The 53,393-nt window shown below is 71.9% G+C and carries 64 protein-coding genes, 2 tRNA genes and 3 pseudogenes (1 of these 69 only partly in view); 44 read left to right on the top strand and 25 right to left on the bottom strand.

The features are described 5' to 3' along the window. Nucleotides 1-181: 181 nt before the first annotated feature. Nucleotides 182-1,153 (bottom strand): zinc-binding dehydrogenase, encoded by a 972-nt coding sequence (locus tag AB0G50_RS01760; protein WP_360101020.1) that lies wholly within the window; start codon nucleotides 1,151-1,153, stop codon nucleotides 182-184. 67 nt (nucleotides 1,154-1,220) lie between these two features. On the opposite strand from AB0G50_RS01760, the gene AB0G50_RS01765 reads away from it, so the two are divergent. Genes AB0G50_RS01765 through AB0G50_RS01780 form a run of 4 tightly spaced genes read left to right on the top strand, consistent with a single transcriptional unit; the run spans nucleotide 1,221 to nucleotide 2,653 of the window. After that, on the top strand, nucleotides 1,221-1,460 hold the full coding sequence (locus tag AB0G50_RS01765) for a hypothetical protein (protein WP_360101023.1): 240 nt from the start codon (nucleotides 1,221-1,223) through the stop codon (nucleotides 1,458-1,460). A gap of 9 nt (nucleotides 1,461-1,469) precedes the next feature. After that, the gene (locus tag AB0G50_RS01770) at nucleotides 1,470-1,949 is read left to right on the top strand and encodes a ribonuclease domain-containing protein (protein WP_360101026.1); all 480 of its coding nucleotides are present in this window, start codon (nucleotides 1,470-1,472) and stop codon (nucleotides 1,947-1,949) included. Then, a complete protein-coding gene (locus tag AB0G50_RS01775; RefSeq protein ID WP_360101029.1) occupies nucleotides 1,946-2,212 on the top strand; it encodes a barstar family protein in 267 nt (88 codons plus the stop codon). The genes AB0G50_RS01770 and AB0G50_RS01775 overlap by 4 nt, the downstream gene beginning before the upstream one ends. A 48-nt stretch (nucleotides 2,213-2,260) precedes the next feature. Next, nucleotides 2,261-2,653 (top strand): hypothetical protein, encoded by a 393-nt coding sequence (locus tag AB0G50_RS01780; protein WP_360101032.1) that lies wholly within the window; start codon nucleotides 2,261-2,263, stop codon nucleotides 2,651-2,653. A gap of 81 nt (nucleotides 2,654-2,734) precedes the next feature. Here AB0G50_RS01780 and AB0G50_RS01785 read toward each other — a convergent pair whose 3' ends face one another. The 11 genes from AB0G50_RS01785 to AB0G50_RS01835 all read right to left on the bottom strand — a co-directional run bounded on the left by AB0G50_RS01785 (nucleotide 2,735) and on the right by AB0G50_RS01835 (nucleotide 12,027). Continuing rightward, a complete protein-coding gene (locus AB0G50_RS01785) occupies nucleotides 2,735-3,508 on the bottom strand; it encodes an enoyl-CoA hydratase family protein (protein ID WP_360101035.1) in 774 nt (257 codons plus the stop codon). Between the two features lie 60 nt (nucleotides 3,509-3,568). Next, nucleotides 3,569-4,288 (bottom strand): sirohydrochlorin chelatase, encoded by a 720-nt coding sequence (locus tag AB0G50_RS01790; protein ID WP_360101038.1) that lies wholly within the window; start codon nucleotides 4,286-4,288, stop codon nucleotides 3,569-3,571. Next, nucleotides 4,285-5,160 (bottom strand): ABC transporter permease, encoded by an 876-nt coding sequence (locus tag AB0G50_RS01795; protein ID WP_360101041.1) that lies wholly within the window; start codon nucleotides 5,158-5,160, stop codon nucleotides 4,285-4,287. Before AB0G50_RS01795 ends, AB0G50_RS01790 begins: the two co-directional genes overlap by 4 nt. Beyond that, a complete protein-coding gene (locus AB0G50_RS01800; RefSeq protein ID WP_360101044.1) occupies nucleotides 5,144-5,929 on the bottom strand; it encodes an ABC transporter ATP-binding protein in 786 nt (261 codons plus the stop codon). The genes AB0G50_RS01795 and AB0G50_RS01800 overlap by 17 nt, the downstream gene beginning before the upstream one ends. Nucleotides 5,930-5,951: 22 nt before the next feature. Beyond that, complete coding sequence (locus AB0G50_RS01805; RefSeq protein WP_360101265.1) at nucleotides 5,952-6,980, bottom strand: ABC transporter substrate-binding protein; 1,029 nt, start codon at nucleotides 6,978-6,980, stop codon at nucleotides 5,952-5,954. Between the two features lie 86 nt (nucleotides 6,981-7,066). After that, nucleotides 7,067-8,392 (bottom strand): GTP-binding protein, encoded by a 1,326-nt coding sequence (locus AB0G50_RS01810; RefSeq protein ID WP_360101047.1) that lies wholly within the window; start codon nucleotides 8,390-8,392, stop codon nucleotides 7,067-7,069. Then, nucleotides 8,393-9,295 carry a sulfate adenylyltransferase subunit CysD gene (gene cysD / locus AB0G50_RS01815; protein WP_360101050.1) on the bottom strand — a complete coding sequence of 301 codons (903 nt, stop codon included), beginning with the start codon at nucleotides 9,293-9,295 and terminating at the stop codon, nucleotides 8,393-8,395. After that, a complete protein-coding gene (locus AB0G50_RS01820; protein ID WP_360101053.1) occupies nucleotides 9,292-9,993 on the bottom strand; it encodes a phosphoadenylyl-sulfate reductase in 702 nt (233 codons plus the stop codon). Before AB0G50_RS01820 ends, cysD begins: the two co-directional genes overlap by 4 nt. After that, a complete protein-coding gene (locus AB0G50_RS01825; protein WP_360101055.1) occupies nucleotides 9,990-10,148 on the bottom strand; it encodes an Insertion element protein in 159 nt (52 codons plus the stop codon). The genes AB0G50_RS01820 and AB0G50_RS01825 overlap by 4 nt, the downstream gene beginning before the upstream one ends. Beyond that, a complete protein-coding gene (locus tag AB0G50_RS01830) occupies nucleotides 10,145-11,827 on the bottom strand; it encodes a nitrite/sulfite reductase (RefSeq protein WP_360101058.1) in 1,683 nt (560 codons plus the stop codon). Before AB0G50_RS01830 ends, AB0G50_RS01825 begins: the two co-directional genes overlap by 4 nt. A 113-nt stretch (nucleotides 11,828-11,940) precedes the next feature. Continuing rightward, entirely contained in the window at nucleotides 11,941-12,027 is an 87-nt protein-coding gene (locus tag AB0G50_RS01835) for a putative leader peptide (protein ID WP_360101268.1), read from the bottom strand. 94 nt (nucleotides 12,028-12,121) lie between these two features. Between AB0G50_RS01835 and hemW the strand changes: the two genes are divergently transcribed. Then, nucleotides 12,122-13,336 carry a radical SAM family heme chaperone HemW gene (hemW, locus tag AB0G50_RS01840; RefSeq protein ID WP_360101061.1) on the top strand — a complete coding sequence of 405 codons (1,215 nt, stop codon included), beginning with the start codon at nucleotides 12,122-12,124 and terminating at the stop codon, nucleotides 13,334-13,336. An 83-nt stretch (nucleotides 13,337-13,419) separates the two neighbouring features. Here the strand turns inward: hemW and AB0G50_RS01845 are convergent, their stop codons facing one another. Beyond that, nucleotides 13,420-14,154 carry a GNAT family N-acetyltransferase gene (locus AB0G50_RS01845; protein WP_360101064.1) on the bottom strand — a complete coding sequence of 245 codons (735 nt, stop codon included), beginning with the start codon at nucleotides 14,152-14,154 and terminating at the stop codon, nucleotides 13,420-13,422. A gap of 115 nt (nucleotides 14,155-14,269) precedes the next feature. On the opposite strand from AB0G50_RS01845, the gene hrcA reads away from it, so the two are divergent. From hrcA to AB0G50_RS01945, 20 genes and pseudogenes are all read left to right on the top strand, one after another. After that, nucleotides 14,270-15,292 carry a heat-inducible transcriptional repressor HrcA gene (hrcA, locus tag AB0G50_RS01850; RefSeq protein ID WP_360101067.1) on the top strand — a complete coding sequence of 341 codons (1,023 nt, stop codon included), beginning with the start codon at nucleotides 14,270-14,272 and terminating at the stop codon, nucleotides 15,290-15,292. Nucleotides 15,293-15,371: 79 nt separating this feature from the next. Further along, entirely contained in the window at nucleotides 15,372-16,523 is a 1,152-nt protein-coding gene (dnaJ, locus tag AB0G50_RS01855) for a molecular chaperone DnaJ (RefSeq protein ID WP_360101070.1), read from the top strand. Beyond that, a complete protein-coding gene (locus AB0G50_RS01860; protein WP_360101073.1) occupies nucleotides 16,520-17,254 on the top strand; it encodes a 16S rRNA (uracil(1498)-N(3))-methyltransferase in 735 nt (244 codons plus the stop codon). Before dnaJ ends, AB0G50_RS01860 begins: the two co-directional genes overlap by 4 nt. A gap of 191 nt (nucleotides 17,255-17,445) precedes the next feature. Further along, on the top strand, nucleotides 17,446-18,132 hold the full coding sequence (locus AB0G50_RS01865) for an alpha/beta fold hydrolase (RefSeq protein ID WP_360101076.1): 687 nt from the start codon (nucleotides 17,446-17,448) through the stop codon (nucleotides 18,130-18,132). 207 nt (nucleotides 18,133-18,339) lie between these two features. Next, nucleotides 18,340-18,699: a histidine triad nucleotide-binding protein gene (locus AB0G50_RS01870; RefSeq protein ID WP_360101079.1), complete on the top strand. Its 360-nt coding sequence runs from the start codon at nucleotides 18,340-18,342 to the stop codon at nucleotides 18,697-18,699. A gap of 146 nt (nucleotides 18,700-18,845) precedes the next feature. Continuing rightward, nucleotides 18,846-19,556: pseudogene (locus AB0G50_RS01875) on the top strand (PhoH family protein); the annotation flags it as partial. Nucleotides 19,557-19,907: 351 nt separating this feature from the next. Then, nucleotides 19,908-20,375: pseudogene (locus tag AB0G50_RS01880) on the top strand (LAGLIDADG family homing endonuclease); the annotation flags it as partial. 261 nt (nucleotides 20,376-20,636) lie between these two features. Continuing rightward, nucleotides 20,637-20,993: pseudogene (locus tag AB0G50_RS01885) on the top strand (PhoH family protein); the annotation flags it as partial. 4 nt (nucleotides 20,994-20,997) lie between these two features. Further along, nucleotides 20,998-21,549 (top strand): rRNA maturation RNase YbeY, encoded by a 552-nt coding sequence (gene ybeY, locus AB0G50_RS01890; RefSeq protein ID WP_360101082.1) that lies wholly within the window; start codon nucleotides 20,998-21,000, stop codon nucleotides 21,547-21,549. A gap of 13 nt (nucleotides 21,550-21,562) precedes the next feature. After that, nucleotides 21,563-22,861, top strand: a complete 1,299-nt coding sequence (locus tag AB0G50_RS01895) for a hemolysin family protein (protein WP_360101271.1) — start codon at nucleotides 21,563-21,565, stop codon at nucleotides 22,859-22,861. Continuing rightward, on the top strand, nucleotides 22,854-23,186 hold the full coding sequence (locus AB0G50_RS01900; protein ID WP_360101085.1) for a cytidine deaminase: 333 nt from the start codon (nucleotides 22,854-22,856) through the stop codon (nucleotides 23,184-23,186). Before AB0G50_RS01895 ends, AB0G50_RS01900 begins: the two co-directional genes overlap by 8 nt. A 9-nt stretch (nucleotides 23,187-23,195) precedes the next feature. Further along, nucleotides 23,196-23,510, top strand: a complete 315-nt coding sequence (locus AB0G50_RS01905; RefSeq protein ID WP_360101088.1) for a (2Fe-2S) ferredoxin domain-containing protein — start codon at nucleotides 23,196-23,198, stop codon at nucleotides 23,508-23,510. 41 nt (nucleotides 23,511-23,551) lie between these two features. Then, nucleotides 23,552-24,448, top strand: a complete 897-nt coding sequence (gene era / locus AB0G50_RS01910) for a GTPase Era (RefSeq protein ID WP_360101091.1) — start codon at nucleotides 23,552-23,554, stop codon at nucleotides 24,446-24,448. Further along, complete coding sequence (gene recO, locus AB0G50_RS01915; protein ID WP_360101094.1) at nucleotides 24,448-25,200, top strand: DNA repair protein RecO; 753 nt, start codon at nucleotides 24,448-24,450, stop codon at nucleotides 25,198-25,200. The genes era and recO overlap by 1 nt, the downstream gene beginning before the upstream one ends. A 38-nt stretch (nucleotides 25,201-25,238) precedes the next feature. After that, nucleotides 25,239-26,063, top strand: coding sequence for an isoprenyl transferase (locus tag AB0G50_RS01920; protein WP_360101097.1), 825 nt, complete (start codon nucleotides 25,239-25,241; stop codon nucleotides 26,061-26,063). Then, nucleotides 26,060-26,491, top strand: coding sequence for a YbjN domain-containing protein (locus tag AB0G50_RS01925; RefSeq protein WP_360101100.1), 432 nt, complete (start codon nucleotides 26,060-26,062; stop codon nucleotides 26,489-26,491). The genes AB0G50_RS01920 and AB0G50_RS01925 overlap by 4 nt, the downstream gene beginning before the upstream one ends. Then, nucleotides 26,491-26,784: a hypothetical protein gene (locus AB0G50_RS01930; protein WP_360101103.1), complete on the top strand. Its 294-nt coding sequence runs from the start codon at nucleotides 26,491-26,493 to the stop codon at nucleotides 26,782-26,784. Before AB0G50_RS01925 ends, AB0G50_RS01930 begins: the two co-directional genes overlap by 1 nt. Before the next feature lie 166 nt (nucleotides 26,785-26,950). Next, entirely contained in the window at nucleotides 26,951-27,754 is an 804-nt protein-coding gene (locus AB0G50_RS01935; protein ID WP_360101106.1) for a hypothetical protein, read from the top strand. A 52-nt stretch (nucleotides 27,755-27,806) separates the two neighbouring features. After that, complete coding sequence (locus AB0G50_RS01940) at nucleotides 27,807-28,826, top strand: permease (RefSeq protein WP_360101109.1); 1,020 nt, start codon at nucleotides 27,807-27,809, stop codon at nucleotides 28,824-28,826. After that, on the top strand, nucleotides 28,823-29,521 hold the full coding sequence (locus AB0G50_RS01945; RefSeq protein WP_360101112.1) for a TIGR03943 family protein: 699 nt from the start codon (nucleotides 28,823-28,825) through the stop codon (nucleotides 29,519-29,521). Before AB0G50_RS01940 ends, AB0G50_RS01945 begins: the two co-directional genes overlap by 4 nt. 2 nt (nucleotides 29,522-29,523) lie before the next feature. Here AB0G50_RS01945 and AB0G50_RS01950 read toward each other — a convergent pair whose 3' ends face one another. Genes AB0G50_RS01950 through AB0G50_RS01960 form a run of 3 tightly spaced genes read right to left on the bottom strand, consistent with a single transcriptional unit; the run spans nucleotide 29,524 to nucleotide 30,652 of the window. Beyond that, on the bottom strand, nucleotides 29,524-29,946 hold the full coding sequence (locus tag AB0G50_RS01950; protein WP_360101115.1) for a Fur family transcriptional regulator: 423 nt from the start codon (nucleotides 29,944-29,946) through the stop codon (nucleotides 29,524-29,526). Further along, nucleotides 29,943-30,338 (bottom strand): metalloregulator ArsR/SmtB family transcription factor, encoded by a 396-nt coding sequence (locus AB0G50_RS01955; protein WP_360101118.1) that lies wholly within the window; start codon nucleotides 30,336-30,338, stop codon nucleotides 29,943-29,945. The genes AB0G50_RS01950 and AB0G50_RS01955 overlap by 4 nt, the downstream gene beginning before the upstream one ends. A gap of 47 nt (nucleotides 30,339-30,385) precedes the next feature. After that, nucleotides 30,386-30,652, bottom strand: a complete 267-nt coding sequence (locus AB0G50_RS01960; protein WP_360101121.1) for a hypothetical protein — start codon at nucleotides 30,650-30,652, stop codon at nucleotides 30,386-30,388. A 17-nt stretch (nucleotides 30,653-30,669) separates the two neighbouring features. On the opposite strand from AB0G50_RS01960, the gene AB0G50_RS01965 reads away from it, so the two are divergent. After that, entirely contained in the window at nucleotides 30,670-31,044 is a 375-nt protein-coding gene (locus AB0G50_RS01965; RefSeq protein ID WP_360101124.1) for an antibiotic biosynthesis monooxygenase, read from the top strand. Here AB0G50_RS01965 and AB0G50_RS01970 read toward each other — a convergent pair. Next, nucleotides 31,031-31,864 carry a tetratricopeptide repeat protein gene (locus tag AB0G50_RS01970; RefSeq protein ID WP_360101127.1) on the bottom strand — a complete coding sequence of 278 codons (834 nt, stop codon included), beginning with the start codon at nucleotides 31,862-31,864 and terminating at the stop codon, nucleotides 31,031-31,033. The two genes, AB0G50_RS01965 and AB0G50_RS01970, sit on opposite strands and share 14 nt — an antisense overlap. A gap of 91 nt (nucleotides 31,865-31,955) precedes the next feature. Here AB0G50_RS01970 and AB0G50_RS01975 point away from each other — a divergent pair, with 91 nt between their 5' ends. After that, a complete protein-coding gene (locus tag AB0G50_RS01975) occupies nucleotides 31,956-33,341 on the top strand; it encodes a glycine--tRNA ligase (protein ID WP_360101130.1) in 1,386 nt (461 codons plus the stop codon). A 55-nt stretch (nucleotides 33,342-33,396) separates the two neighbouring features. Here the strand turns inward: AB0G50_RS01975 and AB0G50_RS01980 are convergent, their stop codons facing one another. Then, nucleotides 33,397-34,311, bottom strand: coding sequence for an AraC family transcriptional regulator (locus tag AB0G50_RS01980; protein ID WP_360101133.1), 915 nt, complete (start codon nucleotides 34,309-34,311; stop codon nucleotides 33,397-33,399). A 72-nt stretch (nucleotides 34,312-34,383) separates the two neighbouring features. Between AB0G50_RS01980 and AB0G50_RS01985 the strand changes: the two genes are divergently transcribed. The 4 genes from AB0G50_RS01985 to AB0G50_RS02000 all read left to right on the top strand — a co-directional run bounded on the left by AB0G50_RS01985 (nucleotide 34,384) and on the right by AB0G50_RS02000 (nucleotide 37,400). Next, nucleotides 34,384-34,803, top strand: a complete 420-nt coding sequence (locus AB0G50_RS01985) for an anthrone oxygenase family protein (RefSeq protein WP_360101136.1) — start codon at nucleotides 34,384-34,386, stop codon at nucleotides 34,801-34,803. Nucleotides 34,804-34,966: 163 nt separating this feature from the next. Beyond that, complete coding sequence (locus AB0G50_RS01990) at nucleotides 34,967-35,287, top strand: hypothetical protein (RefSeq protein ID WP_360101139.1); 321 nt, start codon at nucleotides 34,967-34,969, stop codon at nucleotides 35,285-35,287. A 59-nt stretch (nucleotides 35,288-35,346) separates the two neighbouring features. Beyond that, nucleotides 35,347-35,937, top strand: coding sequence for a carbonic anhydrase (locus AB0G50_RS01995; RefSeq protein ID WP_360101142.1), 591 nt, complete (start codon nucleotides 35,347-35,349; stop codon nucleotides 35,935-35,937). Continuing rightward, nucleotides 35,934-37,400: a SulP family inorganic anion transporter gene (locus AB0G50_RS02000; RefSeq protein WP_360101145.1), complete on the top strand. Its 1,467-nt coding sequence runs from the start codon at nucleotides 35,934-35,936 to the stop codon at nucleotides 37,398-37,400. The genes AB0G50_RS01995 and AB0G50_RS02000 overlap by 4 nt, the downstream gene beginning before the upstream one ends. 45 nt (nucleotides 37,401-37,445) lie before the next feature. Here the strand turns inward: AB0G50_RS02000 and AB0G50_RS02005 are convergent, their stop codons facing one another. Both AB0G50_RS02005 and AB0G50_RS02010 read right to left on the bottom strand, forming a co-directional pair. Beyond that, the gene (locus AB0G50_RS02005) at nucleotides 37,446-38,342 is read right to left on the bottom strand and encodes a hypothetical protein (RefSeq protein ID WP_360101148.1); all 897 of its coding nucleotides are present in this window, start codon (nucleotides 38,340-38,342) and stop codon (nucleotides 37,446-37,448) included. Between the two features lie 16 nt (nucleotides 38,343-38,358). After that, nucleotides 38,359-39,090 carry a peptidase E gene (locus AB0G50_RS02010; RefSeq protein WP_360101151.1) on the bottom strand — a complete coding sequence of 244 codons (732 nt, stop codon included), beginning with the start codon at nucleotides 39,088-39,090 and terminating at the stop codon, nucleotides 38,359-38,361. 37 nt (nucleotides 39,091-39,127) lie between these two features. Between AB0G50_RS02010 and AB0G50_RS02015 the strand changes: the two genes are divergently transcribed. The 3 genes from AB0G50_RS02015 (at nucleotide 39,128) to AB0G50_RS02025 (ending at nucleotide 42,185) form a co-directional block, all read left to right on the top strand. Beyond that, a complete protein-coding gene (locus AB0G50_RS02015) occupies nucleotides 39,128-39,772 on the top strand; it encodes a YdcF family protein (protein WP_360101154.1) in 645 nt (214 codons plus the stop codon). A 29-nt stretch (nucleotides 39,773-39,801) separates the two neighbouring features. After that, a complete protein-coding gene (locus AB0G50_RS02020; protein ID WP_360101157.1) occupies nucleotides 39,802-41,052 on the top strand; it encodes a deoxyguanosinetriphosphate triphosphohydrolase in 1,251 nt (416 codons plus the stop codon). Nucleotides 41,053-41,138: 86 nt separating this feature from the next. Then, complete coding sequence (locus AB0G50_RS02025; protein ID WP_360101159.1) at nucleotides 41,139-42,185, top strand: serpin family protein; 1,047 nt, start codon at nucleotides 41,139-41,141, stop codon at nucleotides 42,183-42,185. Nucleotides 42,186-42,236: 51 nt separating this feature from the next. On the opposite strand, the gene AB0G50_RS02030 is transcribed toward AB0G50_RS02025, so the two are convergent. After that, the gene (locus AB0G50_RS02030; protein WP_360101162.1) at nucleotides 42,237-42,881 is read right to left on the bottom strand and encodes a dioxygenase; all 645 of its coding nucleotides are present in this window, start codon (nucleotides 42,879-42,881) and stop codon (nucleotides 42,237-42,239) included. Between the two features lie 122 nt (nucleotides 42,882-43,003). After that, a complete protein-coding gene (sigJ, locus tag AB0G50_RS02035) occupies nucleotides 43,004-43,894 on the bottom strand; it encodes an RNA polymerase sigma factor SigJ (protein ID WP_360101165.1) in 891 nt (296 codons plus the stop codon). 34 nt (nucleotides 43,895-43,928) lie between these two features. Between sigJ and dnaG the strand changes: the two genes are divergently transcribed. The 4 genes from dnaG to AB0G50_RS02055 are packed head-to-tail and all read left to right on the top strand — an operon-like array spanning nucleotide 43,929 to nucleotide 47,767. Further along, a complete protein-coding gene (dnaG, locus tag AB0G50_RS02040; RefSeq protein ID WP_360101168.1) occupies nucleotides 43,929-45,824 on the top strand; it encodes a DNA primase in 1,896 nt (631 codons plus the stop codon). Beyond that, nucleotides 45,821-46,339 carry a hypothetical protein gene (locus AB0G50_RS02045; protein ID WP_360101171.1) on the top strand — a complete coding sequence of 173 codons (519 nt, stop codon included), beginning with the start codon at nucleotides 45,821-45,823 and terminating at the stop codon, nucleotides 46,337-46,339. The genes dnaG and AB0G50_RS02045 overlap by 4 nt, the downstream gene beginning before the upstream one ends. A 52-nt stretch (nucleotides 46,340-46,391) precedes the next feature. Next, entirely contained in the window at nucleotides 46,392-47,138 is a 747-nt protein-coding gene (locus tag AB0G50_RS02050) for a trans-aconitate 2-methyltransferase (protein ID WP_360101174.1), read from the top strand. Then, nucleotides 47,135-47,767 carry an MOSC N-terminal beta barrel domain-containing protein gene (locus AB0G50_RS02055; protein ID WP_360101177.1) on the top strand — a complete coding sequence of 211 codons (633 nt, stop codon included), beginning with the start codon at nucleotides 47,135-47,137 and terminating at the stop codon, nucleotides 47,765-47,767. The genes AB0G50_RS02050 and AB0G50_RS02055 overlap by 4 nt, the downstream gene beginning before the upstream one ends. Here AB0G50_RS02055 and AB0G50_RS02060 read toward each other — a convergent pair. Next, nucleotides 47,748-47,990: a hypothetical protein gene (locus tag AB0G50_RS02060; RefSeq protein ID WP_360101180.1), complete on the bottom strand. Its 243-nt coding sequence runs from the start codon at nucleotides 47,988-47,990 to the stop codon at nucleotides 47,748-47,750. The genes AB0G50_RS02055 and AB0G50_RS02060 overlap by 20 nt on opposite strands. A gap of 134 nt (nucleotides 47,991-48,124) precedes the next feature. On the opposite strand from AB0G50_RS02060, the gene AB0G50_RS02065 reads away from it, so the two are divergent. The 4 genes from AB0G50_RS02065 (at nucleotide 48,125) to AB0G50_RS02080 (ending at nucleotide 50,771) form a co-directional block, all read left to right on the top strand. Beyond that, a tRNA-Asn gene (locus AB0G50_RS02065) sits at nucleotides 48,125-48,196 on the top strand. 168 nt (nucleotides 48,197-48,364) lie between these two features. Continuing rightward, the gene (locus AB0G50_RS02070) at nucleotides 48,365-49,213 is read left to right on the top strand and encodes an oxygenase MpaB family protein (RefSeq protein WP_360101183.1); all 849 of its coding nucleotides are present in this window, start codon (nucleotides 48,365-48,367) and stop codon (nucleotides 49,211-49,213) included. 76 nt (nucleotides 49,214-49,289) lie between these two features. Then, nucleotides 49,290-49,367: transfer RNA gene (locus AB0G50_RS02075), tRNA-Ile, on the top strand. A gap of 90 nt (nucleotides 49,368-49,457) precedes the next feature. Then, nucleotides 49,458-50,771 (top strand): site-specific integrase, encoded by a 1,314-nt coding sequence (locus tag AB0G50_RS02080; RefSeq protein WP_360101186.1) that lies wholly within the window; start codon nucleotides 49,458-49,460, stop codon nucleotides 50,769-50,771. Here AB0G50_RS02080 and AB0G50_RS02085 read toward each other — a convergent pair. Continuing rightward, nucleotides 50,730-51,866 carry a hypothetical protein gene (locus AB0G50_RS02085; protein ID WP_360101189.1) on the bottom strand — a complete coding sequence of 379 codons (1,137 nt, stop codon included), beginning with the start codon at nucleotides 51,864-51,866 and terminating at the stop codon, nucleotides 50,730-50,732. The genes AB0G50_RS02080 and AB0G50_RS02085 overlap by 42 nt on opposite strands. A 162-nt stretch (nucleotides 51,867-52,028) precedes the next feature. Between AB0G50_RS02085 and AB0G50_RS02090 the strand changes: the two genes are divergently transcribed. Together AB0G50_RS02090 and AB0G50_RS02095 are read left to right on the top strand one after the other, a co-directional pair. Continuing rightward, on the top strand, nucleotides 52,029-52,421 hold the full coding sequence (locus AB0G50_RS02090) for a hypothetical protein (RefSeq protein ID WP_360101192.1): 393 nt from the start codon (nucleotides 52,029-52,031) through the stop codon (nucleotides 52,419-52,421). Nucleotides 52,422-52,492: 71 nt separating this feature from the next. Continuing rightward, nucleotides 52,493-52,711 carry a transcriptional regulator gene (locus AB0G50_RS02095; protein ID WP_360101195.1) on the top strand — a complete coding sequence of 73 codons (219 nt, stop codon included), beginning with the start codon at nucleotides 52,493-52,495 and terminating at the stop codon, nucleotides 52,709-52,711. A gap of 131 nt (nucleotides 52,712-52,842) precedes the next feature. On the opposite strand, the gene AB0G50_RS02100 is transcribed toward AB0G50_RS02095, so the two are convergent. Next, on the bottom strand, nucleotides 52,843-53,393 hold the final stretch of the coding sequence (locus AB0G50_RS02100; RefSeq protein ID WP_360101198.1) for a cell division protein FtsK. It continues 1,336 nt past the right edge of the window; only the last 551 of its 1,887 coding nucleotides appear in the window; its start codon lies off the right edge, out of view; it ends in the stop codon at nucleotides 52,843-52,845.

Consider the following 53,393-nt stretch of genomic DNA (forward strand, 5'->3'; position numbering starts at 1 on the left):
GGGCGTTGCGCGCTCTCCCCGTATGGCCTGCCGGAGGCAACCACATGCGTCAAGGGGGCGGTTTGTGAGTTTGGGCGGCGGTAGCGCTTAATGCGCCCCCTTGACACATGCGGTTGGGCTGCGCCCAGGCCATACGGGGAGAGCGCGCCGGGCTTGGCCTGTGGGCTGGTGCCCGGGCGGGTTACGTCGTCGTTGTGAGGACGATTTTTCCTGCGGTTTCGCCGTTGAGTAGGGAGGTCAGGGCCGTTTTGGCTTCCTGGAGGGGGAGTTCTTGGCCGATTTGGGGGCGTAGGTTGTTGAGGGCGCAGAACTGGAGCAGGTCTGCCAGTTCTTGTTTGGTGCCCATGGTGGAGCCGACTACGCGTAGTTGTAGGAAGAAGATTCGTTGTAGTTCCGCTGCGGTGGCGTCTCCGCTTGTCGCGCCGGAGATGACCACCGTGCCGCCTGGTTTCAGGGACTTCAGGGAGTGGGACCAGGTTGCCTTGCCCACTGTTTCGAAGACCGCGTCCACTCGGGTGGGGAGGCGGGCTCCCGGTTCGAAGGTGGCGTGGGCGCCCAAGGTGGTGGCCAGGGCTCGTTTTTCCTCGGTTCGGCCTGTTGCCCACACCTGGAAGCCGGCGGCTTTGCCGAGTTGGATCAGTGCTGTCGCCACGCCTCCTGATGCGCCCTGGACGAGCATCGTCTGGCCTGGGCGGAGGTCGGATTTCACGAACAGCATTCGGTACGCGGTCAGCCACGCGGTGCCCATGCACGCGGCTTCGGGGAAGGTCAGGTCCTTCGGTTTGGGCAGCACGTTGTGCTTCGGGACGATCGCGTGGTCGGCGAAGGTGCCCTGGTGCTTTTCGGTCAGCAGGGTGCGGCCCGGGTCCAGGGTTTCGTCACCGGACCAGTCGGGGGAGCTGATCACCGAGTGCAGGACCACCTCGGTGCCGTCCTCCAGCACGCCCGCGCCGTCGCAGCCCAGGATCATCGGGAAGCTCTCGCGCTTGATGCCCACCCCGCGCAGGGTCCACAGGTCGTGCATGTTCACGCTGGCCGCGCGCATCGCGACCTTCACCCAGCCCTCGGGCGCCTCGGGGGTGGGGCGGTCGCCAAGGCGGAGGGCGGAGAGGGGGTCGTCGGGGCTCGGCTCGGCTGCGTAGACGGCGAACATGGGCGCAACTTACCGAGTGGTAGCCGTTCGTGTGCGGTGAAGCGGCTCACCGCAGTAGGCTTTCGGGGTGCCGGAGGCTGTCGCGCAGTGGTGGGACGGGGTCGAGCTGTGGCTTGCCCAGTTGCCCTTCCCGTTCCAGTTCGGGCTGCTCATGTGCGTGCTGCTGCCCCTGGCGCTCGGGGTGGCGCGGTTGATCGACCGGGTGGTCGACGACGCCTCCGCGCGGATCAACCCGGTTCGGGATTCGGGTGAAGATGTCAACGACGTCCTGCCCCCTGGGGCTGGAAAGGTCGAGTCCGGTTCGTAGTCTGACCGGGTGACCCCTGCGCGTCGTCTCACTGTCGCCCTGATCGGGCTTGTCGTTCTGGTCGTCGTCGGTTACTTCGCCAAGGATCTCGGCGGGGACGACACGGCGTCCCCCGCGAGTTCCTCCTCCACGGCCGCCGCTTCGCCGTCCACGAAGGTGGCGGCGGGCAAGTCCGGGCAGAACGTACCCGGGCAGACCTCCGGGCTGGCGGTGAAATCGCTGTCCGAACTGCCCAAGGAGGCGGCGGCCACCGTCAAGCTGATCGACAAGGGCGGGCCGTTCCCCTACCCGTCGAACGACGGGGTGGCTTTCGAGAACCGCGAGAAGCTGCTGCCCGCCAAGGACTCCGGGTATTACAAGGAGTACACCGTGCCCACGCCGGACAGCCCCGACCGCGGTGCCCGGCGGTTGGTCGTCGGCAGTGCGAAGGAGTTCTTCTACACCGGTGACCACTACGGGTCGTTCGTGGTCGTGGACGTGACGCGATGACGTTCCGGCACGTGGTCGCCGACGGCGTGCACGGGCGTCGGGCGGTGCTCGAGGCGATCGGGGAGGCGTTGGACTTCCCCGACTACTACGGCCGCAACCTCGACGCGTTGTACGACCTCGCGTCGGACCTGTCCTGGTTGCCGGTGGGCGAGCACGTGCTGGTGTGGTCGGGCGGTGATCCCGGGGTGGAACGGGTGCTGGCCGACGCGGTGGTGCGGACGGCCGGGCGGGCCCGGTTCCTGACCGTGGAGTACCCCGACTGAGGGACGTCGTCCTGCGGGCGCTGTGGAGTCGGGCCACAGTGTCCGGTCATGGTCGTGGCCGGGTTCGTGGTGTTCGTGTTGCTCTCACCGGTGTCCTACGGGGTTGTCGACGATCCCGGGTGTGACTACGCCGAGGCCTTCACGCCGTTCGACGTGAAGGACGGGGACAACCCCGTGACCATGCACAACGGGCGGGTGGTCGAGTTGCGGGCGTCGAACCGGACCCGGTGCGCGTGGGGACGGTTGTCGTCGGCGACGCCCGGCGAGGAGATCTGGACCGACCGGATGCGGCCCGACGGGTCCGGGTACGAGGGGTTCCTCGGGTACCGGCGGGTCGATTCGGGTGACGGGGCGCACACCGGGGCGTACGACGACGACGGGCGGTTGATGCGCGCCTGCGGGTCGTCCGCGGGTCGGATCGAGTGCACCGGCTGGTTCTGACGCGCCGAGCGCGGGTGGGTCGTCCCGGGCGTGGTGGCCGTTCGGCCGACCCGGGGTCCTGGCGGGTCGGCCGGGGTCCGGTCAGTCGGTGGGGACCCACGTGGGCTTGCGCTTCTCCACGAACGCGGTGATGCCCTCCTGGCCCTCGGGACCGCCGAAGTGGCGGGCGGAGAGTTCCAGCATGTCGGCGAAGACCTCGCCCAGGTTGGTCGGGCGGGGGTCCTGGAGCATCCGCTTGGTGGCGGCCAGGGCGTTGGGCGCGCCCAGGGCGAGCATGTCGGTGTAGCGGGTGACCTCGGTGTCCAGGTCGTCGGCCGGCACGGCCCGGTTGACCAGGCCGATCGTGGTGGCGCGGTGGGCGTCGAAGGTCTCGCCGGTCAGGAACAGCTCGTGCGCGGCGCGGGGGAGCAGGCGGGGGAGGACGGTCACCGAGATGACCGCCGGGACCACGCCGATGCGGACCTCGCTGAACGCGAACGTGGCGGTGTCGGCGGCGATCGCGATGTCGCACGCGGCCACGATGCCGACGCCGCCGGCGCGGGCCGGGCCGGCCAGGCGGGCGACGACCGGTTTCGGGCTGGTCCACAGCTGCTCGAGGATCGCCGGGAACTCGTTGACGCCCTGCTGGTCGGAACTCGCGCCGCCGGCCTCCTTCAGGTCCATGCCCGAGCAGAAGACCGGGCCGGTGTGGGTCAGCACGACCACCCGGACCGCGTCGTCGTGCACGGCCGCCTTCAGGTGGCCGGTCAGCTCGGCGCGCAGCCTGGTCGACAGGGCGTTGCGGTTGTGCGGGGAGTCCAAGGTGATCGTCGCGATGCCACGCCGCACCTCGTAGTGGACCAGCTCGTCTGCCATGGCCCGCACTCTACGAGTCGGGTCGGGCGGGCGCGGTGGGCGGCGGTGGGTGGACTCCGGTCAGGCGGGCACCGCGACCGGCAGTGCCGCGTGGTAGCGGTCCAGCACCAGGGACGCCACGGCCAGGTCCGGCCCGAGCGGTGCGGCCACCGGCGCCTGTCCGGCCAGCCGGGCCACCCGGTCGGGCAGGAAACCCGGGGCGAGGAACCACGAGGCGACCGCGATCCGGGTCGCGCCGCGGGCCCGCAGGCGGGCGATCGCGGTCGGCACGTCCGGGGTGGCGGTGGAGGCGAAGGCGGCTTCCGCGCCTGCCCAGCCGAACCGGTGTGCCCAGGACGCGGCGATCGACGCCACGGTCGCGTTGGCCGGTTCGTGCGAGCTGCCGGCCGCGGCCAGGACCACGCCCAGGGAGCGGTCGCCGGGGTGCGCGCCCGCCGCGGCGAGGCGGCGGAGCGCGGCGGACTCCAGGCGGTGGTCGGGTCCCAGCACGTCCGCGATGCGCACGTCCACCGGCACGGCGGCGGCCGTCACCGCGGACGGCACGTCGACGCGCGCGTGGTAGGCCTTGCCCAGCAGCAGGGGCACGACCACGGCGTGCCGGTGGCCGTCCGCCGCGACCGACCGCAGCACGTCGGGCAGCAGCGGCGCGGACAGGTCGAGGAACGAGGTGCGCACGTCGAGTTCCGGCGCGAGCTCCCGCACCACGTCCACCAGCGAGCGCACGGCGGACGCGGAGCGGGGGTCCCGGGAACCGTGGGCGACGGCGACCAGTGCGGTCACAGCGCGCCCGTGAGGCCGCGGGCGCGCAGCACGGCGCGCTCCAGCGGGCGGAACACCAGCAGTTCGATGCCCACGCCCACCAGCAGGATCAGGAAGATCGCCGCGATCACCATCGAGATGTCGTTGAGCGAGGACCCGTTGTGCAGGTACTGCCCGAGGCCCTCGCCCAGCTGCGGCGAGGTGGCGATGATCTCGGCGGCCATCAGCGACCGCCAGGAGAACGCCCAGCCCTGCTTCAACCCGGCCAGGTAACCGGGCAGCGCGGCGGGCAGCAGGATGTGCCTGGCCGACGCGAGCCGCCCCGCGCCCAGCGCCTGGCCGACCCTGGGCAGCAGCGGCGGGATCTGGTCGACGCCCGCCACCAGGCCGTTCGCGATCGACGGCACGGAGCCCATCAGCACCACGAAGTAGATGGTCGACGGGGTCGCGCCGAACCACAGGATGCCCGCGGGCACCCACGCCACCGACGGCAGCGACTGGAGTCCGGTGACCAGCGAGCCGATCGCGGCCCGCACCACGCGCACCTTGGCGATCAGCAGGCCGAGCGGCGTCGCGATCACCACGGCGGTCAGGAAGCCGAGCACCGCGCGGCTCACCGACGTCCACAGCACCTCGAACGCCCGACCCGTCTCGACCGCCTCGGCGATCGAGTTCCACACCGACAGCGGCGACGGGAGCTGGTACTCCGGCCAGAACGCCGCCGCCCACAGCGCCTGCCACGCGCCGATCAGCAGCACGAAGGCGATGATCGGCGGCACGCCCGTGCGCACGAAGCGCTTCCACACCGACGGCCGGTGCGAGGTGGTGGGCGCGTCCAGCGCGTCCAGGCCCGCCCCGACGGCCGCCAGGTCGTTGTCAAGCCGCGTGGCCACTGATCACCTCGCGCAGGTGCGTCGTGATCTCCTCGATCAGCACGGCCTGGTCGCCGTCCGCGGTGGACCACTCGCGGACCACGCGACCGGGCCGGGAGGACAGCAGGACGACCCGCTGCCCGAGCCGGACCGCCTCGCGCACGTCGTGGGTGACGAACACGATCGCGGTCCGCGTCTCCTTCCACACCCGGACGAGCTCGGCCTGGAGCACGTCGCGGGTGATGGCGTCCAGCGCCGCGAACGGCTCGTCCATCAGCAGCAGACCGGGCGTGCCCTCCTCGGCGCTGCCCAGCGTGGAGGCCAGCGCGCGGGCCAGCGCCACGCGCTGCCGCATGCCGCCGGACAGCTCGTGCGGGCGCTTGTGGCCCGCACCCTCCAGGCGCACCAACGAGAGCAGCTCGCCGGCCTTCTCCCGGCGCGGACCGCGCTTGAGGCCGGCCAGGCGCAGCGGCAGCTCGACGTTGCGCTCCGCGGTGAGCCACGGCATCAGCGCGGCCTCCTGGAACATCACGGCCGGCCGCGAGGTGGTCAGCTCGATGCCGCCCGCGGAGGGCGCGTCCAGACCGGCGACGAGGTTGAGCAGTGTGCTCTTGCCGCAGCCGGACGCGCCCAGCAGGCACACGAACTCGCCCGGCGCGACCTTGAGGTCGACGCCGTCGAGCGCCACCACGGCCGATGTGCCGTGGCCGAACACCTTGCGCACGCCGGACAATGTCACCGCGGGGTCCACTGTGGACGTCGCGGTCGCGGGTTCGAGAGTGGCGGTCATCGTGTGCCTGCCTTCCCCTGTGCTACTTCTTGTCGAGCCCGGCGGCGTCCACGGACGGCTTGCCCGCGGCCGAAAGCACCTTGTTCAGCAGCGTGAAGTCGGCGATGCCCTTGACGTCGGCCGCCTCCTTCGACACCCCGGCCGTCACCGCGTCCTTCGCCAGCTGCGGGAACGTCTTGGCCAGCGGGTCCACGGTCAGCTCGATGCCTTCGAACGCGCGGTCGAGCACCGGGTCGCCCAGCGCCTTGCCGGTCAGCTTCTTCAGCGACTCGTTGACGACCTTCTTGGCGTCGGCCTTGTTGCCGGTCGCGTAGTCGGTCGAGGCCACGAGGCCCTTCAGCAGCGCCTCGACGGTCTGCGGGTGGTCGCGCAGGAACTCGGTGCGCACGATCAGCACCGTGGTCGGGAACTTGCCGCCGTCCCACAGGGTCTTCTCGTCCAGCAGCACCTTGGCGCCCGCGTCCAGCACCAGCCGCGAGGACCACGGCTCCGGCACCCAGGCGCCCGCGACGTCACCCTTCTTGAACAGGTCCAGCGCCTGCGCGTTCTCCGTGTTGGTGACGTTGACCTGGTCCGGTCCCGTGCCCACGGTCAACTTCTGGTCCGACAGCCACTTCTTGAGCGCCACGTCCTGCGTGTTGCCCAGCTGCGGGGTGGTGATGACCTTGCCCTTGAGGTCCGCCGCCGAGTTGATCTCCGGCTTCACCACGAACTGCGCGCCGCCCGAGGTCGCGCCCGAGATGACCCGGATCGCCTCGCCCTTGGACTTGGCGTAGGCGTTGATCGCCGGGCCGGAGCCGATGAACGTCGCGTCCAGCGAGCTGCCCAGCAGCGCGTTGACCGCCTCCGGGCCCGCGTTGAACGTCTGCGTGGTCAGCTTGGTGTCGCCCAGTTCCTTGGCGAACAGGCCCTTGTCCACACCCACCAGCGCGGCGGCGTGCGTGACGTTCGGGAAGTACCCGAGCCGGAGCTCTGTGGCCGGAGTGCCCTGGACGGGGGCGCTCGACGTGGCCGCGCTGCCGCCGCTGTCCGCCCGCGAGCACGCGGTCAGGGCGACGAACGCGGTCACTACGGCCAGTGACTTGGTGAGGATGCTGCGTCTTGAGCTCACGGCGGAGGAGGCCTTTCTGCGGTGTTTCAGGGACCGGGCGAAACGAGGGCGTGCGTGTCGGCCGGGGCGGAGTCGCCCACCCCGCCCACTTCGGGCAGCGGCGCGCCGACGAGGCCCGCCGCCAGGGTGCTGCCGTCGGCCGAGTCGATGACCAGGAACGACCCGGTCCGGCGGCTGCGCGTGTAGTCGTCGACCGGGATCGGCTCGGCGGTGCGCACCGCCACCTGGCCGATCTCGTTGAGCCCCAACGACGACGGGCTCGGTGCGCTCGCGAGCTTCTGCTCGTCGAACCGGGTGTGCAGCGTGGTCACGATGGCCTGCACGGTGCGCGTGCCGTGCTTGACCAGCACCCGAGCGCCGGGCGTCAACGTCTTGTCGGACAACCAGCACACGGTCGCCTCGAACTCGTCGGTGACCACCGGACCCGCGCCCGCCGCCGCGATCAGGTCGCCGCGCGAGAGGTCCACGTCGTCGGCCAGCAGCAGCGTCACCGACTGGCCCGCGAACGCCTCGTCCAGCGGGCCGTCGGCGGTGTCGATGCCCGTGACGCGGCTGCGCGAACCCGACGGCAGCACGGAGATCTCGTCGCCCACCCGCACGGTGCCCGCCGCGACCTGGCCCGCGTAGCCGCGGTAGTCGGGGAACTCCGCGGTGCGCGGCCGGATCACGTACTGCACGGGGAACCGGAACGGCGCGTCGTGCGGGTCGGAGTCGACCGGCACGGTCTCCAGGTGGTGCAGCAGCGTCGGGCCGTCGTACCACGGCGTGTTCGCCGAGCGGTCCACCACGTTGTCGCCCGCCAGCGCGGACACCGGGATCTCCACCACGTTCTCCTCGGCGAAGCCGAGCGCGGTGGCGTGCGCGGTGAACTCCTTGGCGATGCGGGAGAACGTGACCTCGTCGTAGTCCACGAGGTCGATCTTGTTGACCGCCAGCACCAGCCGGGGCACGCCCAGCAGCGCGAGCACCGCGGCGTGCCTGCGGGTCTGCTCGATCACGCCCTTGCGCGCGTCGACCAGCAGCACGCCCAGCTGCGCGGTGGACGCGCCGGTGACCGTGTTCCGGGTGTACTGCACGTGCCCGGGGGTGTCGGCCAGCACGAAGGACCGCTTGGGCGTGGCGAAGTAGCGGTAGGCCACGTCGATGGTGATGCCCTGCTCGCGCTCCGAGCGCAGGCCGTCCACCAGCAGCGACAGGTCCGGGGTCGTCAGGCCCCGGTCCGCGCTGGCGCGGTGCACCGCGTCGAGCGTGTCCGCGAGCACGGACTTGGTGTCGTACAACAACCTTCCGACCAGCGTGGACTTGCCGTCGTCCACGCTGCCGGCTGTCGCCAACCTCAACAGGTCGCTCATTTAGAAGTACCCCTCCCGCTTGCGGTCTTCCATGGCGGCCTCGGACAACCGGTCGTCGGCGCGCGTGGCGCCGCGCTCGGTCAGTCGGGACGCGGCGACCTCGGAGATCACGGCCTCGATGTCGGCGGCGTCCGATTCCACCGCGCCGGTGCAGGAACCGTCGCCGACCGTGCGGTAGCGCACCGTCTTCGACACCAATTCCTCCCCGTCGCGCGGGCCGCCCCAGGGGCCTTCCGCGAGCCACATCCCGTCACGCAGGTACACGTCGCGCTGGTGCGAGTAATAGATCGACGGCAACTCGATCTCCTCTCGCGCGATGTAGTGCCAGACGTCGAGTTCCGTCCAGTTGGACAGCGGGAACACGCGTACATGTTCCCCCGGACGGTGCCTTCCGTTGTAGAGGTTCCACAATTCGGGACGCTGCCGCCGCGGTTCCCACTGACCGAACGCGTTGCGTAGGCTGAAAATGCGCTCCTTCGCCCGCGCGCGCTCCTCGTCACGGCGTCCGCCGCCGAAAACCGCGTCGAACCTGTGAGTGGTGATCGCATCCAGCAAAGGCACGGTCTGCAACGGATTCCGGGTGCCGTCCGGACGTTCCGCGAGCCGCCCGTCGTCGATGAAGTCCTGTACGCTCGCCACTTCCAGCCGCAACCCGTGCCGGGCCACCACCCGGTCGCGGAATTCGATGACCTCGGGGAAGTTGTGCCCGGTGTCGACGTGCAACAGCGGGAACGGCACCGGCGCGGGCCAGAACGCCTTGATGGCGAGGTGCAGCAGCAGCGTCGAGTCCTTGCCGCCGGAAAAGAGGATCACCGGCCGATCGAATTCCCCCGCCACCTCGCGGAAGATGTGGATCGCCTCGGACTCCAAGCGCCCCAACGTGTCCAAAGCTGTGCCTGTCATCCGTGCAACCCGCATTCCGTCTTCGACTGACCCGCCCACCGGCCACTGCGCGGGTCCGACCCGGGCAGCGGTTTGGCGGTGCACGGCGCACAGCCGATGGAGGGATAACCCGCCTGCACCAGGGGGTTCTCGAGGATCCCGTGGTCGGCGATGTAGCTGGTGAACTCCTCGTCGGTCCACGCCGCGATCGGGTTGACCTTGACCAGGCCGTTGCGCTCGTCCCACTGCACGATCGGCGTGTCCGCCCGCGTCGGCGCGTCGACCCGGCGCACGCCGGTGACCCACGCGTCGTAGTTGCGCAGCGTGCGCTGCAACGGGATCACCTTGCGCAGCCGGCAGCACTCGTTGGGGTTCGTCCGGTTCAGCAGGCCGAACTCGGCCTCCTGGTCGGCCACCGACTGCTCGGCCGCCGCGTTGACGATGTGCGTGCCGGGGTAGACCAGGTCCACCGCGTCGCGGGTGCCGATCGTCTCCGCGAAGTGGTAGCCGGTTTCCAGGAACAGCACGTCGATGTCCGCCTTGACCTTCGTGGCCAGGTCGATGAGCACCGCGTCCTGCATGTTCGACGCCACGATCCAGCTCTCGCCGAACGTGCGCGCGGTCCAGGCCAGCGCGTCCTCCGCGGACGCGTGCGCCAACTCGACCGACGCCGCCTCGGCGATGACCCGCAGTTCCTCGACCCTGGTCGGAGCGGTCATCTCCGGACCTCCTCGGGAAGTTTGAGACCGACGAACTTCACGGTGAACACGCGGCGGCACGAGGCGCACAGCCACGAGTAGGCGGGCTCCTCCTCGGGCCGCAGGTCCTCGTCGCCGCAGTACGGACAGTGGAACGGCGTGGCGCGCTCGCTCATTTCAGGTCGCCCTCGTCCGCCCGGGTGACCCACTGCGCGAACCGCTCGTCCGGCTCGCGCCCGGCGACGAACTTCCGCACCACGCGCTCCACGTAGTCCGACAGCTCGGCGGCGGTCACCTTGTGGCCGCGCAGCTTCCGGCCGAACCCGGCGTCGAGGCCGAGCCCGCCGCCCAGGTGCACCTGGAAGCCCTCGACCTGGTCGCCGCGCTCGTCGGTGACGATCATGCCCTTGAGCCCGATGTCCGCGGTCTGGATGCGGGCGCACGAGTTGGGGCAGCCGTTGATGTGCACCGAGATCGGGGCCGTGACGCCGTCGACGACGTCGGCGAGCCGGGTCTCCAGCGCGGACACCAGCTCGACCGCGCGGGCCTTGGTCTCCACGATCGCGAGCTTGCAGAACTCGATGCCGGTGCACGCCATGATCCCGCGCCGCCACGGCGACGGCTCGGTCTGCAACCCCAGCTTCGCCAGGTCCGCCTGGAGCCCCTTGACCTCGGCCTCGGCGACGTCGAGCACCACGATCTTCTGCTGCGGGGTCAACCGGACCCGGCCGGAACCGGCCCGCTCCACCGCCTTGGCCACCTCGACCAGCGTCGAACCGCTGACCCGGCCCGCGATCGGCGCCGCGCCCACGTAGAACAGGCCGTCGTTCTGCGGGTACACGCCCACGTGGTCCAACGGCACGTCCGGCACCACCGGCGCCGGACCGTCGACCAGCTTGCGCTTGAGGTACTCGTCCTCCAGCACCTCGCGGAACTTCTCCGGACCCCAGTCCGCGACCAGGAACTTGATCCGCGCCCGGTGCCGCAGCCTGCGATAGCCGTAGTCGCGGAAGACGCTGATCACGCCCTCCCACACGTCCGGGACCTCGTCCAGCGGCACCCACGCGCCCAGCCGCTTGCCGATCATCGGGTTGGTCGACAGGCCGCCGCCCACCCACAGGTCGAAGCCGGGGCCGTGCTCGGGGTGCTCCACGCCGACGAACGCGATGTCGTGGATCTCGTGCGCCACGTCCGGCAGCCCGGAGATCGCGGTCTTGAACTTGCGCGGCAGGTTGGAGAACCGCGGGTCGCCGATGTAGCGGCGGAGGATCTCGTCGATCGCGGGCGACCCGTCGATCGGCTCGCTCGCCGCGATGCCCGCGACCGGCGAGCCCAGGATCACCCGGGGGCTGTCACCGCACGCCTCCATCGTGGTCAACCCGGCGGCCTCGAGCTTCTGCCAGATCGCCGGCACGTCCTCGACGCGGATCCAGTGGTACTGGACGTTCTGCCGGTCGGTGATGTCCGCGGTGTCGCGCGCGTAGGTCTGCGACAGCTCGCCGATCAGCGCCAGCTGCGCCGTGGTCAGCCGCCCGCCGTCGATCCGGACCCGGAGCATGAAGTACTCGTCGTCCAGCTCCTCCGGCTCGAGGGTGGCCGTGCGACCGCCGTCGATGCCGGGCTTGCGCTGGGTGTAGAGGCCGTACCAGCGGAAGCGCCCCCGCAGGTCGGCCGGGTCGATGGAGGCGAACCCGCCGTGCGCGTAGATGTTCTCGATCCGGGACCGCACGTTGAGCGGGTTGTCGTCCTTCTTGCTCCGCTCGTTGGGGTTCAGCGGCTCGCGGTAGCCCAGCGCCCACTGCCCCTCACCTCGGCGCTGTTTAACGCGCCCGGGCGTCGTAGTCGGGGGGACCATCCTCGTCCTCCGGGGAATCGGGGCGCTGGAGCGCGTCCGAGTCCCGGTGGTGCCGTGGTGGGGGTCTCGTCAGCGCGCCCGGCGCCGACGGGAACATTGAAGTCGGGCGCGGGTTATGCCGAAGGACGGCACATCGCGCTGGAGACACGACGGAAGTCGACGTGGCGGCGCACCACCAGGCGGACTCCGGTCGAGGTCATGGGGCTCAGCGTGCCACGCGTCCACCCCGTGGTCCACAGTCAACCGCATGGTGGGACGGGGGTCACGAGGGCTGGAAGTGGGAGGATGTGACCCATGCCCTCCGCGTTGCCGACCGGCGACCCCGCTCCGCCCGACGGCTCACTGCCCGTGTCCGCGCTCGCCGACCTGGGGAGCCGCGGACTCGGCGTCTACGTGCACGTCCCGTTCTGCGCGACCCGGTGCGGCTACTGCGACTTCAACACCTACACCGCCGGTGAGCTGGGCACTTCCGCCTCGCCGCAGTCCTGGCTCGAGGGCCTGCGCCGCGAACTCGACCTCGCCGCCCGCGTCCTGGGCACCCCGCCACCGGTCGACACCGTGTTCGTCGGCGGTGGCACACCGTCACTGCTCGGCGCGGACGGCCTGGCCGACGTGCTCGCCGCGGTCCGCTCGTCACTGGGCGTCAAGTCGGATGCCGAGGTGACCACCGAGTCCAACCCGGAGTCGACCTCGCCGGAGTTCTTCGCGGGCATCCGTGACGCGGGTTACACGCGCGTGTCGCTCGGCATGCAGTCCGCGGTGCGGCACGTGCTGGCGCTGCTCGACCGCAACCACACCCCCGGCCGCCCGGTCGCCGCCGCCCGCGAGGCCCGCGCCGCCGGCTTCGACCACGTCAACCTCGACCTCATCTACGGCACCCCCGGCGAGACGACCGACGACCTCCGCCGGTCGCTGGACGCGGTCGCCGAGGCGGGCGTCGACCACGTGTCCGCCTACGCGCTCATCGTGGAGGAGGGCACCGCGCTGGCCCGCCGGGTCCGCCGCGGCGAGATCCCGATGCCCGACGACGACGTGCTGGCGGACAAGTACGAGCTGATCGACGCCGCCCTCACCGCGCAGGGCCTGTCCTGGTACGAGGTCTCCAACTGGGCCGCGTCCGAGGCGTCGCGGTGCCGGCACAACGTCCTGTACTGGCGCGGCGGCGACTGGTGGGGCGCGGGCCCGGGCGCGCACAGCCACGTCGGCGGCGTCCGCTGGTGGAACGTCAAGCACCCCGCCAAGTACGCCGAGGTGCTCGCCGGGGGCCACTCGCCCGCCGCCGGCCGGGAGACCCTGGGCGCCGACGACCGCCGCGTGGAACGCGTCCTGCTCGAACTGCGGCTCTCCGACGGCCTCCCGCTCGACGCCCTGGCGCCCGAGGGCCGCACCGAGGCGAAGTCCGCCGCCGCCGACGGCCTCCTGGACCCGGACGCCCTGGACGAGGGCCGCTGCGTGCTCACCGACCGCGGCCGCCTGCTGGCCGACGCGGTCGTCCACCGGCTGACCTGACGAAGATCACCCGATCCGGTGCGGTCGACCGCCGACACCACCCGGACGGCCCGCACCCCGCCGGGTGGTCGGCGAACCTCGCGCTACCGCAACGAGATCGCCGCCGACTCGCCGATCACCCGGTACCCCAGCGGCTCGTACAGCCGGGTCACCTTCGCGTCCGGCTCGGTCTCCAGGAACGGCGTGTGGCCCAGCGCCAGCACCCGCGCGGTCAGCTCCGCGCACAGCGTCGAGGCGATGCCGCGACCCCGGAACGCCGCCCGCACCGCGATGCCCGCCACCTGGCTCAACCCCTCCGCCGGAGGGGTGAACGCGCCACCGCCCACGACCACGCCGTCGACCCGGGCCGCGAACAGCCCGCCGCCGGCCGCCAGCAGCTCGTGCTGCCGCGCCACGTCGCCGTCGGTGGCCACCTCGGCCGAGCCGAACGCGCCGTGCTGCACCGTCGACAGCTCCCGCAGCTCCGCGTCCGACACCGGGTCGAAGAACTCCACCCCGTCCGGCGCCGCCGGCGTCCGCAACTCCTCCAGCGCCAGCATCGGCAGCAGCTGCTCCACCTCGAACCCGGCCGCCGCCAGCGCCGCGTCGACCGCGGGCAGGGGGCGCAGGTACTCCAGCCGCGGCACCCGCGACCGCTCCCGGAACGCGGCCACCAGCGCCGCCACCTCCTCCGGCGTCGGCGAGGCGCCCGCGTCGGGCATCGCGTAGTTCAGGAACACGCTGTCGTGGTCGGGGTCGAACCGGGCCAGGAAGGGGCCGACGCGCACCGCGTCCGGCTCGATCGACCGGCGGAGCGCGGACTGGATCCTCGGGAGCACCGACCGGACGCTAACGGCCCGGGCCGAACCCGGTCGACCGACTTTCGCCGCGTGTCGGTCCACCTCCGTAAACTCGCCGGTGAAGCAGGTCGGCCAAACCCCGGAGGTGACGCGCGTGAACGCCGATGAGCGCCGGTTCGAAGTGCTGCGCGCGATCGTCGCCGACTACGTCTCGAACCAGGAGCCGGTCGGCTCCAAGGCGCTCGTGGAGCGGCACAACCTCGGCGTGTCCAGCGCCACCGTGCGCAACGACATGGCCTCGCTGGAGGAGGACGGCTACATCACCCAGCCGCACACCAGCGCCGGCCGGGTGCCGACCGACAAGGGCTACCGGCTGTTCGTCGACCGGCTCAGCGAGCTGAAACCGCTGTCCTCGGCCGAGCGCAAGGCCATCCACAGCTTCCTCGAGGGCGCCTACGACCTGGACGACGTCCTGCGCCGCAGCGTCCGCCTGCTCGCCCAGCTGACCCGCCAGGTCGCCGTCGTGCAGTACCCGACGCTGAGCCGCTCCACCGTGCGGCACCTCGAAGTGCTGGCCATCACACCCGCCCGGCTGATGCTCGTGCTGATCACCGACACCGGCCGCGTCGACCAGCGCTCGGTCGACCTCGGCGACGTGATCACCGAGGAGAACGTGGCCAGGCTGCGGTCGATGCTCAACGGCGCCCTGGTCGGCAAGCGACTCGCCGACGCCTCGGCCGAGGTCGCGCAGCTGCCCGACCGGGTGCCCGGCGAGCTGCGCGACGTGGTGACCAGGGTCTCCACCGTGCTGATCGAATCGCTCGTGGAGCACCCCGAGGAGCGCCTGGTGCTGGGTGGCACCGCGAACCTCACCCGCAACGTGGCAGACTTCCCCGGTTCCCTGCGCCAGGTGCTCGAAGCGCTGGAGGAGCAGGTCGTGGTGCTCAAGCTGCTCGCCGCGGCCCGCGACCCCGGCACGATCCTGGTGCACATCGGCGAGGAGAACGAGGCGGCCGAGATGCGCAGCACCTCGATCGTGTCGATCGGCTACGGCAGCCGGGACAACCTCCTCGGGGGAATGGGCGTGGTCGGTCCGACCCGGATGGACTACCCCGGGACCATGGCGGCCGTCCGCGCGGTCGCCACCTACGTGGGGGAGATCTTGACGTCGCGGTGACGGAACACCCGGCGCGGACAGCACGTTGGGCAAGCGAGCGGATGCGCCTTGCGCGCGCGTCCGCAGGAGGAATAACACGGTGGCGAGGGACTACTACGGCACGCTCGGGGTCTCCAAGAACGCGACACCCGAGGAGATCAAGCGCGCCTACCGCAAGCTCGCGCGTCAGCTCCACCCGGACGTCAACCCCAACGAGGAAGCCCGCTTCAAGGAGGTGACCGCCGCCTACGAGGTCCTGTCGGACCCCAAGAAGCGGCAGATCGTCGACCTCGGCGGCGACCCGCTGGAGCAGAGCGGCGGGCGCGGCGGCGGCATGGGGGACCCGTTCGCGGGCTTCGGCCTCGGCGACATCATGGACGCGTTCTTCGGCGCGGGCGGCGGTGGCGGACGCGGTCCGCGCAGCCGCGTGCAACCGGGCTCGGACGCGCTCATCCGGCTGTCCATGACGCTGGAGGAGTGCGCGGCGGGCGCGTCCCGCGAACTGACCGTCGACACCGCGATCCTGTGCGACGTCTGCGTGGGCAGCGGCTGCGCCGAGGGCACCACCCCGGTCCGCTGCGACACGTGCGGCGGCCGCGGCGAGGTGCAGTCGGTGCAGCGCTCGTTCCTCGGCCAGGTCGTCACGGCCCGGCCGTGCCCGGTCTGCCGCGGGCTCGGCGAGATCATCCCCGAGCCGTGCCGGCAGTGCGCGGGCGAGGGTCGGGTGCGCTCGCGCCGCACCATCTCGGTGCAGATCCCGCCCGGCGTCGCGGAGGGCATGCGGGTCCGGCTCGCGGGCCAGGGCGAGGTCGGCCCCGGCGGCGGCCCGGCGGGCGACCTCTACGTCGAGGTCGAGGAGGTGCCGCACGAGGTCTTCGAACGCGACGGCGCCGACCTGCACTGCTCGGTGCGCATCCCGATGACCACCGCCGCGCTCGGCGCGGTGCTGCCCCTCCAAACCCTCGACGGGGAGGAGGAGGTCGTCATCGACCCGGGCACCCAGCCGAACACCGAACTGGTGCTCACCGGCCGCGGCATGCCCAGGCTGCGCTCCACCGGCCGCGTCGACGGGCACGGCGACCTGCACGTGCACCTCGAGGTCCTGGTGCCCACCAAGCTCGACGCCCGGCAGACCGAACTGCTGCGCGACCTCGCCGCGGCCCGCGGCGAGGACGAGCCGACGCTCGCGCACAACGGCAAGGGCGGCGGCGGGTTGTTCTCGCGGCTGCGCTCCGGGCGCGGGCACCGGTGACGCTGCCCGTCTTCCTGGTCGCCGCGCTGCCCACGGGGTCGTCGTTCGTCCTGGACGGCCCCGAGGGGCGGCACGCGGCCACCGTGCGCCGACTGCGCGCCGGCGAGGAGCTGGTGCTCTCCGACGGCTCCGGCGACCAGGTGCGCTGCGTGGTCGCCGAGGCCCGCAAGGACAGCCTCCTGCTCGACGTGGTGGAGCGCCGGACCGTGCCCGAACCCGCCGTGCGCGTCGTGCTGGCCCAGGCGCTGGTCAAGGGCGATCGCGGCGAGCTGGCCGTGGAGCTGGCCACCGAGGCCGGCGTGGACGAGGTCGTGCCGTGGCGGGCCTCGCGCTGCGTGACCAGGTGGGAGGACGGCCCGCGCGGCGCGAAGGCCCTCGAGCGGTGGCGCGGCACGGCCAGGGAAGCCGCGAAACAAGCGCGCCGGGCCCGCGTGCCGGTCGTCGGGCAACCCGTCGGCACCCCCGCCCTCGCGCGTTTGGCCGCCGCCGCGTCCGTCACATTGGTTTTGCACGAGACTGCTTCGGCCGGAATCGCCTCCGTGCCGCTGCCCGCCGAAGGCGACGTGTTGTTGGTCGTCGGCCCGGAAGGCGGGATCACTTCCGAGGAATTGGCCGCATTGGTCGACGCGGGCGCACACGCGGTGCGACTGGGTCCTACCGTTCTGCGAGCATCGACGGCCGGAGTGGTCGCTTTGGGTGCGCTGGGTGTGCTGACCGATCGCTGGGCGTAGTGCCCGTTGCTCTCTTCTGGCGAACTCCCCGTGTAGGGGTTACTCTTCTCGCCAGAGGGGGAACATTCGCCTAGGCAGAAGTTCTTCCTCGCACCGACTCGCCGGACACCTCCCCCCTCGGTCCGGCGTCGCCGCGTCGCGGTGGGGCGACCCCCAGGTCCCATCGCGACGCGGCCCTTTTTTGTGCTTGGGTGATCGGTGTGCAGCGCATCTCCTACGGCGATCACCCGAGCCAATTCGGTGAATTCTCCTCGGTCGACGGTTCGAACTCGTTGACCGTCGTCGTCATCCACGGCGGCTTCTGGCACGAGCGTTATGACCTCGAACTCGGAAGGCCGCTTTCCCGTGATCTGGTCGCGCACGGTGTGCCGGCGTTCACCCTGGAATACCGCCGGATCGGCGGCGGCGGTGGCTGGCCGGAGACCGGCGACGACGTGCTGGCGGCGTTGGACGCCCTGAACCGCCCGGTGGTGACACTGGGTCACTCCGCCGGGGGTCACCTCGCGGTCTGGGCCGCCGCCCGCCACCCCCTGGTCCGCGCCGCCGTGGCCCAGGCGGGCGTGCTCGACTTCACCGCCGACCCCTACATCACCGGCCGGGCGGGCGAACTCCTCGGCGGCACCCCGGCCGAGGTTCCCGACCGCTACGCCGACGCCTCGCCGGCCGCCCGGCTGCCCATCGACAAGCCCCTGGTCCTGCTCCACGGCGAGGACGACGAGGACGTTCCCATCTCCCAGAGCGAGGTCTTCGCCGCGGCGTCCGACGCCACCTTCATCCGCCTCCCGCGCACCGACCACATGGACCTGATCACCCCGGGCACCGCCGCCTGGACCCGGTGCCGCGCCGAGACCATCGCCCTGGCCACCGCCCTGGCCTGACCCGCGAGTCCGCCACCGGGGCACCGCGAGCAGTCCGCCCGGACTGCCCGAACCCGCGACCCGGGCGCCGCGAGCAGTCCGCCCGGGCACCCCGAGTCCGCCCCCTGGGCACCCCGAGCAGTCCGCCCGGACACACCCCGAACCCGCCACCCCGGCACCCCGCGGCGGGTTCGGGTGGCGGTCACGGGCGCGCGATAGCCTCCGGCCATGTCGAGCCTCACCGCAGACCCCGCCTGCCTGTTCTGCCGGATCGTCGCCCGCGAGATCCCGGCGACGGTGGTCCACGAAACCGACACCACGCTGGCGTTCCGCGACATCGCGCCCCAGGCGCCCACCCACGTCGTGGTCGTGCCGAAGGCGCACGCCGCCGACGCGGTCGCCCTCGCCGCCGCCGCGCCCGGCCTGCTCGACGACCTCTTCCTGACCGCGGGCGAGGTCGCCAAGGCCGAGAACGTCGCCGACTCCGGTTACCGGCTGCTGTTCAACACCGGCCTGGACGCGGGCCAGACCGTCTTCCACGCCCACCTGCACGTCCTCGGCGGCCGTCGCCTCGGACCGCTGGCCTGAGCGCCGGTCGGGGGCGCACCGAACCGCGCCCCCGACCGGATTTCTACTCCGGTGCGAACTGTCGGTGGTCGCGGCTAGCATCGGTGACGGCAGGTCGAACCCACCCGAGCACGGCGCGAACGCGCAGGAAGCAGGCCCGAGGCCACGTGGCCGGTACCCCTGACACCACGCCGCAGGCGGCGACGCCGGCGGCCGACGCCCAGTCCAAGTTCGCCGTGCCCGACGGCGCGGTGCTCGCCCTGCTCGGGTCGCGCGACGAGAACCTCCGCCTGGCGGAGGAGTTGCTCGACGCCGACGTGCACGTGCGGGGCAACGAGATCACCCTGTCCGGCCCGCCTGCCGACGTGGCGTTCGCCGAGCGGGTGTTCTCCGAACTCGTCACGCTCGCGAGCCGCGGCCAGCAGGTGGGCCCGGACACGGTCCGCCGCACCGTGGCCATGCTGTCCGCGGGCATCAGCGAGTCGCCCGCCGAGGTCCTCAGCCTGGACATCGTCTCCCGCCGCGGTCGCACGATCCGGCCGAAGACGTTGAACCAGAAGCACTACGTCGACGCCATCGACCGCAACACGGTCGTCTTCGGCATCGGCCCGGCCGGCACCGGCAAGACGTACCTGGCGATGGCGAAGGCCGTTCAGGCGCTCCAGGCGAAGCAGGTCAACCGGATCATCCTGACCCGACCGGCGGTCGAGGCGGGCGAACGGCTGGGCTACCTGCCGGGCACCCTGTACGAGAAGATCGACCCGTACCTGCGCCCCCTGTACGACGCGCTGCACGACATGATCGACCCCGAGTCCATCCCCCGCCTGACCCAGGCGGGCACGATCGAGGTCGCCCCACTGGCTTACATGCGTGGTCGCGCGCAGCCGGTGACGACCGAGGTCCTCACGCCCGAGGGCTTCCGCCCGATCGGCGGCCTCCGGGTCGGCGACCTGGTCATCGGCTCGAACGGCGAGCCGACCCCGGTGCTCGGGGTGTACCCGCAGGGCGAGAAGGACATCTACCGGCTCACCGCGCAGGACGGCGCCTCGACGCTGGCGTGCGGCGACCACCTCTGGACGGTGCGCACCGCCTCCGACCGCCGCCGCGGCAAGCCGTGGCGGGTCCTGGAGACCAAGGAGATGATCGGCAACCTCCGCGCGGCGCACGCCAGGCGCTACGAGCTGCCGCTGCTCTCCGCCCCGACCAGCCACCCGGAGCGCGAGGTCCCGATGGACCCGTACGCGCTCGGCCTGCTCCTCGGCGACGGCTGCCTCACCGGTTCCACGACGCCCTCCTTCGCGACCGACGACCCGGAACTGGTCGTCGCGCTGGAGGCCGGGCTGCCGGGAGTGCGCCCCACCCGGAAGAGCCGGGTCGACTACACCCTCAACCGGGTGAAGTCGCCGGGCGACGTCGTCACCCTGGAGAACCCGGTGACCGGGGCGCTCCGGGCACTGGACCTGCTCGGCACGCGCTCGCACACGAAGTTCGTGCCCGAGGTCTACCTCCACAACTCGGCCGAGGTGAGGCTGAGCCTGCTCCAGGGCCTGCTGGACTCGGACGGCGGGCCCGTGGCCCAGCTCGGCCGCACCTGCCGCATCCAGTACACGACCACCTCCGCCCGGCTCCGGGACGACGTGGTGGCGCTCGTCCGGTCGCTCGGCGGTGTCGCCTACACGCGCACCCGGGTGGCTGCGGGCCGCAAGCCCGGCTTCGCCGCCGGGCGGCCGGTGGCGTACCGGCACGACGCGCACGTCGTGGACATCCGGCTGCCCGCCGGCGTGGAGCCGTTCCGGCTGGGGCGCAAGCGGGACAGGTACCTCGCGGCGGGTGGCGGTGGGCGGCCGATGCGGTTCGTCGACCGGATCGAGCCCGTCGGGCGGGCCGAGGCGGTGTGCATCCAGGTCGCGGCGGCGGACTCGCTGTACGTCACCGAGGACTACCTGCTCACGCACAACACGCTGAACGACGCGTTCATCATCCTGGACGAGGCGCAGAACACGACGCCCGAGCAGATGAAGATGTTCCTCACCCGGTTGGGGCACGGTTCCAAGATCGTGGTGACCGGTGACGTCACCCAGGTCGACCTGCCCGGCGGGCAGCGGTCCGGGTTGCGGGTGGTCCGGGAGATCCTCGAAGGCGTCGAGGACGTGCACTTCTCGGTGCTGACCAGCCAGGACGTGGTGCGCCACCAGCTCGTCGCGGACATCGTGGACGCGTACGAGAAGTGGCAGGTCGAGCAGGACGACATCGCCGAGCGGCAGCACGCGGCCGGACCCGGTGGTCGGGCGCGGGGGCAGGGCCGGGGACGATAGGGCCGTGAGTATCGAGATCGCGAACGAGTCGGGCGTCGGCGTCGAGGAACCCTCGATCGTCGCCGCCGCCCGATTCGCCCTGGACCGGATGGGTGTCAGCCCCCTGGCGGAGCTGTCCGTGCTGCTCGTGGAGCTGGACGTGATGGCCGACCTGCACCAGCGGTGGATGGACCTGCCCGGTCCGACGGACGTCATGGCCTTCCCGATGGACGAGCTGGACTCGGCCCGTCGCCCGGACGCCGCGGGGCTGGGTCCCGCGCTGCTGGGCGACATCGTGCTGTGCCCGGAGTTCGCCAATGACCAGGCCAAGAAGGCCGGTCACAGCCTGCTGGACGAGCTGCACCTGCTGACCGTGCACGGGGTGCTGCACCTGCTGGGCTACGACCACGCCGAACCGGCGGAGGAGCGGGAGATGTTCACCCTCCAGAACCGGATCCTCGGCGACTTCCGCACCGCGACGGCCGACGCCGAGCGGCGCTCGGCGCAGCGCGAGGCCGACTCGAAGGTGCTCGGGGCCGTCGGCCTGGAGGACTCCGAGTCCGAGCCGCCCGCCTGAGGCGGCGCGCGTGATGTGGAGTTCCACCAGCCTGCTGGTGCTCGCCGTGCTGCTCGTGCTGGCGGCGGGCGCGTTCGCGGGCGCGGACGCGGCGTTGGGCACGGTGTCGAGGGCCCGGGTCGAGGCGTTGCAGCGGCAGGGGAGGGTCGGCGCGCGGCAGCTGATCCAGGTGCTGGGCGACCGGCCGCGGCACGTCAACCTGCTGCTCCTGCTGCGGCTGGGCTGCGAGCTGGCGGCGACGGTGCTGGTGACGGTGGTGTGCCTGCGGTCGATCACGACCGGCTGGGTCGCCGTGCTGGTGGCCGGGGTGAGCATGCTGGTGGTGTCGTACGTGCTGGTGGGCGTGGGTCCGCGGACCATCGGCCGGCAGCACCCGTACGCGGTCAGCCTGATCGCGGCGGCGCCGGTGCGGGTGCTCGGCAGGCTGCTGGGCCCGTTGAGCAGGCTGCTGATCCTGGTCGGCAACGCGATCACGCCGGGCAAGGGTTTCCGCGAGGGCCCGTTCTCCTCCGAGGTCGAGCTGCGCGAGCTGGTGGACATGGCTCAGGAGCGCGGCGTCGTGGACGAGGGCGAGCGGGAGATGATCCACTCGGTCTTCCAGCTCGGCGACACGATCGCGCGCGAGGTGATGGTGCCGCGCACCGAGATCGTGTGGATCGAGCAGACGAAGTCGGTGCGGCAGGCGTTGGCGCTGTCGCTGCGCACCGGCTACACCCGGGTGCCGGTGATCGGGGAGAGCGTCGACGACATCGTGGGCGTGGTGAACCTCAAGGACCTGGTGCGGCTGACGCTGGCCGAGGAGCCGGGCGGTCGGTCGGTGGCGGACGTGATGAAGCAGGCGACGTTCATCCCGGACTCGAAGCCGGTGGCGGACCTGCTGCGGGAGATGCAGCTGTCGCGCAACCACCTGGCGGTCGTGGTGGACGAGTACGGCGGCACGGCGGGTCTGCTGACCATCGAGGACATCCTGGAGGAGATCGTCGGCGAGATCACCGACGAGTCCGACACGGACGACCGGCCGCCGGTGGAGCACCTGGTGGACGGGTCGGTGCGGGTGAGCGCGCGGCTGCCGGTGGACGACCTGGACGCGTTGTTCGGCACGGAGCTGGACGACCACGAGGTGGAGACGGTGGGCGGGCTGCTCGCCCAGCGCCTCGGTCGGGTGCCGCTGCCCGGCACGGAGGCCGAGATCGAGGGTCTGCGGATGCGGGCCGAGGGCGGCAAGGACGACCGGGGTCGGATGCGCATCACGACGGTGCTGGTCCGCCCGGTGGACAACGGCGACGAAGGCGAGGGCGAACCCGGTGGCTGAGCTGACCGCGGAGGACTTGAAGATCATCACGCTGGCGCGCTCGGCCCGGGCCCGCACGGGTGCCGCCGAGGGCGCCGCGGTCCGCGACACCGACGGCCGGACCTACGCGGCGACCACGGTCGCGCTGCCGTCGTTGCGGCTGACGGCGGTCCAGGCGGCGGTGGCGGCGGCGGTGTCCAGCGGCGCGGAGGGCCTGGAGGCGGCGGCGGTGGTGACCGACGCGGCCGAGGTGGACGAGGCGTCGGTGGCGGCGGTGCGCGACCTCACCGCGTCCGCGCCGGTGCTGCGCGCGGACGCGTCGGGCGCCTACCAGGGCTCCGTGTAGGTGGCACTGGTGACGGTGTGCCGCGGCTGCTGCTGCGGCACGGTGAAGAAGCACCCGGACTACGACCACGCCGAGCAGTTGCGCCGCCTCGAGGAGGTGGCCGCGCGCTCGGGTGGTCGGGTCACCGTGCGCACCGCGGACTGCCTGGACGCGTGCGAGAACTCGAACCTGATCGTGGTGAAGCCGCGCGGGCAGAAGCCGGTGTGGCTGGGGTTCGTGCTGCACGACGAGGTGATGGCGGACCTGGAGCGGTGGTTGGCGCAGGGCGGTCCGCTGCCGGAGGTGCTGGAACTCAACCGGGTCAGCCCACCGGCGCAGGCGTGACCCGGCTCGGCGCGATCGGGCCCGCCGGGGAGAATGGCGGGATGGATGGTTACCGCTCCGGGTTCGCGTGCTTCGTCGGCCGCCCCAACGCAGGCAAGTCGACGTTGACCAACGCGCTGGTCGGCACCAAGGTCGCGATCACCTCCAGCAAGCCGCAGACCACCCGGCACACCATCCGGGGGATCGTGCACCGCGAGGACGGGCAGTTGGTGCTCGTGGACACGCCGGGCCTGCACCGGCCGCGCACGCTGCTCGGTCAGCGGCTCAACGACCTGGTGCGGGAGACGTGGTCCGAGGTCGACGTGGTCGGCTTCTGCGTGCCGGCGGACCAGAAGGTCGGCCCCGGTGACAAGTTCATCGCCGCGGAGCTGGCCAAGATCGCCAAGCGGACGCCGGTGATCGGCATCGTGACGAAGACGGACCTGGCGTCCCAGCAGCAGGTGGCCGAGCAGCTGCTGGCGTTGCAGAACGTGATGGAGTTCGCCGACCTGATCCCGGTGTCGGCGCAGGAGGGTTACCAGGTCGACCGGCTGGCGGACCTGGTGCTCGGCAAGCTGCCCGAGGGCCCGGCGCTGTACCCGGACGGCGAGCTGACCGACGAGCCCGAGCTGACGCTGGTCGCCGAGCTGATCCGGGAGGCCGCGCTGGAGGGCGTGCGGGACGAGTTGCCGCACTCGATCGCGGTGATCGTGGAGGAGATGCTGCCGCGCGAGGGTCGTGACGACCTGGTGGACATCCACGCGAACGTGTTCGTGGAGCGGCCGAGCCAGAAGGCGATCATCCTGGGCCACCGGGGCGAGCGGCTCAAGCAGGTGGGCATCAACTCGCGGCGGCAGATCGAGAAGCTGCTGGGCACGCGGGTGTACCTCGACCTGCACATCAAGATCGCCAAGGACTGGCAGCGCGACCCGAAGCAGTTGCGCAGACTGGGTTTCTGATGGCCAACCTGTACCGGGACACGGGTGTCGTCCTGCGGGTGCAGAAGCTCGGCGAGGCCGACCGGATCATCACCCTGCTGACCCAGCGGCACGGCAAGGTGCGCGCGGTGGCCAAGGGCGTGCGGCGCACGTCGAGCCGGTTCGGCGCGCGGCTGGAGCCGTTCGGGCACGTGGACGTGCAGTTCTACCCGGGACGGTCGCTGGACGTGGTGACCCAGGTGGAGACGCTGGACGCGTTCGGGGTGGACCTGGTCGACGACTACCAGCGGTACACGGCGGCGTGCGCGGTGCTGGAGACGGCCGACCGGCTCACCTCCGAGGAGGGCGAGCCGGTCCTCAAGCTGTACCTGCTGGTCGCGGGCGCGCTGCGGGCGTTGGCGGCCAAGGAGCGCGACCCGTCGCTGGTGCTGGACGCGTTCCTGCTGCGGGCGATGGCGTTCGCGGGGTGGGCACCGGCGGTGGCCGAGTGCGCGCGCTGCGGCGATCCCGGTCCGCACCGGGCGTTCAACATCCAGGTGGGTGGCTCGGTGTGCGTGAACTGCCGCCCGGCGGGCAGTTCGCAGCCCAATGTGGACACGGTGCGACTGCTGGGCGCGTTGTTGCGCGGGGACTGGGTCGCGGTGGACGCGGTGCAACCGCCGCAGCGCCGGGAGGCCAGCGGACTCGTCGCCGCGCACCTCCAGTGGCACCTGGAGCGGCAGTTGCGCAGCCTGCCGCTGGTCGAGCGCAGGGCGCCGACAGTGGACGGATAGAGTCCCTGCCGCACCAAGCGAAACCCGAGAGGACCACCATGCTCCGCCGACGGCGGGCCGAGCGCGCCCAGCGCGCCCCCCGACCCCCGGAACCCCACCCGTCCGGCGCCACGCCTCCCGCCATTCCGGCGGACCTCGTGCCGAAGCACATCGCGATCGTCATGGACGGCAACGGCCGCTGGGCCAACCAGCGCGGCCTGTCCCGCATCGAGGGTCACAAGCGCGGCGAGGCCGTCGTGGTCGAGGCGGCCAAGGGCGCGATCGAACTCGGCGTGAAGTGGCTGTCGCTGTACGCCTTCTCCACCGAGAACTGGCGGCGCAGCCCGGAGGAGGTCCGCTTCCTGATGGGCTTCAGCCGCGACGTCATCCACCACCGGACCGACGAGCTGGACGAGTTGGGCGTGCGGGTGCGGTGGGCGGGCCGGCGGCCGAGGCTGTGGCGCAGCGTGATCAAGGAGCTGGAGGTCGCGGAGGAGCGCACCCGCGACAACGAGATGCTCAACCTGGCCATGTGCATCAACTACGGCGGTCGGGCCGAGGTGGGCGACGCGGCGCGGGAGATCGCGCGGCTGGCCGCGGCGGGCAGGCTCAACCCGGAGAAGGTGGACGAGCGCACCATCGCGCGCTACCTGTACCAGCCGGACATGCCCGACGTGGACCTGTTCATCCGGCCCTCGGGCGAGCAGCGCACGTCGAACTTCCTGCTGTGGCAGTCGGCGTACGCGGAGCTGGTGTTCCAGGACATCCTGTGGCCCGACTTCGACCGGCAGGACCTGTGGCGGGCGTGCGAGCAGTTCGCCTCCCGCGACCGGCGCTTCGGCGGCGCAGTGGACAAACCCGATGCTGAGGAGACGAGTTCGTGACCGAGGACGACGACGCCAGGGTGACGGCGGAACTGCTCACCGCGGCCCGCGAGGCGCTGGAGCTGTTCCACGACGTCCACGTCGACGACGACGGCGCGCTGAGCTTCCGCCACGGCGACGTGCCGTGCGCGGTGCAGGCGATGCGGCTGGCCGAGGGGCTGACCGTGCTGAGCCTGACCTGCGTGGTGGCGTGGGACCTCCCGGAGAACCGCGACCTGGCCGTGTCCGCGGCCGAGCGCGCGGGCCAGGGCCTGTTCGGCACGCTGGGCGTGGTGCACACCGAACGCGGCATGGACGTGACGCTGAGGTACGCGTTCCCGGCCGAGGGACTGAAGCCCGAACCCCTGAGCACGTTGCTGATGCTCGTGGTGTCGACCGCCTCGCAGCTGCGAGGCGAACTGCTGGCCAACGCGGAAGGTGACAACTGATGGCGGGCGTGATCGTCTACGAGCCGGACGACGAGAGCGACGTGGAGGGCCTCCCGTGGGCCGTCACGTTCGAGGCGTCGGCGGGTGACGAGTGGGCGTCGTTCGTGTGCGGCCCCTACGAGCGCGACGAGGCGGTCGCCCTGGCCGAGGGCGTGCTGGCGGAGAACCGCGGCGTGACCGCCGTGGTCGAACCCCTGGTGCCGGCCGAGCAGCCGAAGGACGTGCTGGAGATCATCGAGGACCTCCAGTCCTACGAGGACGAGGACGAGCCCGCCACACCCGCCGCCGAGTGACGTCCGGCTCGGCGCGACCACCCGGCACCGGGTGAGGGGCGTGCTCGCGGACGATGCCGGCGCCTTGGTCGACGTGGTGAACGAGGCGTTGGCCCGAGGGTGGCGTGAGCCTCTCCTTCGTCCCCCCGGGTGCTTTCGGGCGCCCGGGGGGCGGAGGGTGGGGACGGTGCTCTCCGCGGCGCGGATCGACGTGTTCGAACGGGTCAACGGGGTGGTGCTGCCCGCGGCCTATCGGGCGTTTCTGGAGCGGGTCGGTGACGGCGGTGTGGGTCCGGGGTCGGGCCTGTGCGCGCTCAGTCCCTGGCGGAGTGTCGAACTGCCCGGGAACCTCCCCGAGGTCGAGATCGACGGGCGGGTCTGCCGCGGCGTCCGGGTGTCGGAATCGGGTGGGACCGAGGCGACGGTCCTCCTGGTCACCGGGCCGCGGTCGGGCAGGCTCGTGGCGACCCGTGAGGGCGCGCCGCCGGTGGTCCTGTCGGCCGACGACTTCCTCGCCTGGTACGCGGAATGGCTCGCCAGTGCGAAAGGCGTGGTCACGACGCCTCGATCCGAGGCGGAGCTGATCGACGTGCTGTCCGCCGGTGACGAGTCCGCACGGGTGCGCGCCGTGCACGAACTGGGCGCGCTGACCGCGCTGTCCGCCGAGGGCACCCGGCTGGTCGAGTCACTGGCCTCGACCGATCGGAGTTCCCGGGTTCGCTACCAGGCCGTCGAACTGCTCGGTGAGCGGGACGCGGCTTCGGTCGGGGTCCTCCTCGAGGCGGTGCGCGACGCGCGGCGGTCGATCAGTCGTCGGGCACTGCTGCACGTCATGAGGGTGGCCGGCGCGACGTCCGCCTGGGCGGCCGCGGTGGACGTGATGCGCTCCGGCACGGATCCCGTCGGGGTGCGCATGGCGGAGGACCTGGATCGCCTGCGCGGCGTCGGGGAAGTGCTGCCGGACGGTGGATCGCCGGGTTCCGACCACTGATCCGGACGGACTCGGCGAGGTCGCTGGTCGGGTGTCGTACCCGGCCGGCATCATGTCGAAAGTGACAATCACTGGCGAAATCCGGGGCGCGCGGCCGCGGCGTCCCGCGCCGAAGTGGCGGATCACCTCGCTCGAAGTGCTGTGCGCGGTTCTCGTGCTGGCGTTGGTCGGGCAGGACTGGCTGGTCGGGGTGCTCGACGTGCCGGTGCTGCGGACCGCGGCCACGGTGTTCGTCGCGGTGTGCGTGCAGGCCATGCCGTTCCTGGTGCTCGGCGTGCTGATCAGCGGCGCGATCGCGGCGTTCGTGCCGGCGAGCCTGCTGCGGCGGGTGTTGCCGCGGCGGACGGCGTTGGCGGTGCCGGTGGCCGGGATGGCCGGGGTCGCGCTGCCCGGCTGCGAGTGCGCGTCGGTTCCGGTCGCGCGGCGGTTGATGCAGCAGGGGGTGGCGCCCGCGGTGGCGTTGTCGTTCCTGCTGGCGGCGCCCGCGGTCAACCCGATCGTGCTGGTGGCGACGGCGGTGGCGTTCAAGGACGCGCCGATGATGGTGCCCGCGCGGTTCGTCGGGTCGTTGCTGACCGCGGTCGTCATGGGCTGGTTGTGGACGCGGTTCGGGAAGGCCGAGTGGATCGCGGAGCGGGCGCTGCGGCGGTTGCCCGACCACGACGGCACGTCGCGCTGGGCGGTGTTCGCCGAGACCGCGCGGCACGACCTGGTGCAGGCGGGCGGGTTCCTGGTGCTGGGCGGGCTGTTCGCGGCGGTGTTCAACGTCGTGGTGCCGGCCGCGTGGTTGGAGGCGCTGGGCGGGCAGGTCGTGTTCGGCGTGCTGGTGATGGCGCTGCTGGCCGTGGTGCTGGCCCTGTGCAGCGAGGCGGACGCGTTCGTGGCCGTGTCGATGTCCGCGCTGCCCCTGTTGCCGCGCCTGGTGTTCCTGGTGGTGGGTCCGGCGGTGGACGTGAAGTTGGCCGCGCTCCAGGCGGGCGCGTTCGGACGCGGTTTCGCGGCCCGGTTCGCGCCGGCGACGTTCGTCGTGGCGATCGGGTGCGCGCTGGTGGCGGGGGCGGTGTTCCTGTGAGGCGGGAAACCCAGAACATCCTGCTGGTGCTGCTGGGCGGCGCGCTGCTCAAGCTCGCGCTGACCGGCACCTACCTGCGGTACGTGAAGGCGTCGCTGCAACCGTGGCTGGTGGCGACCGGCGCGATCATGGTGCTGCTGGCCCTGGTCGCGATCGCCCGGGACGTACGCGGGAAGACGGCCGGGCACGAGGGCCACGAGCACACCGGGCGCAGTCCGTGGCTGTTGCTGCTGCCGGTGCTCGCGGTGTTCCTGATCAGCCCGCCGGCGCTGGGCGCGGACACGGTCAACCGGTCCGATCGCACGATCGCGCAGCAGAACTCCGCGTCCGGGTTCGCCGCGCTGCCCGACGAGCAGGTCGTGTCGCTGACCATGACCGATTTCGTCACCCGCACCGCGTGGGACGACTCGGGGTCGCTCGACCACCGCACGGTGAAGCTGACCGGGTTCGTGGTGCAAAAGGACGGCAACACCTTCGTGGCCCGGCTCGCGATCTCGTGCTGCGCGGCCGACGCGTCACCGATCAAGGTCCGGCTGCTGGGCGGCGACCTCGCCGCACTGGCCGACGACCAGTGGGTGGAGGTCACCGGCCGGGTGGTGCCGGGGTCGGCCACCAAGGACACCGCGTACACGCCGTCGTTCACCGTGTCGGCGGTGACCCCGGTCGCCACCCCGGAGGACACCTACGAGAGCTAGCGTCACGCCTTGGCGGCGCACTCCGAGCAGGTGCCGAAGATCTCGACGGTGTGGCTGACCTCGGAGAACCCGTTCTCCGCCGCCACCCGGTCGGCCCACTTCTCCACCGCCGGCCCCTCGACCTCGACCGTGCGACCGCAGCCGCGGCACACCAGGTGGTGGTGATGGTGCGCCGAGCACCGCCGGTAGATCGCCTCGCCCGAGTCGGTGCGCAGCACGTCGACCTCACCGGCGTCGGCCAGGGATTGCAGGGTCCGGTACACGGTGGTCAGCCCGATGCCCTCGCCGCGCTTGCGCAGCTCTTCGTGCAGCTCCTGGGCCGACCGGAATTCGTCGAGCGAGTCGAGCAGCTTGGACACGGCGGTGCGCTGCTTGGTCGAACGCAGACCGGGCACCGCGGTGGTGGGGCGCTCGCTTGTCGTCACAGTTCCTCCGTCCGGCGAGTCCGCTCGTTACTACCATGAGCACCTTCCTCCGCGTGGCTCACCGCGTCGACCACGATGTGCGCGAGGTGCTCGTCCACCAACCGGTAGACCACCTCGCGACCGTGCCGTTCGCCGTGCACCACGCCCGCCGCCTTGAGCACCCGCAGGTGCTGGCTGATCAGCGGTTGCGCCACGCCCAGGCTGTCGACCAGCTCGTGCACGCACAGGTCGGCCGAGCGCAGTTGCAGCACGATGGCGATCCGCACGGGCGCCGCCAACGCCCGCAACAGCTCGCCCGCCGCCGACAGGGTCCGGGACGACGGCGGTGGAGGAGGCCTGGGAACGTCCCGGGCCGGGGAGTGCACGTGCTCGCCCCGCACTCCTGCCGTCACGGGCGCCTCCCGGTGGTATGGATTTTCAGCCCCGATACTAGCGGTGGCTACAGCACCGACGCTGTGACCAGCACCAGCGCGGCCAGCACGAGCACCCGCAGCACCCGGGCGGCCGGGGGCAGCGTCCGCCAGGTGACCGCCAGCAGCGTCGCCACGCCGAGCGCGAGCAGCCCCAGCAGGCTCGCGCCCAGCGGGCCCTTCAGCCACACGCCGGCCCCGAACAGGGCCAGGACCAGCAGGAACACCGCCGGTGCCGGCACCTTCGCGAGCGGGCCGGAACCGGGGACCAGGGTGCGCTTGGAGTCACGTGCCACCGTGGCATCCTTGCAGGGTGCTGCTGGTGTGCCGGTTCTCCGTGGTCGGGTCGGTCGACGAGTTCACCGGGCGCGCCCGGCGGGCGCTGGAGCTGCTGACCGCGCAGCCGGGGTGCCGCCGTGGGCAGCTGAGCCGGTCCACCGACGACCACGAGCACTTCGTGCTGACCGTCGAGTTCGACTCCGTGGTGGCCTACCGGCGCGCGATGTCGCCGTTCGACGTGCGCGAGCACGTGATCCCGCTGCTGTCGCGGGCGCTGCCCGAGCCGTCCGCGTTCGAGCCGCTGCTGCTGGGGGAGGCGGGCGTGGTGACCCGCGAGGAGAGCCTGGTCGCCGCGGACGCGTTCACGGTGCGGCTGGGCGAAGCCGGTGGGCCCGCTACGGCCCGGTGACCGGCCACCGCGGCTCGCCCGCGAGTGCGCGCAACCGGGCCACCCGGTCCGGGTTCTGGTGCGCGTCGAGCAGATCCAGCGCCCGGTGCGCCTCCTCGGCCGCCTCCCCGGGCCGGCCCAGCGCGGCGTAGTCCTCGGCCAGCTCCTCGTGCAGCCAGCCGTCGGGCGGGCTGCTCGCGACGGCCAGGGTCATCAGCTCGACGGCCTCGGCGGGCCGGCCCAGCGCGCGCAACGCCCGGGCCACCGCGTACCGCGCCACGGCCTGGTCGTGACTGCCCTCGGTCCGGGCCGCCACCGCGTGGGTGAACGCCGCCAACGCCTCCTCGTGCCGGCCCGCGGTGAAGTGGGACCAGCCGAGGTTGTCCCACAACGGGCCGAGCCACTCCCGCACCTGCGGGTCGTCGGACGCCTCGGCGAGCGCGACGCCCTTGGCGGTCCACTCCTCGACGCCGTCGACCAGCGCCGCCATGTGCGCCGCGTCGACCGCGAGGAACGCGTCGCCCCGGTGACCGGCCAGCACGAAGGCCGCGACGAACAGCGGCAGCGCCTCCTCCGGCGCGCCCGCCGACCGCAGCAACCGGCCGCGCTCCAGGAAGACCCGCACCCGACCGGGTGAATCCGGCTCGGCGAGCGCCTCGGCCTCGGCCAGCAGCTGCTGACCGGCCGCCGGGTCGCCGCGCAGGCCCTCGACCCGGGCGAGCTGGGTCAGCACCTCGGCCCGCCGCGCGTCGGGCAGGTGTTCCGCCAGTCGGGCGCGCAACCGCGCCTCGGTCGCCGTCAGGTCGGCGAAGTCCCACATCACGTGCAGCTCGTCCGCCATTGCCGCAGGGTAAGCACAGGTGGGCGCTGGTCGCCCGGCGGCGAGGGCTACCCTGGCCTCCCCCGATTGTTCGCCCTCCGATGGAGTGTCCGTGGCAGCCGATCGCATCGAGACCGTCGTCAGCCTGTGCAAGCGCCGCGGGTTCGTGTACCCGTGCGGCGAGATCTACGGCGGCACGAGGTCGGCCTGGGACTACGGCCCTCTCGGCGTCGAGCTCAAGGACAACATCAAGCGGCAGTGGTGGAACTTCATGGTCCGCGGCCGCGAGGACGTGGTGGGCCTGGACTCGTCGGTGATCCTGCCGCGCGAGGTGTGGACCGCGTCCGGGCACGTCGAGGCGTTCGTGGACCCGCTGGTCGAGTGCAACTCGTGCCACAAGCGGTTCCGGCAGGACACGCTGTCCGAGGAGTACGCCGAGCGCACCGGCAAGGACGTCGCCGAGGGCGACGTGTCGGACGTGCCGTGCCCCAACTGCGGCACCCGCGGCCAGTACACCGAGCCGAAGATGTTCAACGGCCTGCTCAAGACCCACCTCGGTCCGGTGGAGACCGACGAGGGCCTGCACTACCTGCGCCCGGAGACCGCGCAGGGCATCTTCACCAACTTCCTCAACGTGCAGACGACCTCGCGCCGCAAGCCGCCGTTCGGCATCGGCCAGATCGGCAAGTCGTTCCGCAACGAGATCACGCCCGGCAACTTCATCTTCCGGACCCGCGAGTTCGAGCAGATGGAGATGGAGTTCTTCGTCGAGCCCGGCACCGACGAGGAATGGCACCAGTACTGGATCGACGAGCGCACCCGCTGGTACACCGAGCTGGGCATCGCGAAGGACAGCCTGCGGCACTACGAGCACCCCAAGGAAAAGCTGTCCCACTACTCGAAGCGCACCGTCGACATCGAGTACCGGTTCCGCTTCGGCGGTCAGGAGTGGGGCGAGCTGGAGGGCATCGCGAACCGCACGGACTTCGACCTGAACACGCACTCCAACCACTCGGGCGTCGACCTGTCGTACTTCGACCAGGCCACGAACAGCCGCTACCGGCCGTTCGTGATCGAGCCGGCGGCGGGTGTCGGCCGGCCGATGATGGCGTTCCTGCTGGAGGCCTACACCGAGGACGAGGCGCCCAACGCCAAGGGCGGCGTGGACAAGCGCGTCGTGCTGCGCCTCGACCGCAGGCTCGCGCCGGTGAAGGCGGCCGTGCTCCCGTTGTCCCGCAACGCCGACCTGTCGCCGAAGGCGAAGGACCTGGCCCAGGCGCTGCGCCGGAACTGGAACATCGAGTTCGACGACGCGGGCGCCATCGGCCGCCGGTACCGCCGGCAGGACGAGATCGGTACGCCGTTCTGCGTGACGGTGGACTTCGACACGCTGACCGACCACGCGGTGACGGTGCGGGAGCGCGACACGATGTCGCAGGAACGCGTGTCGATGGACCAGTTGGAGTCCTACCTGGCCGCGCGCCTGGTCGGCGCCTGACCGTCCTCTGTGGACGGTTCGGGTCGGCCGCGCGCGGTCGCCGGACCCCGTCGGCTCACGGGGTCCGGTGCGCGGTGGGGGAGAGACCCCGTTCGCGCTTGAACGCCGTGCTCAGGGCGAACGGGGTGCTGTAGCCGACGGCCTTGGCCACCGCGGCCAGGGTGGTGGCCGGGTCGCGGAGCAGGTCGGCGGCGAGGTCCAGGCGCCACGACGTCAGGTAGGTCATCGGCGGTTCGCCGACCAGCGCGGTGAAGCGGCGGGCCAGGGCGGCGCGGGAGACCGAGCACGCGGCGGCCAGGGAGGCGACCGTCCACGGCGCCGCCGGCGAGTTGTGCAGCAGGCGCAGGGCGTGGCCGACGACCGGGTCGGCGTGGGCGCGGTACCACGGCGGGGCGTCGTCGCGGGTCAGGTGCGCGCGCAGGACCGAGATCAGCAGCAGGTCCAGCAGGCGGTCGAGGACGGCGGACTGCCCGGGCGCGTCGCGGGAGACCTCGGCGGACAGCAGGGACACCAGGGCGGTCTCGGTCGCGGACACCGCCACCCGGGGCAGGACGGAGAGCAGGCGGCGGGACACCTCGCCGTCCATCGAGTAGGTGCCGCTCAGCAGCACGACCGACGCGTCGGCCCGGGTGCCCCACGTGCGCACGCCCAGGTTCCACACGTCGCACAACGGCGCGCCGTGCGCGTCGGTGGACACCTCGCCGGGGTGCACCACGGCCTGCGGCGGCCGGTCGGGCGAGTCGGCCAGCAGGTACGGCTCGGGGCCGCGGACCACGGCCACGTCGCCCGCGGCCAGCGCGATCGGCGGCGCGTCGGAGGGCACGAGCCACCCGTTCCCGCGCACCAGGGCGACCACCGCGAGCGGCGCGCCGTCCCGGATCAGCAGCGACCACGGCGGGTCCAGCAGGGTCCGCAGCACGAACGCCTGCCGGGCCCGCGGTCCGTCCAACAGAGCGGCCAGCGCGTCCACGGAGACGATCTGACACGACCGCGAGCGCCGGGGCAATGGCCGGCCGGGCGCCGGGCGCCTTGACTGGCGGCCATGACGATCGTCGCGGCCCTGTGCTGCACCTCGATGGCCGGCGTCTTCTTCGCGTTCTCCGCGATGGTGATGCCCGGCCTGCGCCGAGCCGACCCCGACACCGGCCTGGCGGCCATGCGCGCGATCAACGTCGCGGTGGTCAACCCGTTCTTCGTGACGCTGTTCCTGGGCACGGCGGTGGTCTCGGTGGTCGCCGCGATCACCGGCGGCCCGTGGGCGGTCGCGGGCGCGGCGCTGTACGTGCTGGGCGGGTTGGTGCTGACCGGCGTCTACCACATCCCGCGCAACAACGCGCTCGAACGGCGGGCCTCGACCGACTACTGGGCGGAGTACCTCAGCCAATGGGTGCCGTGGAACCACGTCCGCGCCGCGCTGTCCCTGCTGGCCGGGATCGCGTTCGTCCTGGCAGCGACACGATGAATCATTTTCATATCTGAATCGATGACGGAGCGTGATTCTTACTTCTTCTTAATGACGTGCATCACGCACATTCGGGTGAAAACTTCACAAATCGGGCTTCCCTTAACCCGCGTGTCATCCCGACCCGCGACACTTGATCACAACAGCGGAGAGGGGGCTTGTGATGACGCGCGCGCTCGTACTGGCGGCACTGTTCGCGCTGCTCGCCGTCCTCACCCCGGCCACCGCCGCCGACCTCCCGAGCGCGGTGCTGACGGGTCAGTCCACCGTCGGCACCGCCGAGGAGGAACCCGCGACGAGGGAGTGCCGCAAGGCGCCCGAACCGCGCACCTGCGCCACACCCGCGCGCCGGCAGGCCGATCCGGCCGGCACGCGCACGAGGCCCACCCGCAGGCACCCCGCCGCGGCTCCCGCGCCCGAGTGGCGCACCGACCACCTCCGCGCCCGGACCACACCGGCCGCGTTGCAGGTGTTCCGGCACTGAACTCGTGTCCCCCCAGCCACAACTGAATCGAATGTCCACCTGACGAGTGAGGAAATCCCATGGAATTCCGTCACCTGGTCCAGCACGCCCGGACGCACTCGCTGCGGCGCCCGAGGGAAACCGGTCGCCGCCTCGCCAGTGGTCAGTCGCCGACGGCGTTGTTCATCACCTGCGCGGACTCCCGCATCGTCCCGGCCGCGATCACCGGCGCGCAGCCGGGCAGCCTGTTCGAACTGCGGACCGCCGGGAACGTCATCCCCACCTATTCGGAGCACTCCGCGTCCAGCGAAATGGCCACCATCGAGTTCGCGGTGGTCCAGCTGGGCGTCGCCGAGGTCGTGGTGTGCGGTCACTCGCACTGCGGCGCGGTGGGAGCGCTGCACGCGGGCGAGGTCGACCACCTGCCGCTGCTGCGGCGGTGGCTCGCCACGCACGGCCCGTTCAAGTCCGTCGCGGCGGCGGACGTCGCCGCGCGGGCCGAGGGGCGCGCCCACGTGCTCGCCCAGCTCGACCGGCTGGCGGCCTACCCGTTCGTCCGGGACCGCGTCGACCGGGGCGACCTGCGCCTGCACGCGTGGTTCTACGACATCGAGACCGGCGAGGTCAGCCAGGCCGACACCCGTTCGACCGAGGGGTTCGTGCCGCTATGACGACCACCGGACGACAGCAGCACCTCCTCGGCCCACCGGGCCGGACGCTCTGGCCGGACGTCGGCGCGTCGCTCGTGGTCTTCCTGGTCGCGCTGCCGCTGTGCGTCGGCGTGGCCGTCGCCTCGGGCGTGCCGGCCGAACTCGGCATCATCACCGGCGTGGTCGGCGGCGTGGTCGTCGGCCTGCTGCCCGGAAGCACCCTCCAGGTCAGCGGTCCCGCCGCCGGCCTCACCGTGCTGGTGGCCGACGCGGTCGGCGCGCACGGACTGCCCGCGCTCGGCCTGATCGTGCTCATCGCGGGCGCGCTCCAGATCGCCATGGGCCTGCTGCGGCTCGGCCGCTGGTTCCGGGCGATCTCGCCCGCCGTGGTGCAGGGCATGCTCGCCGGCATCGGACTGGTGCTGGTGCTGAGCCAGCTCTACCCGTTCGCCGGCCTGGCCCAGCCGAAGACCACCGGGGAGAAGTTCGGCGGACTGCCCGGTCTGGTCGCCTCGGCGGTGGCGACGCCGGGCGCGGTGGCGATCGGCGTGCTCACGCTCGTGGTCGCCGTGCTGTGGAAGAAGGCGCCGCCCCGGTTCCGGGCGGTGCCGGGCGTGCTGGTGGCGGTGGTGGTCGCGAGCGCGGCCGCCCTCGCGCTTCCCTTGCCGCGCATCGAGGTCGGCCCGCTGGAGCAGGTGGTCGACGTGGTCGACTTCTCGCTGTTCGGCACCGGCGTGCTCGGTGCCGCCCTGACGTTCGCGCTGGTGGCCTCGGCGGAGAGCCTGTTCAGCGCGGCGGCGGTCGACCGGATGCACCACGGCCCGCGCACCCGCTACGACCAGGAGCTGATCGCGCAGGGCGTGGGCAACACGCTGTGCGGGGTGCTGGGCGCGCTGCCGATGACGGCGGTCATCGTGCGCAGCGCGGCCAACGTGCAGGCCGGCGCCCGCACGAGGCTCTCCCGGGTGCTGCACGGCGTGTGGCTGCTGCTGTTCGTGGTGGCGCTGCCCGGCGTGCTGGCCTACGTGCCGCTCACCGTGCTCGCCGCCCTGCTGCTGCACGCCGGGTGGAAGCTGCTCGAGCCGCGCCGGGTGGCCCGGCTGGTCCGGACCGACCCGGCGGAGAGCGCGGTGCTGCTGCTGACCGCCGGGTTGATCGTGGTCACCGACCTGCTCACCGGCACCCTGGTCGGGTTGCTCGCGGCGGTGGTGAAGACGGCGTGGGACGTGTCCCGGCTGTCGGTCACCGTCGACGGCGCCTGCGAGGAGCACGAGCACGTGACACTGCGCGGCAACGCGACGTTCCTGCGGCTGCCGAGGCTGCTGGACGCCCTGGAGGCGCTGCCGGTGACCAAGCACGTGCGGGTCGACCTGCGGGGGCTGCGGCACCTCGACCAGGCGTGCCGGCAGGCGCTCGACCAGTGGGCCGAGACGCACCGGACGGCCGGTCGCACGGTCGACCTGATCAGCCCGGCCGCGGCGTAGCCGGGGTCGGCGAGGTCTTCGGCCGGGTGACCCGGGGAGCCCGGGTCACCCGGTCGGCAAATCGGCCAGCAACGCCTGGGTGATCGAGTCCAGGTCGTCCTTCGCGACCTGCTCGGTCTGCCCGGTGTGGATCGACAGCATCGCCACCGCGAACCGGTCGGCCACCACGCCCGAGCTGTGCAGGTAGAGGGTCGCCGGCAGGTACCACATCCAGCCCTGCTTGGCGTAGGTGTCCGCGCCCGCGCCGAGCAGCCCGAAGGCCTGGTCGAAGCCGTCGGCCGCGGTCGCGGGCGCCTCCCTCAGCGCGGTGACGATGAAATCGCGCTGGTCGGCGGGCAGGTCGGTGAGGATGTAGTGGTACAGCGCGACGACGTCGTCCGCGGACATCTCCACGTCGCCCCACTGCGTCGGGTCCGCGGGCGCCGACGTCGCGGTCAGCCCGGCCCGCGCGGCGACCCGCCCGACCGCGCCCATGCCGTCGTGCTCGTCCCACAGCGCGTTCATCGCCTCGTCGTCGCTGCGGCTCAGCGCGCGGGTCAGCAGGTCACGGTCGGAGTCGCTCACCGCGCTCTCGCCCAGCACGTCCACCGCCACCAGCAGCTTGCTCAGCGACGCGGTGTGGAACGGCGCGGCGGCCTGGCTGCCCGCGACGGCGCCGGTGTCCAGGTCCAGCACGGCCAACCCGAGGTCGACGTCACCGGCGGCCGCGACCGCCTTGTCCACCGCGGCGGTCAGGTCGACCGCCGGCGCCCCGGTCGTGGTGGTCGTCGGAGCGGTGGTCGTGGTGGCCGACGTGCGCGGCGCGGCGGCCCGCGGCTCCTCGGCCGCGGTCGGCTCCGGGGTGAAACCGACCTTCGTCGCCTCCGACGCGTGGTGCGGCAGCAGCACCGCCGCGATACCGAGCAGCAGTGCCGAAAGCGTCACCCACCAGCGTTTTCCCACACCTCAACGGTGCTTTTCACAACCGCCTGATGTCGAGGGGATGCTCCTGTGCGCTTCCTGAAGCTTCCTCGCGGGAGACCAGGTACGCGCCGCCGGAGCCGAGTTCCGACACCGCCTCCACGAGCGTCTCGCCGTGGTAGACCAACCCCGCGCCCTCGTCGGTGCAGTGCGTCGTCGGCAGCGCGCCGGACGCCACCGCCTCGTGCACCCGCGGCCGGCGCGCCGGCTCGCTGTCGAAGTGCACGCCGCTGCCGTAGGGCAGGAACGCGAGCCCGTTGTCCACCACGCGCAGCTCCGGCCCGAACGAGTCCGTGGTGCCGCCGACGTACCAGCAGATCGAGCCCGCCGACACGCCGCCCAGCACGACCCCGTTGCGCCACGCCGTGCGCATCACCTCGCCGAGGCCGTGCACCTGCCACACCGCGAGCAGGTTCGCCACCGACCCGCCGCCCACCCACACCACGTCGTGGTCGAGCACGTAGCCCTCGACGTCGTCGGTCGGCGGCATGCCGAACAGGTTCAGGTGGCTGACCCGCCACCCCGCGAGCTGGCCCGCCTCGGTGATGTCGGCGTGCCACGAGCGCTGGTCGCCCGACGCCGTGCCGACGTGGCACAGGCGCGGCGCGCGGCCGTGGACCCCGGAGAGGTCGACGGCCAGGTGCACGAGTTTTCCGAACTCCAGGTGCGTGCGTCGGCCGGCCCGGAAACCGCCCGAGGTGGCCACGATCGTCGGCTGGTCAGCTGCCATGGCGTGATCTTCGCGTGACGTGTGGGATTATCCAAGAGTGCCTCCAACGTTCCTGGCCAGGGTCCGCCGGTTGGTCCAACGGGTCGTCCTCGGCGCACTGGTGATCGGTTTCCTCGTGGTGGGCGGCACCGCCTTCCGGGTGTGGCAGGTCGCGCGGGAGGACGACCGGACGCACGCCGACATGGCCGTCGTGCTGGGCGCCGCGCAGTTCAACGGCGTGCCCTCCGACGTGCTCGCGGCGCGCCTCGAGCACGCCCGCAGGCTCTACGACCAGGGCGTCGTCTCCTACATCGCGACGACCGGCGGCCGGCAGCCCGGCGACAACTTCACCGAGGGCCAGGCGGGCCGGATCTGGTTGGTGGAACGGGGAGTTCCCGCCGACCGGGTGCTCGAGATCGGCGAGGGCAGCGACACGCTGGGCAGCATCCGGGCCCTCGCGCGGACCGCCCGCGACCGGTCGCTGACCACCGCGGTGATCGTGTCCGACCCGTGGCACTCGTTGCGCGCCAAGACGATGGCGCAGGACGAGGGCCTCGAGGCGTGGACGTCGCCGACCCGCAGCGGCCCCAACGTGCAAACCCGCGAGACGCAGCTGTTCTACATCCGCCGGGAAACCGGCGCGCTGCTGTACTACCACCTGATGAAGGCGCCGGTGGACGCGTTCGACGGCATCCTGCTCTGACCCCGCCGGCACCCGATTACGCTGGACGGATGAGCCTGCGCTACACCGGGCACGACGCGGCGCGGCTGCTGGCCGAGCCGGCCAAGAGCGCGGTGCTGCCCGGCGCGCGCACCGAGTCGCGCACCCCGTTCTCCCGCGACCGCGCGCGGGTCCTGCACTCGGCCGCGCTGCGCCGGCTCGCGGGCAAGACCCAGGTCGTCGGACCGGGCGAGGGCGCCGAGGTGACCGGCGTGCCGCGGACCAGGTTGACCCACTCGCTGGAGGTCGCCCAGATCGGCCGCGGCATCGGCGAGGAACTGGGCTGCGACCCCGACGTGGTCGACACGGCCGGTCTCGCGCACGACATCGGGCACCCGCCGTTCGGGCACAACGGGGAACGCGCGCTGGACGCGCTCGCGGTGGGCTGCGGCGGGTTCGAGGGCAACGCCCAGACCCTGCGCATCCTGACCCGGCTGGAGCCCAAGACCGCGCGCGGCCTCAACCTCACCCGCGCGTGCCTGGACGCGGCGACGAAGTACCCGTGGCCGCGCCGGCCGGGTGTGGCCAAGTTCGGCGTGTACGACGACGACCTGGACGTGTTCGGCTGGGTGCGCGAGGGCGCGCCCGAGGGTCGGCGCTGCCTGGAGGCGCAGGTCATGGACTGGGCCGACGACGTGGCGTACTCGGTGCACGACGTCGAGGACGGCGTGTTGGCGCACCGGATCCGGCTGTCCTCGCTGGCCGACCCGGTGGAGCGGACGGTCATCGCGTGCCTCGCGGCGGCGCACTTCTCCCCCGAGTCGAGCGCGACCCTGGAGAACGTGGCGGCGGAACTGTCCCGGCTGCCGGTGATCGCCGAACTGGCCGAGTACGACGGCTCGCTGGGCGCGCAGGTGGCGCTCAAGCAGTTGACCAGCGACCTGGTCGGCCGGTTCGCCTCGGCGGCGGTCGGCGCGACCAGGGACGTGCACGGCGACGGCCCGCTGACCCGGTACGCCGCGGACCTCGTGGTACCGCCGCTGGTCGCCGCGGAGGTGGCGCTGCTCAAGGCGGTCGCGGTCCGGTACGTGATGAGCGACCCGGTGCGGCTGGAGATGCAGGCGGGGCAACGGGAACTGGTCGCGGAACTGGTGCGCGGCCTGCTGGAGCGCGCGCCCGACGCCCTGGACCCGGCGTTCGGACCGGCCTTCGCCGCGGCCGCCGACGACGCCGCGCGGCTGCGGGTGGTCGTGGACCAGGTCGCGCTGCTCACCGACGCGCAGGCGGTGGCGTGGCACCGCAACCTGACCGCCCGCGTGTGACCGGTGGCACACTCGGGTGGTGACCGGGGCCGACGCCGTGCCCCGCCGCCACACCCCGGACGAACCGACCTGATCCAGGAGACCCCGTGCCTGATCGAGCCCACCTGACGTTCGCCCTCACCCTGCACGACGCCGTCGCGCCCGACCGCGCGGCGAACGCGTGCTGGTCGCCCTACTCGGTGGCCAGTGCGCTCGGCCTGGCCGCCGACGCGGCCCGCGGCACGACCCGGCGGGAGCTGGAAACCCTTGTCGGACAAGGGAACACCGCGCTGCTGCGGGAGTCCGAGCCGGGCCGGGACGCGGAGTTCGCGGTCGCCAACACGCTGTGGGCGTGGGACGGGCTGCCGCTGGAGGAGGAGTTCCTGACCGGGTTGGCGCGGTGGCCGGGCGGTCGGGTGCGCCAGGCGCCGTTCACCACCGACCCCGAGGGCGTCCGCAAGACGATCAACGCCGACGTCGCCGACACCACCCGGGGTCTGGTGCCCGAACTGCTGCCGTCCGGGTCGATCAAGGCGGACACGGTCGCGACGCTGGTCAACGCGCTGTACCTGAAAGCGGGCTGGACCGCCGAGTTCCCCGCGCACGACACCGCCGACCGGCAGTTCCGCGGCGTCGGCGACGTGCCGACCATGCGCCGCGAGGGTCGGCTGCGCTACGCCCGCACGGCCGGCTGGGAGGCCGTGGCGCTGCCCGCGCGCGGTGGCCTGGAGGCGGTCGTGCTGCTGCCCGCCGCCGACCTCGGCCCGCTGGACGGGGTCCGCGACGCGCTGACCGCGCTGGACTGGGCGCAGGTCGAGCTGTTCCTGCCGCGACTGGACCTGACCGCCACCACCCCGCTGACCGACGCGCTGCGCTCCGTGGGCGTGCGCGCGCTGTTCACCCGCGACGCCGACCTGACCGGGTTGAGCCCCGATCCGCGGCTGTACGTGGACGAGGCGCTGCACGAGGCCGTGCTGCGGTTGGACGAGCAGGGTCTGGAGGGCGCGGCGGCGACCGCGCTGACCATGCGCCTGACGTCGTTCCAGCCGACCGAGCCTCCGGTCACCGTGCGGGTGGACCGGCCGCACCTGCTGCTGGTGCGGCACGAGCGGACCGGCGCGATCTACTTCCTGGCCCAGGTCGTCCGACCGTGAGCCCGCTCCCCGCGAGGTGGCCGTGTCTCCCGGACGGCCACCTCCCGGGCGTCAGACGCCGACCACGAAGTCGAACTTGGCCGGGTACCGGTTGGAGGTCAGCGTGCCGAGGGTGATCACGGTCTGGGTGATGTAGTACGCGTCGCGCTGGTTGAGCTGCGCGACGTTCATCCCGTACGCCCTCGTGGTGCCCGGGAAGTACAGCTGCGTCGTGAGGATCGGCCCGCCGGGCGCCTGCACCTTCACGTGGATGTGCGGCGTCCGGCCCGGGTAGTCCTTGGGCACGATCGTCTCCAGCGTGTACGAGCCGTCCTTGCCGGTGAACTGGTGCCCGCGACCCCGGTAGGCCGAGGTGGTGTTGTCGTACTCGCCGCGCTGGTCGGCCTGCCAGAAGTCCAGCAGCACGTTGGCCAGCGGCCGGCACCGGATGTCGTAGACGAAACCGGTCAGGCTCAACAGGACCCCGGTCACGCCGGTGGTCCGCAGGTTGGTGCGCAGCGGTGAGTTGCGCCGGAAGTACGGGCCCTCGATCACCGGCGGCGTGTCGTGCCCGTCGGTGCACTGCGGCGTCAGGGGCAGTGCCGCGCCCTGCGCCGCGGTGCCGCTCGCGGCCAGTCCGACACCGGCCACCGCCGCGACCGCCGCGCCGGCGATGAAAACCCGCCGCGACGTGCCGTACTCGTGTTCTTCGCTCATGGGGGACGTCCTCCTCGACGATCACAAGGCGGCGTCCGTCGACCGTATCGAGGTCCGGACCGGAGCGGATCTACCGGAAGGCTCACTCCGGGTGTCGGGCCGGATACTCCGTGCAGTGTCGATCAGAACTCGATGTGGCGCAGCTTGTCCGGGTTCGCCACGTCGTAGATCGCCACGATCAGGCCGTCGAGCAGCGCGAACGCGTTGATCCGCGCGGAGAGCTCGCCGTCGCCCGGCACCTTGAGCCCGAGGTCGCCGTTGACCAGGACGGGCACCGTCGCGCCGAGTCCGCCGTACTTGCGCAGCAGCCCCAGCGCGAACCGGGCGACCTTGTCCGCGCCCGCCACCGCGTGCACCGCGGTGCGCGCCTTGCCGCCGCCGTCGCCGGTCACCACGACGTCCGGGTGCAGCAGCGAGACCACCGCGTCCACGTCGCCGCTCGCCAGCGCGGCCACGAACCGCTCCAGCACCTCGCGCTGCTCGTCCAGGGCGACCCTGGGCGGCGGGGGAGCGGCCGCCGCGGCCCGCCTGCCCCTCGAGGCGTGCTGGCGCGCGGTCGCCTCCGGGCAGCCCAGCACCGCGCCGACCTCCTCGAACGGCACGCCGAACGCGTCGTGCAGCACGACCGACACCCGCTGCTCGGGCGTGAGCCGGTCCAGCACCACCAGTGCCGCCATCCGCACGCCGTCGTCGCGCACCACGGACTCGAGCGGGTCGTCCGCCCACGCGGTCACCAGCGGTTCGGGCAGCCACGAGCCCACGTACCGCTCGCGCCGCACCGCGGCCGACCGCAGCCGGTCCAGGCAGATCCGGCCCACCACCGTGGTCAGCCACGCGCGCAGGTCCCGGACGCCCTCGGCGGGCCCGGACGACAGCCGCAGCCACGCCTCCTGCACGGCGTCCTCGGCGTCCGACACGCTGCCGGTCAGCCGGTAGGCCACGCCGACCAGGTGCGCGCGGTGCCCGGAGAACGCGCCGGCCAGGGTCTCCGGGGTCTCCTCGGCGGCGGTCACGGCTCCCAGTGTGCCGGCACTAGACTCGGCGACCGTGGCAGGACGCATCCGGGAGAGCGACATCGCGCTGGTGCGTGACCGCAGCCGCGTGGACGAAGTGGTCGGCGACCACGTGTCGCTGCGCCGGGCGGGTGGCGGGGCGCTCAAGGGCCTCTGCCCGTTCCACGACGAGAAGTCGCCGAGCTTCAACGTCCGCCCCACGCACGGCACGTACCACTGCTTCGGCTGCGGCGAGGGCGGCGACGTCATCGCGTTCGTGATGAAGATCGAGCACCTCGGCTTCGTGGAGGCCGTCGAGCGGCTCGCCGACCGCGCGGGCATCCAGCTGACCTACGAGGGCGGCGGCGCGACCGTGCAGCGCGACCGGGGCACCCGGTCCCGGCTGATCGAGGCGCACCGCGTGGCGGCCGAGTTCTACGCCGAGCAGTTGGCGACCCCGGACGCGATGGCGGCCCGGGAGTTCCTGGCGCAGCGCGGTTTCGATGAGGCCGCCGCGCGCCGGTTCGGCTGCGGGTTCGCCCCCGGCGGGTGGGACAAGCTCACCAAGCACCTGCTGAACAAGGGTTTCGAGCTGACCGAGCTGATCAAGTCCCAGCTGACCAAGGAGGGCAGGCAGGGGCCGATCGACCGGTTCCACCGCCGGCTGCTGTGGCCGATCCGGGACCTGGGCGGCGACGTGGTCGGCTTCGGCGCGCGCCGGATCTTCGAGGACGACCCGATCCAGGCCAAGTACCTCAACACCAGCGAGAGCCCGATCTACAAGAAGTCGCACGTGCTGTTCGGGCTGGACCTGGCCAAGCGGGAGATCGCCAAGCGGCGCCAGGCCGTGGTGGTCGAGGGCTACACCGACGTGATGGCGATGCACCTCGCGGGCGTGCCGACGGCGGTCGCGTCCTGCGGCACGGCGTTCGGCGCCGACCACATGAACGTGTTGCGGCGGCTGCTGATCGACGACGACCTGGACGGCGAGGTGATCTTCACCTTCGACGGCGACGCGGCGGGCCAGAAGGCGGCGCTCAAGGCGTTCGACGGCGAGCAGCAGTTCTCCGCGCAGACCTACATCGCGATCGCGCCGGACGGCATGGACCCGTGCGAGCTGCGCCAGGAGAAGGGCGACGTGGCGGTGCGCGACCTGGTCGCCCGGCGCACGCCGCTGTTCGAGTTCGCGATCAAGAGCAAGCTGCGCGACTACGACCTGGACTCGGTCGACGGCCGGGTCGAGGCGCTCAAGAAGATGGTCCCGTTCGTGGCGCAGATCAAGGACCGCTCCAAGCGCGACGGCTACGCGACCCGGCTCGCCTGGTGGGTGGGCTGGGAGGACGAGTCCACCGTGGTGCGCCGGGTCCGGGAGACCGCGAACGGCGGCGGGCCCAAGGCCGCCGGGCGGGCCAGGCCCGCGGACCCGAACCAGGGCGCGCTCGCCGTCGACGTGGACGGCCCGACCCGACCCGACCCGCGCGACCCGCGGCTCTGGCACCAGCGCGAGGCGCTGAAGTCGGCGCTGCAACTGCCCGAGATGGCCGGGCCGTACTACGACTCGCTGCCCGACGAGGCGTTCACCCACCCCGCGTACCTGGCGCTGCACCAGGCGATCCGGGAGGCGGGCGGCGCGTCCTGCGGCCTGTCCGCGCCGGTGTTCGTGGACGCGGTGGCGCAGGCGTGCGGACCGCAGTCGGTGCGCTCGGTGCTGACCGAGCTGGCCGTGGAACCGTTGCAGACCAAGGCGTCCGACGAGTACCGGTACGTGCAGTCGGTGCTCACCAGGTTGCAGCAGCTGCTGGTGGCCAACCAGATCACCGAGATCAAGTCGCGGCTGCGGCGGGTGTCGCCGATCGACGAGGCCGACGAGTACCGCGCGCTGTTCGGCGACCTGATCGCGTTGGAGTCCTACCACAAGGAACTGGGCGAACAGGCGGTGGGCGGGCTGTGACGGGAGCGCTGCGGAGGGTTTTCGGGTCCGGCGCGCCGAAGGGGTTCACCGGCGCCCTGGCCAAGGACGAGCACGTGCTGGCGTGGGCCGCGGTGGGCGACGGGTGGCTGGTCGCCACCACGTTCGGCCTGTGGCTGCCCGGTGCCGCTCCGCGCCGGCTGGGCTGGCACCTGGTCAGCAAGGCGACCTGGTCCGGCGGCGCGCTGGTGGTGATCGAGGCCGAGGAGAGCGAGGAGGCGGGCCGGGCCGTGCTGCTGCGCGACCTGCCGCCCGTCCGGTTCCCGCTGGCCGACCCGCGCAAGGTGCCCGAGGTGGTCTACGCGCGGGTGACCGGCGCGATCAGGACCAGCGAGCGGCAGGACGCGCTGCGGGCGTGGTTCGTGCAGCGCAAGGTGCCCGGTCGGGACGGTGTGGTGCTGCACGTGCGGCCGGACCCGGATGCGGACCTGGTCGAGGTGCGGCGGGTCGCGGCCGGCGTCGCGGAGAAGCTCGCGGGGCTGCGCGCGGACCGCTGACCGGCGTAGAGTTCGTAACAGTACGGGCGTACTGCTACGACGGGGGTGTGCCGTGTGGGATCCCGGGAGGTACCTGGCGTTCGCCGACCACCGGTCGAGGCCGTTCCACGAGCTGGTGGCGAGGGTCGGCGCCGAGCGGCCCCGGCGGGTGGTCGACCTGGGCTGCGGTCCGGGCAACCTGACCACGTCGCTGGCGGCCCGCTGGCCGGACGCCGTGGTGGAGGCGCTGGACTCCTCGCCGGAGATGGTCGAGGCGGCCCGGGGTCGCGGGCTGGACGCGGAGGTCGCCGACGTCGCCACGTGGACGCCCGCGCCGGACACCGACGTGGTGGTGACCAACGCGGTGCTCCAGTGGGTGCCGGGGCACGAGGACCTGCTGCGCGGGTGGGTGCGCGCGCTGCCGTCCGGCGCGTGGCTCGCGATGCAGGTGCCGGGCAACTTCGCGGGACCCTCGCACCGGGTGGTGCACGACCTCGTGGACGCCTCCTGGCCCGCCCTGGGCGGCCTGCTGCGGCGTGCGCCGGTGCTGGAGCCGGAGGGGTACGCCGAGGTGCTGGCGGAGGCCGAGGCGGACGTCTGGGAGACCACGTACCTCCAGCGGCTCACCGGTGCCGACGCGGTCCTGGAGTGGATCACCGGCACCGCGCTGCGCCCGGTCAGGGCGGCGCTGGACGACGCCGGGTGGGCGCGCTTCCGCGGCGAGCTGGCGCCGTTGCTGCGCGCGGCCTACCCGGTCCGCCCCGACGGCACGACCTGGTTCCCGTTCCGCCGGATCTTCGCCGTGGCGCGGGTGCCGTGAAGGTCGTCGCGCTGGGCCGCTACCCGGTGAAGTCGGTGCGCGGCGAGGAACTCCCGGAGTTGGCGTTCGGACCGCGCGGCGCGCGTCACGACCGCTGGTGGGCGCTGCGCACCCCCGAGGGCCGGTTCGGCTCGGGCAAGACCACCCGGCGGTTCGTCCGGCTGCCGCGCCTTCCCGAGATGTCCGCCCGGATGGTCGGCGACGAGGCGGAGCTGACCCTGCCCGACGGCCGCGCGTTCCCGGTGTCGGACCCGGGGTTGGCCGCGCTGGTGTCGGAGGTGGTGGGCAGGCCGGTGGAGATCGCGCCGGAGGGTGCCGTGCGCCACCACGACGAACACCCCGTGCACGTGGTCACCACGGCCTCGTTGCGGTGGCTGGGCGTGGACTGGCGGACCGTGCGGGCGAACGTGGTGGTCGACGCGCCGGGCGCGGACCGCGTCGAGGACGCGTGGGCCGGCCGCCGGTTCACCGCGGGCGACGCCGAGTTCGAGGTGGTCGGCCCGGCCACCCGCTGCGTGATGGTCGGCGCCGCCGCCCTGAAAGCCCTCGCCGGGCACGACCTCACCTTCGGCGTGTACGCGAAGGTGCTGCGGCCCGGCGTGGTCGGGCTCAGTTCGCCCTGGGGATGACGGGATCGGGCCGGTGCCCGTTGGTCGCGATGGTCCGGCTGCCCGTCTTCCGGCCGAACCCGGTCTTCTCGCCCACCTTCGCCCGCACCACGCCGGCCGCGCCCTGCACCGCGGGGTGGTCGGTCAGCGCGCGGAAGGCGCGGGCGATCTGGTCGTAGCGCTCGCGCCCGGCGCGAGCGCCCAGGACGTACCCGACCGCGACGCCGAACAGGATGGCCTTCATGACTGGTCCTCTCGTCCCATCGTGCCTGGTCAACTCCCATACTGCCGCACAGCGAGGGGGGTGTGCGCGAGCACCCGTCGGCATGCTCTATAGTTGTCTCTCGTCGGGGCCACCCCGGCGCTACAACAGAACATTCCCCCATAGCTCAACGGCAGAGCATTCGACTGTTAATCGAAGGGTTACTGGTTCGAATCCAGTTGGGGGAGCGCACGACCGAGGACCCCGTTCCCCGACGGGGTCCTCGGTCTTTTCCGTGCTTGTCCGTGCTTGTCCGTGCTTGTCCACCGCCCACGGGTTCCCCCGCCCTCGGCCGCTCACACCTGTTCGGCGCAACGGCTTCCCCGCGCGTGCTCCGCGCCTGGGATGCTGGCACCGTGCCCGACCGCTACGCCACCCTCCGCCGCATCGAGTCGCTGGACCCGGTGGCCGACCACCACGAGATCCTGCGCCTGTCGTCGGGTTACGAGTTCCCGTGGGACTACGTGAAGGCGCTGGAGTTCGCGTTGTTCCGGACCTACTGCGTGCCGTCGATATCGGGGCTGTTGGCGCGTACCGGCGAGTTCGCGAAACGCCCGCAGAAGCGCTACGACGACACCGCGCTGCTGATGGCGGAACTCGTGGAGCACGGCTACGACTCGCCGCGCGGCAAGGAGGCGCTGCGCGTGGTGAACCGCCTGCACGGCCGGTACGCCATCGCGAACGACGACCTGCGCTACGTGCTGTCCACGTTCGTGTACGACCCGGTCGACTGGCTGACGAGGTTCGGCTGGCGCCCGCCGTCGGACCACGAGGCCCTCGCCGCCTTCCACTTCTACCGCGAGGTGGGCGCCCGGATGGGCGTGAAGGACATCCCGCGGGACTACGCCGAGTTCCGCCGCTTCAAGGAGGAGTTCGAGGAGCGCGAGTTCGTGTACAGCGACACGAACAGGGCCATCGGCACGTACACGATCGACCTGTTCTGCTCGTGGTACCCGCTGATCCCGGCCCGCGCGACGAGAACCGCGATCCTCTCCTTCCTCGACCCGAGGATGTCGAGGGCCTTCGGCTTCCCCCGCCCCTCACCCACCGTCACCCTCCTGACCGGAACCGCCCTGAAACTGCGGTCCCACGTAGTCCGCCACCTCCCGCCCCGCCGCGCGTCCACCCTGACCACCCAACCGAAAAACCGCACGTACCGCGGCTACCCGACCGGCTACCACCCCTCCGACCTGGGCGCCCCGTAGCACGGCTTGGTCACGTGCCACCGGGTTGCCGGGACGAGACGCGCTCCGATCTGTACCCTCCTGAACCGCACATCAGGGGGCGGTAGCTCAGCTGGTCAGAGCAGCGGACTCATAATCCGTCAGGTCGTGGGTTCGAGCCCCACCCGCCCTACCACGTCACGCAGGCGAAACTCGCCTTTTCAAGATCGAATGAAGATCAACTGTCCATGTGGCTGTCCATGAACCGTTAAGTCACCATGGGGTCATGACCAGCGAAGACACCTCGGATGGCCGTCGGAAGCGGGGCAGCGTCCGAACTCGTGGCAACTCCCTTCAGGTCCGCGTGTTCGCGGGCAAAGATCCGGTCACCGGCCGCGATGTGTACCTCACCGAGTCGGTGAAAGGCACCGACCGCGCCGCGTACAAGGTTGCCGACAAGACGATGACGCGCCTGTTGGCGCAGGTCGACCAGCAGCGTTCCACGAGCACGACCGTCACGTTCTCGCACGCCATTGACGAGTGGTTGCGCACCGCCGAATTGGAGGACACCACGCGTGACGGCTACGTCGGGTACATCGAGCGCACCATTCGGCCGGTCCTCGGCGGTGCGCAGGTGCGGAAGTTGACCGCGCTGACGCTGGAGAACCTGTACGCCGAATTGCGTCGGTGCCGCGTCCGCTGCGACGGCAAGCCGTTCGTGGAGCACAAGGTGAAGAACAAGCACGACTGCGTCGAGCGGAAGTGCAAGGCGCACAAGTGCCGGCCCATGGCCTCGTCCTCCATCCGGCAGGTGCACGCGATCATCAGCGGCGTGCTGAACGCGGCCGTGCGGTGGGAGTGGATCACCGCGAATCCCGCGAAGGTGGCGCAGAAACCGAAGCAGAAGCCGCCGCAACCCGATCCGCCGTCGCCCGCCGACGCGGCCCGGCTCGCCGAATCGGCGTTCGAACTGGACGAGGACTTCGGCACCCTCGTGTGGCTGGTGATGACCACCGGCGTGCGTCGCGGTGAGGTCTGCGCGTTGCGCTGGTCCCATGTGGACCTTGAGGAAGGCATGGTCGAGATCCGGCGCAGCTACACCCTGCGGCGTGGGGTGGGCAAGGAGAAGGACACCAAGACCCATCAGATTCGTCGGATCGCGTTGGACAACGAAACCCTTGTGCTGCTCATGGAACACCGTCAGCGGTGCCGCGACCGCATGGCGGAACTGGGGGTTGAGCTGACCCGGGACATGTACGTGTTCATGGGCGTGCGGAACGCCGATCCCACGGTTCCGTACTCGCCGCACGCGGTGTCCAGCCGCTACAAGGACATGGCCGAACGCCTCAAGATCGACACCCATATCCACGCGTTGCGCCACTACTCGGCGACCGAACTGCTGACCGCCGGCGTAGACCTCCGCACGGTGGCCGGCCGGCTTGGCCACGGCGGGGGAGGGGCGACGACGTTGCGCGTCTACGCCGCGTGGGTGGCCGCGTCCGATCGCAAAGCCGCCGAGATCCTGGGCGCCCGGATGCCGAAGCGCCGCGCCAAGAGGTCAGCAGGCCAAGGCGTCGAGCCGCCGCCGTTGTCTGGCTGATCCCACCTGGGTGGCGAGCAGTCGCGCGCGTTCCGCGTGCGCCATCGCCTCCTCGTCGTTCCCGTTCCACGACAGCACCTGGGACAGGTCGACCCGCAGCGCGGTTTCCGCACGGGTGAAGGTGGGGTCCAGTTCGTCCAGCACCCTGGACAGCAAGTCCACGGCTTCGACGTCGCCGAGCCTGGCGAGTGCGCTTCCACGCCACCGGTCGAGATGGGTGTGGTCGAAGACCAGGAACGACGTGTCCGACTCGACCGGCATCGTCCGTGCGGCCTCCTCGAACGCCCGTAGGCTCGCCTCCCGTTCTCCTGCCGCCGCCAACGCCTCTCCGTGAGCGGCGGTCAGCCAGGAGGACAACAGCCGTGGAGCGCTGTTTCGCGCTATCCCGCACGCGTACCGCGTGAGTTCGACGGCGGTCGCGGTGTCCTGGACGTCGAGCAACACAACTGCCTGTCCGGCGCACGCGTAGGCGTCGAGGGCCGGCGACTCCGCAACCCTCGCCGCACCGCGCGCCCGGTCGTAGTGCTGCCACGCGTCCACCGGTCGGCCTTGGTCGAGCGACTGCCACCCGGCGAGCGTCGAGGCGTCGACCAGCACCCGGGCGAGTTCGGTCCGCACCGGGTGGTCGACCACGTCGGTGAGCAATCGCCACATGAAGCTGATCTGCCCGCAGAGGTCGTCCGTGAGCGACGTTGCGCCCAAGCGCCGGTCGATGACCCGCGTGAGGTCCAACTTCTGTTGCATGAGGGCAACGGTCTGAAGATCGACCCGACGTCCTGCTGCCAACCGTGCGCGCAATTCCAACCCCTCGTCGGAAGGTGGTTGAAGCTGAGCGATCACCGGCGTGAGCAGCACATCGGCGGGAGTGTCGAAGAGTTCTTCGAGCAGTCGCCTGGTGCCTGCGCGCAACGCACCCAGGGGCTTGCCGTCCTCTCTACGACCCTGGGTCAGGCGATGCACGTGGCGAACGCTCAACGTCGCCGAAATGTGGTGCTCGTGCGCGTACGCGTTGGCGTACTCGCTGAACTCCTCGGCGGTCTGCCCTCGTTCCCTCAGCAGTTCGCCGAACAGGGTCCGGCTGCGGCCATGATCCATCGGTTCACCTCCAGTCGCCGATGTCAGCGCTGACAAGCTTAGGGCCTGAAAGGGCAGCAGTGGGCACTGGCTGGACATTTATTCTCGCTCTATCTCCCGACAAGCTGACTTCAGCGAATTCACCACTCGGTCGAGTGGTGACGATCGATCGGGAGGTACCACATGACGACCGCACTGGCGGACGAGAACGACGGCGGGGACGACGAGGCGAACCCCTACCTGGATGCCCTGCGCGACCCGGAGGTTTACGAGCGCACGGTGCAGGACATGGTCCTGCGCAACGCGCCCGGCCTGTTCGCGATCGTGCAGGACCAGGCGCACGAGCCGAACGCCCACGTGGTGGCGTGGGGGATGTCCTTCCCCGGTCACGTCGAGGTCATCTCGGTGGACGGCCGGTTCCGCGCGAGCCTGGAAACGGTGGATCGCGCCGTCGCGCACTTCGCGGTGGACGAGTGCACGGTGCGGTCGGTGCGCGTCGCGCCGGATCTCGTGGTGCAGGCGATCCTCCGCGACCCGTCAGCCCTGCCGCCCGAGTGGGCACCGCAGGGTTCGTGAGCCCGGGGTGTCGCCGGGACCGTCAGCCCCGGCGACACCCCCGTTCCACCCCCGGCCCAGGGAGGGCGCTCATGCCGCACACGATCAAACTCCGCAGCCTGGCCTTCGTGAAGGCGGCACGGCTCGCCGGATTCGGCTCCGACTACGCGTTGGCCAAAGCGATGGATCTCAACCGTTCCACGGTGATGCGCGTGAAGACCGGCGAGATCCAACCCGGGCCGGCGTTCATCGGCGGCGCGCTGACCGCGCTCGCCCCCATGCAGTTCGATGACCTGTTCATGGTGGACTGAACGGCGTCGACGGGACGGGTGCCGGCACCCGTCCCACCCGTCACAACGAACGTTTCCGCTGCTCATGGCAGGGCCGACCCGTCACACGTCGTGTGACACGTGACGGGTCGGCCCTGCCGCTGTGTGACAGGTCAGCCGTCGACCACTTCACCGTCGATCGCTCGGTGCCGGCGTGCCGCCGCCCTGATCTCGGCTGTCGCGTAGCCGCGCACTTGCCGGAGGCCGTGTGCGGTCGTGATGCGGTCGCGGGTCGGCGGGCACCCGAGTTCCGCCATCCGCACTCCGAACGTCTTCGGCTCGACCTCCAGTGCTTCCGTGAGTTCGGCCGTGGGCACGAACTCGCGTTCGTCCGCGCCCAGGTAGTCCACGACGGACTGAAGCGGCTCGGGTAGGCCAGGCCCGTCGGACCGGGTTCCGATGGCCCGTGCCACGGGCGTGAGATCGCGTCCGACGGCGTGCCCGGTCAACGTGCCTTCGGCTTCCCGGGACGCCCGGCCCCGGTCGCAGACGACCCGCCAGTCCTCGTTGGGCATGTAGTAGGTCCGCACGGTCGTGGCGAGCACCTCGGGTCCGGCGGTGTCCCCGTCCGGCCGCAGGATGCCCACTCCCTTGTGGGAAGCGGACAACCGGCTGCTGTCGTACCCGCGCGTGTTCATCTGGTCGCCCAGCACGATGTTGCTGT

The sequence above is a fragment of the Actinosynnema sp. NPDC020468 genome (assembly GCF_040642015.1).
Classification (GTDB): domain Bacteria; phylum Actinomycetota; class Actinomycetes; order Mycobacteriales; family Pseudonocardiaceae; genus Actinosynnema.

What these genes read in the sequence shown, in the direction of transcription:
- AB0G50_RS01780 (WP_360101032.1), top strand. Translation starts at nt 2,261, where the DNA reads ATGGTCGTGGCCGGGTTCGTGGTGTTCGTGTTGCTCTCACCGGTGTCC.
- AB0G50_RS01785 (WP_360101035.1), bottom strand. Translation starts at nt 3,508, where the DNA reads ATGGCAGACGAGCTGGTCCACTACGAGGTGCGGCGTGGCATCGCGACG.
- AB0G50_RS02080 (WP_360101186.1), top strand. Translation starts at nt 49,458, where the DNA reads ATGACCAGCGAAGACACCTCGGATGGCCGTCGGAAGCGGGGCAGCGTC.
- AB0G50_RS02000 (WP_360101145.1), top strand. Translation starts at nt 35,934, where the DNA reads ATGACGACCACCGGACGACAGCAGCACCTCCTCGGCCCACCGGGCCGG.
- AB0G50_RS01820 (WP_360101053.1), bottom strand. Translation starts at nt 9,993, where the DNA reads ATGACCGCTCCGACCAGGGTCGAGGAACTGCGGGTCATCGCCGAGGCG.
- AB0G50_RS01775 (WP_360101029.1), top strand. Translation starts at nt 1,946, where the DNA reads ATGACGTTCCGGCACGTGGTCGCCGACGGCGTGCACGGGCGTCGGGCG.
- AB0G50_RS01990 (WP_360101139.1), top strand. Translation starts at nt 34,967, where the DNA reads ATGACGCGCGCGCTCGTACTGGCGGCACTGTTCGCGCTGCTCGCCGTC.
- AB0G50_RS01810 (WP_360101047.1), bottom strand. Translation starts at nt 8,392, where the DNA reads ATGAGCGACCTGTTGAGGTTGGCGACAGCCGGCAGCGTGGACGACGGC.
- AB0G50_RS02090 (WP_360101192.1), top strand. Translation starts at nt 52,029, where the DNA reads ATGACGACCGCACTGGCGGACGAGAACGACGGCGGGGACGACGAGGCG.
- AB0G50_RS01895 (WP_360101271.1), top strand. Translation starts at nt 21,563, where the DNA reads ATGTGGAGTTCCACCAGCCTGCTGGTGCTCGCCGTGCTGCTCGTGCTG.
- AB0G50_RS02030 (WP_360101162.1), bottom strand. Translation starts at nt 42,881, where the DNA reads ATGAGCGAAGAACACGAGTACGGCACGTCGCGGCGGGTTTTCATCGCC.
- AB0G50_RS01995 (WP_360101142.1), top strand. Translation starts at nt 35,347, where the DNA reads ATGGAATTCCGTCACCTGGTCCAGCACGCCCGGACGCACTCGCTGCGG.
- cysD (WP_360101050.1), bottom strand. Translation starts at nt 9,295, where the DNA reads ATGACAGGCACAGCTTTGGACACGTTGGGGCGCTTGGAGTCCGAGGCG.
- era (WP_360101091.1), top strand. Translation starts at nt 23,552, where the DNA reads ATGGATGGTTACCGCTCCGGGTTCGCGTGCTTCGTCGGCCGCCCCAAC.
- hemW (WP_360101061.1), top strand. Translation starts at nt 12,122, where the DNA reads ATGCCCTCCGCGTTGCCGACCGGCGACCCCGCTCCGCCCGACGGCTCA.
- AB0G50_RS02085 (WP_360101189.1), bottom strand. Translation starts at nt 51,866, where the DNA reads ATGGATCATGGCCGCAGCCGGACCCTGTTCGGCGAACTGCTGAGGGAA.
- AB0G50_RS02060 (WP_360101180.1), bottom strand. Translation starts at nt 47,990, where the DNA reads ATGAAGGCCATCCTGTTCGGCGTCGCGGTCGGGTACGTCCTGGGCGCT.
- AB0G50_RS01825 (WP_360101055.1), bottom strand. Translation starts at nt 10,148, where the DNA reads ATGAGCGAGCGCGCCACGCCGTTCCACTGTCCGTACTGCGGCGACGAG.
- AB0G50_RS01940 (WP_360101109.1), top strand. Translation starts at nt 27,807, where the DNA reads ATGTCGAAAGTGACAATCACTGGCGAAATCCGGGGCGCGCGGCCGCGG.
- AB0G50_RS01760 (WP_360101020.1), bottom strand. Translation starts at nt 1,153, where the DNA reads ATGTTCGCCGTCTACGCAGCCGAGCCGAGCCCCGACGACCCCCTCTCC.
- AB0G50_RS01930 (WP_360101103.1), top strand. Translation starts at nt 26,491, where the DNA reads ATGGCGGGCGTGATCGTCTACGAGCCGGACGACGAGAGCGACGTGGAG.
- AB0G50_RS01800 (WP_360101044.1), bottom strand. Translation starts at nt 5,929, where the DNA reads ATGACCGCCACTCTCGAACCCGCGACCGCGACGTCCACAGTGGACCCC.
- AB0G50_RS01970 (WP_360101127.1), bottom strand. Translation starts at nt 31,864, where the DNA reads ATGGCGGACGAGCTGCACGTGATGTGGGACTTCGCCGACCTGACGGCG.
- AB0G50_RS01985 (WP_360101136.1), top strand. Translation starts at nt 34,384, where the DNA reads ATGACGATCGTCGCGGCCCTGTGCTGCACCTCGATGGCCGGCGTCTTC.
- AB0G50_RS02095 (WP_360101195.1), top strand. Translation starts at nt 52,493, where the DNA reads ATGCCGCACACGATCAAACTCCGCAGCCTGGCCTTCGTGAAGGCGGCA.
- AB0G50_RS02020 (WP_360101157.1), top strand. Translation starts at nt 39,802, where the DNA reads ATGAGCCTGCGCTACACCGGGCACGACGCGGCGCGGCTGCTGGCCGAG.
- AB0G50_RS02010 (WP_360101151.1), bottom strand. Translation starts at nt 39,090, where the DNA reads ATGGCAGCTGACCAGCCGACGATCGTGGCCACCTCGGGCGGTTTCCGG.
- AB0G50_RS01830 (WP_360101058.1), bottom strand. Translation starts at nt 11,827, where the DNA reads ATGGTCCCCCCGACTACGACGCCCGGGCGCGTTAAACAGCGCCGAGGT.
- recO (WP_360101094.1), top strand. Translation starts at nt 24,448, where the DNA reads ATGGCCAACCTGTACCGGGACACGGGTGTCGTCCTGCGGGTGCAGAAG.
- AB0G50_RS01835 (WP_360101268.1), bottom strand. Translation starts at nt 12,027, where the DNA reads ATGACCTCGACCGGAGTCCGCCTGGTGGTGCGCCGCCACGTCGACTTC.
- AB0G50_RS01870 (WP_360101079.1), top strand. Translation starts at nt 18,340, where the DNA reads ATGTCGAGCCTCACCGCAGACCCCGCCTGCCTGTTCTGCCGGATCGTC.
- AB0G50_RS01920 (WP_360101097.1), top strand. Translation starts at nt 25,239, where the DNA reads ATGCTCCGCCGACGGCGGGCCGAGCGCGCCCAGCGCGCCCCCCGACCC.